The organism is Komagataeibacter xylinus, assembly GCF_031081985.1.
GTDB lineage: Bacteria > Pseudomonadota > Alphaproteobacteria > Acetobacterales > Acetobacteraceae > Komagataeibacter > Komagataeibacter xylinus_E.
Map to the genome: position 1 here is coordinate 618,194 of NZ_JARWSK010000001.1, position 56,677 is coordinate 674,870.

Annotated in this window: 51 protein-coding genes, 2 tRNA genes and 1 pseudogene (2 of these 54 cut by a window edge); 27 read left to right on the forward strand and 27 right to left on the reverse strand. The window is 63.9% G+C overall.

Features of this window, described 5'->3' with window-relative positions:
- A protein-coding gene (locus tag QEG70_RS03120) for a J domain-containing protein (protein WP_308719310.1) crosses the window boundary here: on the reverse strand, positions 1-10 show its start. 620 nt of this gene lie to the left of the window's left edge; the window shows 10 of its 630 coding nt (coding positions 1-10); the start codon lies at positions 8-10; its stop codon lies beyond the left edge, outside the window.
- A 79-nt stretch (positions 11-89) separates the two neighbouring features.
- On the opposite strand from QEG70_RS03120, the gene QEG70_RS03125 reads away from it, so the two are divergent.
- The gene (locus tag QEG70_RS03125) at positions 90-404 is read left to right on the forward strand and encodes a BolA family protein (RefSeq protein ID WP_308719444.1); all 315 of its coding nucleotides are present in this window, start codon (positions 90-92) and stop codon (positions 402-404) included.
- Positions 401-1,027: a LolA family protein gene (locus QEG70_RS03130; RefSeq protein WP_308719311.1), complete on the forward strand. Its 627-nt coding sequence runs from the start codon at positions 401-403 to the stop codon at positions 1,025-1,027. Before QEG70_RS03125 ends, QEG70_RS03130 begins: the two co-directional genes overlap by 4 nt.
- A 20-nt stretch (positions 1,028-1,047) precedes the next feature.
- Here QEG70_RS03130 and lipB read toward each other — a convergent pair whose 3' ends face one another.
- Positions 1,048-1,740, reverse strand: a complete 693-nt coding sequence (lipB, locus tag QEG70_RS03135; RefSeq protein ID WP_308719312.1) for a lipoyl(octanoyl) transferase LipB — start codon at positions 1,738-1,740, stop codon at positions 1,048-1,050.
- 60 nt (positions 1,741-1,800) lie between these two features.
- On the opposite strand from lipB, the gene QEG70_RS03140 reads away from it, so the two are divergent.
- The 3 genes from QEG70_RS03140 to pgmG all read left to right on the forward strand — a co-directional run bounded on the left by QEG70_RS03140 (position 1,801) and on the right by pgmG (position 4,574).
- A tRNA-Leu gene (locus tag QEG70_RS03140) sits at positions 1,801-1,886 on the forward strand.
- A gap of 412 nt (positions 1,887-2,298) precedes the next feature.
- Positions 2,299-3,168, forward strand: coding sequence for a UTP--glucose-1-phosphate uridylyltransferase GalU (gene galU, locus QEG70_RS03145; protein ID WP_374762533.1), 870 nt, complete (start codon positions 2,299-2,301; stop codon positions 3,166-3,168).
- Positions 3,165-4,574, forward strand: coding sequence for a phosphoglucomutase/phosphomannomutase PgmG (gene pgmG, locus QEG70_RS03150; RefSeq protein WP_308719313.1), 1,410 nt, complete (start codon positions 3,165-3,167; stop codon positions 4,572-4,574). The genes galU and pgmG overlap by 4 nt, the downstream gene beginning before the upstream one ends.
- A gap of 166 nt (positions 4,575-4,740) precedes the next feature.
- On the opposite strand, the gene QEG70_RS03155 is transcribed toward pgmG, so the two are convergent.
- The 8 genes from QEG70_RS03155 to pdxH form a co-directional block, all read right to left on the reverse strand.
- On the reverse strand, positions 4,741-5,232 hold the full coding sequence (locus QEG70_RS03155; RefSeq protein ID WP_308719314.1) for a DUF934 domain-containing protein: 492 nt from the start codon (positions 5,230-5,232) through the stop codon (positions 4,741-4,743).
- Positions 5,219-6,907, reverse strand: coding sequence for a nitrite/sulfite reductase (locus tag QEG70_RS03160; RefSeq protein WP_308719315.1), 1,689 nt, complete (start codon positions 6,905-6,907; stop codon positions 5,219-5,221). Before QEG70_RS03160 ends, QEG70_RS03155 begins: the two co-directional genes overlap by 14 nt.
- Entirely contained in the window at positions 6,897-7,223 is a 327-nt protein-coding gene (locus tag QEG70_RS03165) for a DUF2849 domain-containing protein (protein ID WP_308719316.1), read from the reverse strand. The genes QEG70_RS03160 and QEG70_RS03165 overlap by 11 nt, the downstream gene beginning before the upstream one ends.
- Positions 7,224-7,370: 147 nt before the next feature.
- The gene (gene cysC / locus QEG70_RS03170) at positions 7,371-9,257 is read right to left on the reverse strand and encodes an adenylyl-sulfate kinase (RefSeq protein ID WP_308719317.1); all 1,887 of its coding nucleotides are present in this window, start codon (positions 9,255-9,257) and stop codon (positions 7,371-7,373) included.
- A gap of 24 nt (positions 9,258-9,281) precedes the next feature.
- Positions 9,282-10,076 carry a sulfate adenylyltransferase subunit CysD gene (gene cysD, locus QEG70_RS03175; protein WP_308719318.1) on the reverse strand — a complete coding sequence of 265 codons (795 nt, stop codon included), beginning with the start codon at positions 10,074-10,076 and terminating at the stop codon, positions 9,282-9,284.
- Between the two features lie 78 nt (positions 10,077-10,154).
- Complete coding sequence (locus tag QEG70_RS03180) at positions 10,155-10,859, reverse strand: phosphoadenylyl-sulfate reductase (RefSeq protein ID WP_308719319.1); 705 nt, start codon at positions 10,857-10,859, stop codon at positions 10,155-10,157.
- Between the two features lie 165 nt (positions 10,860-11,024).
- Positions 11,025-11,906, reverse strand: a complete 882-nt coding sequence (locus QEG70_RS03185; protein WP_308719320.1) for a universal stress protein — start codon at positions 11,904-11,906, stop codon at positions 11,025-11,027.
- Between the two features lie 84 nt (positions 11,907-11,990).
- Positions 11,991-12,596: a pyridoxamine 5'-phosphate oxidase gene (gene pdxH / locus QEG70_RS03190; RefSeq protein WP_308719321.1), complete on the reverse strand. Its 606-nt coding sequence runs from the start codon at positions 12,594-12,596 to the stop codon at positions 11,991-11,993.
- A 198-nt stretch (positions 12,597-12,794) separates the two neighbouring features.
- Between pdxH and fabI the strand changes: the two genes are divergently transcribed.
- Both fabI and aroC read left to right on the forward strand, forming a co-directional pair.
- Complete coding sequence (gene fabI / locus QEG70_RS03195) at positions 12,795-13,634, forward strand: enoyl-ACP reductase FabI (RefSeq protein WP_308719322.1); 840 nt, start codon at positions 12,795-12,797, stop codon at positions 13,632-13,634.
- A 19-nt stretch (positions 13,635-13,653) separates the two neighbouring features.
- Positions 13,654-14,727 (forward strand): chorismate synthase, encoded by a 1,074-nt coding sequence (gene aroC / locus QEG70_RS03200; protein ID WP_308719323.1) that lies wholly within the window; start codon positions 13,654-13,656, stop codon positions 14,725-14,727.
- A gap of 19 nt (positions 14,728-14,746) precedes the next feature.
- Here aroC and QEG70_RS03205 read toward each other — a convergent pair whose 3' ends face one another.
- Positions 14,747-15,178 (reverse strand): OsmC family protein, encoded by a 432-nt coding sequence (locus QEG70_RS03205; RefSeq protein ID WP_308719324.1) that lies wholly within the window; start codon positions 15,176-15,178, stop codon positions 14,747-14,749.
- A gap of 274 nt (positions 15,179-15,452) precedes the next feature.
- Here QEG70_RS03205 and rpsB point away from each other — a divergent pair, with 274 nt between their 5' ends.
- The 4 genes from rpsB to parC all read left to right on the forward strand — a co-directional run bounded on the left by rpsB (position 15,453) and on the right by parC (position 20,365).
- Entirely contained in the window at positions 15,453-16,238 is a 786-nt protein-coding gene (gene rpsB, locus QEG70_RS03210) for a 30S ribosomal protein S2 (RefSeq protein ID WP_308719325.1), read from the forward strand.
- A gap of 105 nt (positions 16,239-16,343) precedes the next feature.
- Positions 16,344-17,249, forward strand: a complete 906-nt coding sequence (tsf, locus tag QEG70_RS03215) for a translation elongation factor Ts (protein WP_308719326.1) — start codon at positions 16,344-16,346, stop codon at positions 17,247-17,249.
- Positions 17,250-17,297: 48 nt separating this feature from the next.
- Positions 17,298-18,089: a DNA repair protein RecO gene (gene recO, locus QEG70_RS03220; protein ID WP_308719327.1), complete on the forward strand. Its 792-nt coding sequence runs from the start codon at positions 17,298-17,300 to the stop codon at positions 18,087-18,089.
- 59 nt (positions 18,090-18,148) lie between these two features.
- Entirely contained in the window at positions 18,149-20,365 is a 2,217-nt protein-coding gene (parC, locus tag QEG70_RS03225) for a DNA topoisomerase IV subunit A (RefSeq protein ID WP_308719328.1), read from the forward strand.
- Positions 20,366-20,440: 75 nt separating this feature from the next.
- Here the strand turns inward: parC and QEG70_RS03230 are convergent, their stop codons facing one another.
- The 3 genes from QEG70_RS03230 to QEG70_RS03240 all read right to left on the reverse strand — a co-directional run bounded on the left by QEG70_RS03230 (position 20,441) and on the right by QEG70_RS03240 (position 23,938).
- A complete protein-coding gene (locus QEG70_RS03230) occupies positions 20,441-21,250 on the reverse strand; it encodes an arginyltransferase (protein ID WP_308719329.1) in 810 nt (269 codons plus the stop codon).
- A gap of 145 nt (positions 21,251-21,395) precedes the next feature.
- Positions 21,396-22,388, reverse strand: coding sequence for a porphobilinogen synthase (hemB, locus tag QEG70_RS03235; protein ID WP_308719330.1), 993 nt, complete (start codon positions 22,386-22,388; stop codon positions 21,396-21,398).
- A gap of 80 nt (positions 22,389-22,468) precedes the next feature.
- The gene (locus QEG70_RS03240; RefSeq protein ID WP_308719331.1) at positions 22,469-23,938 is read right to left on the reverse strand and encodes an amino acid permease; all 1,470 of its coding nucleotides are present in this window, start codon (positions 23,936-23,938) and stop codon (positions 22,469-22,471) included.
- Positions 23,939-24,138: 200 nt separating this feature from the next.
- Between QEG70_RS03240 and glyA the strand changes: the two genes are divergently transcribed.
- On the forward strand, positions 24,139-25,428 hold the full coding sequence (glyA, locus tag QEG70_RS03245) for a serine hydroxymethyltransferase (RefSeq protein ID WP_308719446.1): 1,290 nt from the start codon (positions 24,139-24,141) through the stop codon (positions 25,426-25,428).
- A gap of 41 nt (positions 25,429-25,469) precedes the next feature.
- Here the strand turns inward: glyA and QEG70_RS03250 are convergent, their stop codons facing one another.
- A complete protein-coding gene (locus QEG70_RS03250; RefSeq protein ID WP_308719332.1) occupies positions 25,470-26,495 on the reverse strand; it encodes a M14 family metallopeptidase in 1,026 nt (341 codons plus the stop codon).
- Between the two features lie 162 nt (positions 26,496-26,657).
- Entirely contained in the window at positions 26,658-27,773 is a 1,116-nt protein-coding gene (locus tag QEG70_RS03255; RefSeq protein ID WP_308719447.1) for a DEAD/DEAH box helicase, read from the reverse strand.
- 111 nt (positions 27,774-27,884) lie between these two features.
- Between QEG70_RS03255 and QEG70_RS03260 the strand changes: the two genes are divergently transcribed.
- The 3 genes from QEG70_RS03260 to QEG70_RS03270 all read left to right on the forward strand — a co-directional run bounded on the left by QEG70_RS03260 (position 27,885) and on the right by QEG70_RS03270 (position 31,280).
- Positions 27,885-28,844 (forward strand): mitochondrial fission ELM1 family protein, encoded by a 960-nt coding sequence (locus QEG70_RS03260; RefSeq protein ID WP_308719333.1) that lies wholly within the window; start codon positions 27,885-27,887, stop codon positions 28,842-28,844.
- Between the two features lie 41 nt (positions 28,845-28,885).
- Complete coding sequence (locus tag QEG70_RS03265; protein ID WP_308719334.1) at positions 28,886-30,772, forward strand: hypothetical protein; 1,887 nt, start codon at positions 28,886-28,888, stop codon at positions 30,770-30,772.
- Between the two features lie 127 nt (positions 30,773-30,899).
- Entirely contained in the window at positions 30,900-31,280 is a 381-nt protein-coding gene (locus QEG70_RS03270) for a hypothetical protein (RefSeq protein ID WP_308719335.1), read from the forward strand.
- A gap of 154 nt (positions 31,281-31,434) precedes the next feature.
- Here the strand turns inward: QEG70_RS03270 and QEG70_RS03275 are convergent.
- The 3 genes from QEG70_RS03275 to QEG70_RS03285 form a co-directional block, all read right to left on the reverse strand.
- A tRNA-Val gene (locus QEG70_RS03275) sits at positions 31,435-31,509 on the reverse strand.
- A 68-nt stretch (positions 31,510-31,577) separates the two neighbouring features.
- A complete protein-coding gene (locus QEG70_RS03280; protein WP_308719336.1) occupies positions 31,578-33,089 on the reverse strand; it encodes a YifB family Mg chelatase-like AAA ATPase in 1,512 nt (503 codons plus the stop codon).
- Positions 33,090-33,387: 298 nt separating this feature from the next.
- On the reverse strand, positions 33,388-34,905 hold the full coding sequence (locus tag QEG70_RS03285) for a replicative DNA helicase (protein WP_308719337.1): 1,518 nt from the start codon (positions 34,903-34,905) through the stop codon (positions 33,388-33,390).
- Between the two features lie 247 nt (positions 34,906-35,152).
- Here QEG70_RS03285 and QEG70_RS03290 point away from each other — a divergent pair, with 247 nt between their 5' ends.
- From QEG70_RS03290 to QEG70_RS03310, 5 genes and pseudogenes are all read left to right on the forward strand, one after another.
- Positions 35,153-36,634, forward strand: coding sequence for a mannitol dehydrogenase family protein (locus tag QEG70_RS03290; protein ID WP_308719338.1), 1,482 nt, complete (start codon positions 35,153-35,155; stop codon positions 36,632-36,634).
- A gap of 136 nt (positions 36,635-36,770) precedes the next feature.
- Positions 36,771-39,161, forward strand: a pseudogene (locus tag QEG70_RS03295) (glucose/quinate/shikimate family membrane-bound PQQ-dependent dehydrogenase).
- 380 nt (positions 39,162-39,541) lie between these two features.
- Positions 39,542-40,870 (forward strand): cytochrome c, encoded by a 1,329-nt coding sequence (locus QEG70_RS03300; RefSeq protein ID WP_308719339.1) that lies wholly within the window; start codon positions 39,542-39,544, stop codon positions 40,868-40,870.
- 21 nt (positions 40,871-40,891) lie between these two features.
- Positions 40,892-41,365 carry a (2Fe-2S)-binding protein gene (locus QEG70_RS03305; RefSeq protein WP_061271735.1) on the forward strand — a complete coding sequence of 158 codons (474 nt, stop codon included), beginning with the start codon at positions 40,892-40,894 and terminating at the stop codon, positions 41,363-41,365.
- Complete coding sequence (locus tag QEG70_RS03310; RefSeq protein ID WP_308719340.1) at positions 41,358-43,679, forward strand: xanthine dehydrogenase family protein molybdopterin-binding subunit; 2,322 nt, start codon at positions 41,358-41,360, stop codon at positions 43,677-43,679. The genes QEG70_RS03305 and QEG70_RS03310 overlap by 8 nt, the downstream gene beginning before the upstream one ends.
- Before the next feature lie 79 nt (positions 43,680-43,758).
- On the opposite strand, the gene QEG70_RS03315 is transcribed toward QEG70_RS03310, so the two are convergent.
- Positions 43,759-44,244: a DUF3429 domain-containing protein gene (locus QEG70_RS03315; protein ID WP_308719341.1), complete on the reverse strand. Its 486-nt coding sequence runs from the start codon at positions 44,242-44,244 to the stop codon at positions 43,759-43,761.
- A 140-nt stretch (positions 44,245-44,384) separates the two neighbouring features.
- Here QEG70_RS03315 and eno point away from each other — a divergent pair, with 140 nt between their 5' ends.
- Positions 44,385-45,665 (forward strand): phosphopyruvate hydratase, encoded by a 1,281-nt coding sequence (eno, locus tag QEG70_RS03320; RefSeq protein ID WP_061271804.1) that lies wholly within the window; start codon positions 44,385-44,387, stop codon positions 45,663-45,665.
- Positions 45,666-45,726: 61 nt separating this feature from the next.
- Complete coding sequence (locus QEG70_RS03325; RefSeq protein ID WP_308719342.1) at positions 45,727-46,056, forward strand: FtsB family cell division protein; 330 nt, start codon at positions 45,727-45,729, stop codon at positions 46,054-46,056.
- 88 nt (positions 46,057-46,144) lie between these two features.
- On the opposite strand, the gene rpmG is transcribed toward QEG70_RS03325, so the two are convergent.
- Entirely contained in the window at positions 46,145-46,312 is a 168-nt protein-coding gene (rpmG, locus tag QEG70_RS03330) for a 50S ribosomal protein L33 (RefSeq protein ID WP_308719343.1), read from the reverse strand.
- 160 nt (positions 46,313-46,472) lie between these two features.
- Between rpmG and QEG70_RS03335 the strand changes: the two genes are divergently transcribed.
- Both QEG70_RS03335 and lexA read left to right on the forward strand, forming a co-directional pair.
- On the forward strand, positions 46,473-47,681 hold the full coding sequence (locus QEG70_RS03335; protein ID WP_308719344.1) for a molybdopterin molybdotransferase MoeA: 1,209 nt from the start codon (positions 46,473-46,475) through the stop codon (positions 47,679-47,681).
- A gap of 117 nt (positions 47,682-47,798) precedes the next feature.
- A complete protein-coding gene (gene lexA / locus QEG70_RS03340; RefSeq protein WP_308719345.1) occupies positions 47,799-48,470 on the forward strand; it encodes a transcriptional repressor LexA in 672 nt (223 codons plus the stop codon).
- Between the two features lie 58 nt (positions 48,471-48,528).
- Here the strand turns inward: lexA and bioD are convergent, their stop codons facing one another.
- Genes bioD through QEG70_RS03355 form a run of 3 tightly spaced genes read right to left on the reverse strand, consistent with a single transcriptional unit; the run spans position 48,529 to position 51,760 of the window.
- A complete protein-coding gene (bioD, locus tag QEG70_RS03345; RefSeq protein WP_308719346.1) occupies positions 48,529-49,923 on the reverse strand; it encodes a dethiobiotin synthase in 1,395 nt (464 codons plus the stop codon).
- Entirely contained in the window at positions 49,920-50,570 is a 651-nt protein-coding gene (locus QEG70_RS03350) for an alpha/beta fold hydrolase (RefSeq protein ID WP_308719347.1), read from the reverse strand. The genes bioD and QEG70_RS03350 overlap by 4 nt, the downstream gene beginning before the upstream one ends.
- Positions 50,567-51,760 carry an aminotransferase class I/II-fold pyridoxal phosphate-dependent enzyme gene (locus QEG70_RS03355; RefSeq protein WP_308719448.1) on the reverse strand — a complete coding sequence of 398 codons (1,194 nt, stop codon included), beginning with the start codon at positions 51,758-51,760 and terminating at the stop codon, positions 50,567-50,569. The genes QEG70_RS03350 and QEG70_RS03355 overlap by 4 nt, the downstream gene beginning before the upstream one ends.
- 61 nt (positions 51,761-51,821) lie before the next feature.
- Between QEG70_RS03355 and QEG70_RS03360 the strand changes: the two genes are divergently transcribed.
- Positions 51,822-53,099: an adenosylmethionine--8-amino-7-oxononanoate transaminase gene (locus QEG70_RS03360; RefSeq protein WP_308719348.1), complete on the forward strand. Its 1,278-nt coding sequence runs from the start codon at positions 51,822-51,824 to the stop codon at positions 53,097-53,099.
- 31 nt (positions 53,100-53,130) lie between these two features.
- Positions 53,131-53,388: a hypothetical protein gene (locus tag QEG70_RS03365; RefSeq protein ID WP_308719349.1), complete on the forward strand. Its 258-nt coding sequence runs from the start codon at positions 53,131-53,133 to the stop codon at positions 53,386-53,388.
- A 42-nt stretch (positions 53,389-53,430) separates the two neighbouring features.
- On the opposite strand, the gene QEG70_RS03370 is transcribed toward QEG70_RS03365, so the two are convergent.
- A complete protein-coding gene (locus QEG70_RS03370) occupies positions 53,431-53,991 on the reverse strand; it encodes a DUF4167 domain-containing protein (RefSeq protein ID WP_308719449.1) in 561 nt (186 codons plus the stop codon).
- A 268-nt stretch (positions 53,992-54,259) separates the two neighbouring features.
- Complete coding sequence (gene prmC / locus QEG70_RS03375; RefSeq protein WP_308719350.1) at positions 54,260-55,123, reverse strand: peptide chain release factor N(5)-glutamine methyltransferase; 864 nt, start codon at positions 55,121-55,123, stop codon at positions 54,260-54,262.
- Positions 55,124-55,153: 30 nt separating this feature from the next.
- Here prmC and QEG70_RS03380 point away from each other — a divergent pair, with 30 nt between their 5' ends.
- Complete coding sequence (locus QEG70_RS03380) at positions 55,154-55,615, forward strand: hypothetical protein (RefSeq protein ID WP_308719351.1); 462 nt, start codon at positions 55,154-55,156, stop codon at positions 55,613-55,615.
- 12 nt (positions 55,616-55,627) lie between these two features.
- Here the strand turns inward: QEG70_RS03380 and prfA are convergent, their stop codons facing one another.
- Positions 55,628-56,677, reverse strand: the 3' portion of a protein-coding gene (gene prfA, locus QEG70_RS03385; RefSeq protein ID WP_308719352.1) for a peptide chain release factor 1. The gene runs 12 nt beyond the window's last position; the window shows 1,050 of its 1,062 coding nt (coding positions 13-1,062); its start codon lies off the right edge, out of view; its stop codon occupies positions 55,628-55,630.

Consider the following 56,677-nt stretch of genomic DNA (forward strand, 5'->3'; position numbering starts at 1 on the left):
TCTTCATCATTCCCGTTATGTGCGCCTGTCCATGCTTCGTGCAAGAGCGAAGCTGTGCAATGAATGATCCCGCTATCATGGAGCCGCCAATGGAACAGCACGCAACCGGCCGGGCCGGACGGATCGACCGCATCATACGCGAACACCTCGCCCCGGTGGAACTCACCATCCACGATGACAGCGCCCGCCACGCCCACCACGTGCATGTGCGCGACAACGGCGTGCAGGCAGGCGAAAGCCATTATAACGTGCTGATCGTAAGCCCTGCCTTCGAGGGCGTGGGCCGCGTGCAGCGCTCGCGCCTGGTGCATGACCTGCTGGCGGGTGAATTCGCGGGCGGCATGCATGCGCTCTCGCTCGTGCTGCGCACGCCCGCCGAGCACGCGCGGATGGCCACGGCATGAAGCCCGCCTTTCCCTTCGCCACGCGGCGGCTGATGATGGGGGGCCTGCTCACACTGCTCGCCGCCTGCGCGGGCACGCCTGCCACCACATCGCCCAATCAGGCTGATGACATCGCCCGCGTCGAGACCTACCTCAACACCTCACGCGGGCTGCAGGCCAATTTTGTGCAGACATGGCCCGATGGCGGCAAGGGGCAGGGGGTCATGCATTACGACCCCGGCCGCCTGCGGCTGGATTATGCAACACCGGGCTCGATGAAGCTGGTGGCGGCAAGCGGGCACCTGCTGTTTGTCGATCACCGGCGCGAATCGGTCACCCGCATGTCGCTTGGCCGCCAGCCGCTCGGACTGCTGCTCGACCAGCCGGTGCACCTGTCTGGCCAGATTGCGGTGACAGCGGTGCAGCACGGGCAGAACAGCCTGCAGGTCTCGCTGGGGCGGCGCGACAGCGAATCGCAGGGCATCCTGACCCTCGGATTCGCGGATATCGGGGGCAAGCTGTCGCTGCTGGTCATTGAAATGACCGATGTCGAGCGCCAGCATATCCGCCTCGACCTGACCGATACCACGGTCAGCGGCCAGTCCTGGCCTGACGCAATGTTTACCCTCAGCGCCAGTAACTGACCGCAGGGCGGCGCGCGGCTTTACTCCCGCGCGCCGCGAATCGGGCCGAGACAGGATTCCCATGTTTCGGCCAGGGCGGCATCCACGTCCTCCATGCACACCCGCCTGCCCAGCTTCGCCAGGCTGGTCACGCCGTATTCGCTGATGCCGCAGGGCACGATTCCGCCAAAATCGCTCAGATCGGGGTCAACATTGATCGCGATTCCGTGCCAGCTCACCCAGCGTGAGACGCGCACGCCAATCGCCGCGATCTTTTCCTCCCGCCCCGTGGCGGGGTCGACCACCCACACGCCAATACGATCCGCCCGGCGCTCGCCCGCCACGCCAAAGCGGGAGAGGGTGCGGATGATCCATTCCTCCAGCGCATGAACATAGGCCCGCAGGTCACGCGGGGGCACCATGGCGCGCGGGCGGGTCAGGTCGAGCATGGCATAGGCCACGCGCTGCCCTGGGCCATGATAGGTCCACTGCCCGCCACGCCCGGCCGGGTAGGTCGGGTAGCCGCGCGGGTTAAACAGGTCCGAATCCTTCGCCGAGGTTCCGGCGGTGTAGGTGGGAGGATGTTCGAGCAACCACACACGCTCGGGGGCGGTGCCTGCCCGAATTCCGCGGGCCTGGGCCTCCATTTGAGCCAATGCGGTGGGGTAGGGCACCTGTTGTGACGCTTTATCCCATAAAAATTCATTTTCGGTCATTGCCCGTTCGTCTTTCATCAGCTATACGCCCATTCATCGTCATGACGGTATCGCTCACTCGATGCTCGTTGTCACGTTGCGGCCATGGCGGAATGGTAGACGCGCAAGCTTGAGGTGCTTGTGGGGGCAACCCCGTGGAAGTTCGAGTCTTCTTGGCCGCACCACTGATTTTCTCCTGAAAATTGATGCAAAACAGACACATCACCCCCACGGGGGCAGGTGTGTTTCTGCGTGCGCGGAATTTAAATTGCCTGCTCCCTGCAACGCCCTGGCGGGAAGGGCGTTTGGGATCATGTCATGAAAAAGTCATAATTATTCCTCATTGAATGCGCCACTCTACAGCAGGATGACACACCCCGCAGAGCAGCAACCCGGACTGGCCAGCATGTTACAAATGATGTCGATTGCGCCATCATTGGCGACGAGGCATGGCAATAGTGATTTAAATCATGTTTGGTCCTGATGAAGCACGCTATATCCTTACACATCTGGCAACACCCTGATCCCTGTCATCATTATAAATGGGTGGTCAGCCGGGATTGCCTGCTTCTGCTATGCATCTTGAGGTAAATATTAGTGATTAAGCCCCTTAAAAAAGCCGTATTGCCGGTTGCCGGCCTTGGCACCCGTTTCCTGCCCGCAACCAAGTGCGTGCCCAAGGAAATGCTCACCGTCGTCGATCGCCCGCTGATCCAGTACGCCATCGACGAAGCGCGTGAAGCCGGGATCGAGGAATTCTGCCTCGTGTCCAGCCGGGGCAAAGATTCCCTGATCGACTATTTCGATATTTCCTATGAGCTTGAAGACACGCTGAAGGCCCGCAAAAAGGCCTCCGCACTGAAGGCGCTCGAAGCCACGCGCGTAACCCCGGGGTCCATGGTGTCCGTGCGCCAGCAGGAGCCGCTTGGCCTTGGCCATGCCATCTGGTGTGCGCGTGAGTTCATTGGCAACGACCCGTTCGCCATCCTGCTGCCCGATGACGTGGTGCAGAGCGAGAAGTCCTGCATCGGCCAGCTGGTTGAAGTCTACAACAAGACCGGCGGCAACGTGCTGGCCGTGACCGAAGTGCCCCGCGAGCAGACCGGCAACTATGGCATCCTCGACATTGGCGCGGATGATGGCAAGACGGTTGAAGTCAAGGGCCTGGTTGAAAAGCCCGACCCCAAGGACGCGCCCTCGACCCTGTCGGTCATTGGTCGCTACGTGCTGACGGCAGACGTGCTCAAGCACCTTGCCAAGCTCGAAAAGGGTGCAGGCGGCGAAGTGCAGCTGACCGACGCCATGGCCAAGACCATTGGCCACGTGCCGTTCCACGGTTACCGCTACGAAGGCAAGCGCTTCGATTGCGGCAGCAAGCCGGGCTTCCTTGAGGCGCAGATCGCCTTCGCCCTCGCACGCGAGGACCTGGCGGGCGACGTGCGGGAATTCCTCAAAAAGTATAAATGAGCTTCAGGCACCATTTCGATCCCACAAGCCTGCGGGAATACGACATCCGTGGGGTTGTGGGCGAAAGCCTGACGCAGGACGACGCCTATGCCATCGGCCGCACCTTCGGCTCCATGGTGGCACGGGCTGGCGGCTCGACCGTCGTTGTCGGTTATGACGGACGCCTGTCATCCCCCGCCCTTGAGCATGCGCTCGGGGCAGGGGCCATGGCGTCTGGCATGACCGTGCTGCGCATCGGGCGTGGCCCCACGCCGATGCTCTATTTTGCCGCGACCACGCTGGGGGCCGACGGCGCGATTATGGTAACAGGCAGCCATAACCCGCCCGACCATAACGGCTTCAAGATGGTGCTCGGCAACAGACCATTTTTTGGTGAACAGATCCGCGAACTGGGCCGACTGGCCGCAGGCGGCGATGTCGTGGCCGAGACCACCGGCACCACGCGCGATGTAAACGTGATTCCCGCCTATGTAGAGCGCCTGCTGCGCGACTGGGACGGCACGGACCGCCCCCTCAATGTGGTGTGGGACAGCGGCAATGGTGCCGCGGGCGAAATCCTGTCGCTACTGGTGAAAAGACTGCCGGGCCGGCACCGCATTCTCAATACTGAAATTGACGGCACGTTTCCCGCCCATCACCCTGACCCGACCGTTCTGGCCAACCTTGAGCAGCTTATTGCGACCGTGAGGGAAGAGGGGGCTGATCTGGGCCTGGCCTTTGATGGCGATGCCGACCGTCTTGGCGTGGTGGACAATACCGGCACCGTGCTGTGGGCAGACCAGCTTCTGGTTATTCTGGCGCGTGACATCCTGCGCGACCATGCGGGGGCCACGGTCATTGCCGATGTCAAGGCAAGCCAGGTGCTGTTTGACGAGATTGACCGCGCTGGCGGCACGCCGCTGATGTGGAAGAGCGGGCATTCCCCCATCAAGATGAAAATGGCCGAGACCGGCGCACCGCTGGCAGGCGAAATGTCAGGTCATTTCTTTTTTGCCGATCGCTGGTACGGATTTGATGACGGGCTCTACGCAGCACTCCGCCTGCTGGGCATTGTCTCGCGTCTCAGGCGCCCGCTTTCGGATGTGCGGCGGGACCTGCCCACTGCCATTTCCACCCCTGAACTGCGTTTTGCCTGCGCCGATACCCGCAAATTCACGGTAATTGCCGAAGTCGCCGCCCGGCTGGAACGCAGCGGGGCATGCGTCTCCACCATTGATGGCGTACGCGTCACCACGCCGGATGGCTGGTGGCTGCTCCGCGCCTCCAACACGCAGGCGGTTCTTGTCGCCCGGGCGGAAGGCACGAGTGCTGCCGGACTGGAACGGCTGAAGACCGCGATCACAGCACAACTGGAAGCATCCGGCCTTCGCGCGCCCGATTTTTCAGGCACGCCCGCCCTGCATTAATCAATGCTGCCGGGCGAACGGCTAAAGACTGTTTGAAACAGCCTGAAATAATAAAAGTTTTTGGTGAAGCTTTTTTCAAGAAGCTTTGAAAGACGTCGCCTTTTTGAAAAAAGACGACGCCCAAAAACTTTTCTTTCTTATCAAAGATTTATTTTTAAACAGTTCCTTATTTGCCCAGAAAACGACGCAGACCCAGCCCCTGCGCGCGCTCATGCAGCACGGAAGGCTGGTAGGCGATGGAAATGATTTCATGCGCCTGCTGCCACACCGCCACGTCTTCCGCCCGGTCGGTCTGCACGGTGGTCACGCCACAGCGGAGCAGGAACTCATACTGGTCGGGCAGCGGCGTGCCGGTGGCCCGGATCTCGCCGGTAAAGGACAGATGCTCGCGCAGGGCGCGCGCCTGCGTAAATGCCCGCCCATCGCGAAACGTGGGGAAGCTCACCGCGACCAGCGCCAGACGGGGCAGGGCAGGGCGCAGCACAGCCACGTCCACATCCGGCCCGATGGTAACCCCAAGCGGCGCATCCTTCGGGCGGGCCAGCCCTTCCTCCAGCCGGTCAAGCGGCACGATCACGGCACCTGCGGGCAGGGCTTCGCCTGCAATGGCCTGCGCCCAGCGGTCTTCGGTCACATGACCATTTTCAAGCAGGGGCATAGACGGCATCCTTGAAGCTGGCGGCGCCAAGGCGCCGGTAGGTATCGATAAATGCCTCGCCTTCGTTGCGAAGCACAAGGTAGGTGTCGATCAACCGGGCGATGGCATCAACCGTTTCATCCTCCGGCAGGGCCGGGCCGATGATCTGGCCAATGGCCACGTCATTTTGCGCCGAGCCGCCGAGGGTAAGCTGGAAAAACTCCTCGCCGCGCTTGTCCACGCCCAGAATGCCGATATGGCCCGCATGGTGATGCCCACAGGCATTGATGCAGCCCGAGATGTTGATGCGCAGGGTGCCGATGTTTTCCTGCAGTTCGGGGTTGGCGAAGCGCGCGCTCAGCTTCTGGGCAATGGGGATGGAGCGCGCATTGGCCAGCGCACAGTAATCTAGGCCGGGGCAGGCGATGATATCACCAACCAGCCCGATATTGGGCGTGCCCAGCCCGGCACCGTCAAGCCTGAGCCAAAGGTCGCGCAGCCGGTCCTTGCGCACATGGCCAAGCACCACGTTCTGCATGTGGGTGACACGGATCTCGCCAAACGAAAACTCATCGGCCAGCGCCGCGATCAGGTCCATCTGGTCGGCGGTGACATCGCCGGGAATGCCACCATCGGGCTTGATGGAAACGACCGCGCTGATGAAGCCTTCATGCCGGTGGGCATGGGTGTTGGTGCGCACCCAGCGGTCAAAGCGGGCATCGGCCTTGCGGTCGGCCTCGAGCGTCTGTGCCGCGTCAGCTGGCGCATCCAGGGCAGGGATGCCGAAGCGGGCGCGAATGCCTTCCACAATGGCGGGGTCCAGCCGGTAATCCGCGCGGTTCATCTGGGCGAATTCGGCATCGACCTTCTCGCGGAACTGCTCCACGCCCAGCGCCTGCACAAGGATCTTGATCCGTGCCTTGTACATGTTGTCGCGCCGCCCATAGGCGTTATACACGCGCACCACGGCCTCAAGGTAGGCCAGCAGGTCTTCCTCGGGAAGGTTGTCACGCAGTTTAACGCCAATGATGGGCGTGCGGCCAAGCCCGCCGCCTACGAACACATCGAACACTGGCCGCCCGTCCGGGCCGGGATGGGCGACGAGGCCGATATCATGGAACCGGGCAGCCACGCGGTCATACGGGCTGCCACTGATGGCGATCTTGAACTTGCGCGGCAGGAACGAGAATTCCGGGTGCAGCGTGGACCACTGGCGCAAGATCTCGGCGTGGATGCGCGGATCGAGCAGTTCATCAGCGGCGGCACCGGCAAATTCGTCACAGGTGACGTTGCGGATGCAGTTGCCGCTGGTCTGGATGGCATGCATGTTCACGCCCGCCAGCCGCTCGAGGATGTCGGGCGTATCTTCCAGCCGGATCCAATTGAACTGGATGTTCTGGCGCGTGGTGAAGTGACCGTAATCGCGGTCATAGGTGCGGGCGATATGCGCGAGTTCGCGCATCTGGTCCGACCCCATCATGCCATAGGGCACGGCCACGCGCAGCATGTAGGCATGCAGTTGCAGGTACAGGCCGTTCATCAGGCGCAGGGGCTTGAATTCGTCCTCGGTCAGGTCGCCCGCCACGCGGCGGCCCACCTGCTCGCGGAACTGGGCCACGCGCTGCGACAGGAAGGTGCGGTCCACCTCATCATAGGCGTACCGGCCAACCGGCAGGGTTGCGGTGTCAGTGGACATGGGGCGTCTCCACGGGGGCGAAATCAGGGTGCACGGTCGGCCCGAAGGCGCGGATGCGCTCGCGCACGGTCAGCGGGGTGATCTGCGTGGCATCAGGGTCAAGCTGCACGCCATAAATGCCCACCACGGTGTTCGTATCCGCCGCCCTGGCCTGCTTTATGGCGTCTTCCACCGCTGCATTGTCAAACACGCGGGCCTGGCCGATCGCCTCCGACCAGCCCTGCGGCGCAAGCCACACGATACGGCCATCAAGCAGCCGGTTGGCGGTAATGACGCTGGCGCCGGTCATGTCCCGGCGGTTGTTCCTGACATCCACTTCTGAACCGATCCCTTTCAGGCAACGGGCATGTAACTGCCTTAAACTGCTGTAAATGGGTGCACGACCAAGGCCCGCACACCCATTTTTTCAAATCCGGTAATGCAATACCGGCATGCCTGCAACAGGGCATGCCGGTTGCAGCATTCAGGATGTCTGGCGCCGTGATGCAGCATCGAGACGGATGGCATCCGTGATGTAAGTCGCAAGCCGGGCGGCTGTCTCGTCACGCGTTGCATCGGTGGTCCCGACCCGCAGATCGGGCTTCGCCGGGGCTTCGTAAGGCGCATCCACGCCCGTAAAGCCCTCGATCTTGCCCGCACGGGCGGCGGCATACAGCCCCTTGGGGTCGCGCTGCTCGCAGGTGGCCTGTGGCGTGTCGATGAAGATTTCATGGAAACCCTCACCCACGATCTGCCGCGCCAGTTCACGGTCTGCCACGGTGGGCGAGATCAGCGCCACGATCACGACCTGCCCACTCTCGGCCAGGATGCGGGCGACAGCTGCGGCACGGCGCACGTTTTCACGCCGGTCGGCCTCCGAGAAGCCGAGGTCCGAGCACAGGCCAGCGCGCAGCGTATCGCCATCGAGCACCGACACGTCGATGCCACGGGCAAACAGGCGGTTCTCCGCCTCACGCGCCAGCGTGCTCTTGCCCGCACCCGGCAGGCCGGTCATCCAGAACACGCCGCCACGGTGGCCCTTGGCCTGCGCACGGTCCCACAGCGAGACGGCGCTGCCGGTGGGGTGGATGGCGTTGCGGCCTGCAACGCTCTCGGCCACCCCGATCAGCGGCGCGCCACCCACGATCTGCTGGTTGCGGTCCACCAGCACGCCACGCCCGTCAGCCGTGCCGGGCACGAACGGGTCGAACAGCATGGTTTCCGACACGGCCAGCGTAATCTCGGCAAAGCCCTCGGGCGGCACTTCCTCGGCAGGGTGTTCGGTCAGGTCTTCAAGCCGCACGACCGAATCAATGGCCGCTACGGTGACCTGATGCTCGGCCGTGGCAAGGCGCAGCCTGAAGCTCTCGCCCACGCGCAGCGGCTCCTGGCGCAGCCAGAACAGGCGCGTACGGATGCGCGCAGCCCGCAGCGGCGCGTGGTTGGCAGGGAACAGGAAGTCACCCCGGTCGGGGATCACGTCCGGCTCAAGCGTTACGGCCACGGACTGGCCCGCGATGGCTGCCACCTGCGGGGCGGTGTGCCAGCTTTCAATACTGGCGATGCGCGCTTTTGCGCCATGCACGCCAATGACCACCTCATCACCCACGCGGATGCGCCCGCGCTCGATGCGGCCCACCACGATGCGCTTGGTGTCAAAGCGGTAGACATCCTGCACCGGCAGGCGCAGCGGCAGGTCGGCGCGTGACGAGGGGGCAGGGACGGCGGCAAGCGCCTCGGTCAGGGTCGGGCCCTTGTACCACGGCATCTTGTCCGAGCGCGAGGCCATGTTGTCGCCCTCGCGCGCGGATGCGGGCACGAACACGGTCGGCTCGATTTCAAGCTGGTGCAGCAGCTTGGTGATGTCGCGCTCGGCGGCCTCGACCTTCTTCTGGTCGTAGTTGAAGATATCGACCTTGTTCATGAACACGATCACATGCCGGATGCCGATCAGGCGCAGCAGCATGGCATGGCGGCGGGTCTGCTCCTGCGCGCCCTCATTGGCGTCAACCACCAGCACGGCGGCCTCGGCATCGGCGGCGCCCGTAATCATGTTGCGCAGGAACTGGCGGTGGCCCGGCGCATCCACGATCACGAACTGGCGGTTGCCCAGCTTGAAGGGAATGCGCGTGGAATCAACCGTCACACCCTGGTCGCGCTCGATCTGCAGGCTGTCGAGCAGGAAGCTCCATTCAACCGTCAGCCCGCGCTTCTTGCTGGACTCGATGATCTGCGCCACGCGCCCTTCGGGCAGGCTGTCGGTATCATACAGCAGGCGACCGATCAGGGTGGACTTGCCATGATCGACATGGCCCACGATCACGATGGGGGTTGCGGCATCCTGCGGGGCAGGGGTCGGGATTGTATTCATTGTCTGTAACTCCGTCCTGTCCGCTCAGAGGTAGCCGGCCACGCGCAGGCGCTCGAAGGCATCCTCGGATTCATGATCCATGGCGCGGCCTGCGCGCTCGGATGTGCGCGAGGTTTCAAGCTCGGCAATCACCTCGGCCACGGTCGAGGCATCGCTCTCGATCGGGCTGGTAATGTCCTGATCGCCCAGCGAGCGGTAGCGCTTGCCCTCCTTGGAGAAATAGAGGTCAACCAGCGGAATGCCCTCACGCTCGATATAACGCCAGATGTCGATCTCGCGCCATGACAGCAGGGGATGCACACGCACATGCACGCCCGCCTCGTGCGGGGTGGCGTACTGGTCCCAGAATTCAGGGGGCTGGTTGCGCACATCCCATTTGTGGCCCGAGCCTCGCGGGCTGAACACGCGCTCCTTCGCACGGGTGGCCTGTTCATCGCGCCGGATGCCCGCGATCACGCCTGCCAGCTTGTATTTGTCGATCATCGCGGCAAGGCCTGCGGTCTTGCGCGCGGCGGAACGGGCGGCAGGCGGCAGGGTGGGGTCGATTTCCTCAACTGGCGGGCAGTCGCCGAGCAGCAGCTCGAGGTTCCACTTCTTGGTATATTCATCGCGGAATTTGTACATTTCCGGGAATTTCTTGCCGGTATCGACATGCATGACCGGAAACGGCACGCGCCCGAGGAAGGCCTTGCGCGCCAGCCAGAGCATGACGTTTGAGTCCTTGCCCAGCGACCACAGCATCGCCAGCGGCTTCAGCTTGCGATAGGCTTCACGCAGAATGAAGATGCTCTGGGCCTCGAGTTGGTCGAGATCGTCCATGGAATTACAGACCTTCCGTAACAGGAAAGAAAACGGGAGAAACCGCGCACCCCGGCGCGGGGGCGGCGGAAAAGGAAATCATGCGCCCTGACTGGCTGGCTTGCGCATGTGTATGCCGCATTCGGTCTTGGCCTTGCCTGCCCAGCGGCCCGCACGCGGGTCGGCTCCTTCGCCCACGGGGCGCGTGCATGGCGCACACCCGATGGAAGGATAACCGCGCAGCGTAAGCGGGTGGCGCGGCAGGTTGCGGCGCGTCATCTCGGCATCAAGTTCGCGCGGCGTCCAGGCAATGAGGGGGTTGAGCTTGATCTTGCCGCCCGGTGCATCCTCGATCACGGGCAGGCCCTGCCGTGTAGCCGCCTGCGTGCGCTTGCGCCCCGTAATCCACGCATCGAACGGGATCATGGCCTCATCCAGCGGCTCGACCTTGCGCAGAGCGCAGCAGGCATCGGGGTCAAAGGCCCAGAGTTCCGCCGTGGGGTCGCGCTTTTCAAGCTGTTCAGGGTTGGGGTGCAGGTCGCGCACATCGCTCAGGCCCAGCACGCGGGCGAGTTCGTGGCGGTAGGCCAGTGTCTCGGGGAAGTGCTGCCCCGTTTCAAGGAACAGGACCGGCACGGCAGGATCGATTTCAGCCGCAAGGGCCAGCATCACAGCAGACTCCGCCCCGAAGGAGGACACCAGCGCGATCCGGCCGCGCAGCCGCGTCAGGGCGACACGCAGCACGTCGGATGCGTTTTCGCCAGCCTGCTTCAGTTCAGCCACAATATCCGCATCGATACGCATAATGTTCCCCGCACCCGATTTACACTAGGCCATAGCGTTCTTTTCACGCCACACCTACTCCTGGCGGAGTGTAAAATCAAGGGAAAGGCATAATTTATACGTATTCTGATGCGTATTTCATATATGTCCCCCCGGCATGGCAGCTCCGGGGGCGCGAAACCACGGCTAACGGCTCATGAGCACCACGATATCGCTGTTTTCAAGCATATGGCGCGTCACCCCACCCAGGATCATCTGGCGCAGGCGGGAGTGGGAATAGGCCCCCATTACCAGCATGTCGGCATTGAAATCATGGGCTGCGGCGAGCATTTCCTCGCCCACGGGGCGTGTATCACTCCCGAATTCGTGAATATTGGCCTCGATGCCATGCAGCGAGAGGAAAGAGCGCACATGCCGCGCCTCCGGCCCGGGGCGCTGGTAGGCGGGGCTGTAGAGAATGCATACCGCCTCCGCCCGGCGCAGCAGGGGCAGGGCATGATGGATAGCCGATGCAGCCTCCGACGTACCATTCCAGCCAATGCAGATGCGCTTACCGATGGTTGGCGGTGCTACAGGCGGGGCAATGATGACCCCGCGCCCGCTTTCAAACAGGATGGCGTGCAGGGTCTCGGATGATGAGACATCGCCTTCCGGGTTGGGCTGGCGCAGCACCACGATATCGGACAGCCGCGCCTGAAACGACACCACGCTGCGCGTATGCCCGCTATGGGCAATGAAACTGGCCGAAAGCGCATGCATGTTACCCGGCGAAAGGGGGGAGTCCACCGCCACGACGGGAATGTTCTCACGCCGCGTAAAGGCATCGAACAGGCCGCGCACCTCATGCAGGCGCTCGGAACTTTCCTTCAGCGCGGTGGAGATCATGTCCTGCACCATTACGCCGGACATGCCTTCGCCCACCAGCGGGCCGACTTCCTGCATGTCGGTGCCGACATGCAGCACGGCAAGATGCGCATCGAACATACGCGCAATCACGCCACCCACATGCAGCGCACTCTGCGCGTGGCTTGCGCCACCGAGCGGCAGCAATATCCTACGCACACACATCTGATGAGCCTCCTGATCCGTTTGGGTGGCGTTGCAGACACCCGTTACCGAACAAAACGGATCAGGCGGCCTTAAGTTCTGCCCTCAGGGATAAAGGCGCTCGGTCTGCCACCCGTCGGGCGTGCGGTCCCACACGGCGCGGTCATGCAGGCGGTAGGGGCGATCCTGCCAGAACTCGAAGTGCCGGGGCACAAGGCGGAAGCCACTCCAGTTGGCGGGGCGGGGAATGACGGCGTCGGGGTCGGGGTAGCGGGCCTCGAGGTCCGCCACCGCCTTTTCAAACACGGCGCGGTCAGCGAGCGGGTGCGACTGGTTTGAGGCAATCGCGCCAAGCCGTGAAATCCTGCTGCGGCTGGCAAAATAGGCATCGGCCTCAGCCGGGGTGACGGGTTCGACCGGCCCTTCGATACGGATCTGGCGGCGGATGCTCTTCCAGTGAAACAGCAGGGCGGCGTGCGGGTTGGCCTTCAGCTCGGCTGCCTTGCGGCTGTTGAGATTGGTGTAGAACACGAAGTCCCGCCGGTCGGCGCCCTTGAGCAGGATCATCCGCACCGAGGGGCGCCCTTCGGCGGTGGCGGTGGCCAGCGCCATGGCGTTGGGGTCGTTGGGTTCATGGGCCGTGGCATCCGCCATCCAGGCCGTGAACAGGTCGAACGGGTCGGCGGCGAGGTCGATCAGGGGTGAGGTCATGGGCTCCGTCCGCTGGGCGTTTCGCGCCTGCCACCTGGCCGGGCGACGGGATGCGAAACATATGGAAACATAAGGTAAGTTACCGTGTGACAAATATTAGCTACAATTAGAGCATTCGGCATCTTGTCCGAAACGGCAGCTTGTGCAACCACGAGGCCGAAAATTTCATCCGTCATTTACCAGTTTAAGGATAGCAGCATGTCAGACGGCGCGCCCAAAATCGCCATCAAGGGTTCAATGATGAAAGGCAAGCGGGGCCTTGTCATGGGTGTTGCGAATGACCGCTCCATTGCCTGGGGCATCGCGCGCGCCGTGGCCGAGCAGGGGGGCGAGCTGGCCTTCACCTATCAGGGCGAGGCGCTGGGCAAGCGCGTGCGCCCGCTGGCCGAGACCGTGGGCTCGACGCTGGTGCTGCCCTGCGACGTGACCGATGATGCCGCGATGGACGAAACCTTCGCCGCCATCGAGAAGGCATGGGGCAAGATCGATTTTCTCGTTCACGCCATTGGCTGGGCGGACAAGCAGTTCCTGCGCGGGCGTTATGTCGATACCCCGCGTGACGCCTTCCTCAAGGCGATGGACATTTCGTGCTATTCCTTCACCGCCGTTGCCCGCAGGGCTGCCGCCATCATGAACCCGAACGGCTCGCTGCTCACGCTCACCTATCTGGGTGCAGAGCGCGTGATGCCGCATTACAACGTGATGGGCGTTGCCAAGGCGGCACTCGAGGCTTCGGTGCGCTACATGGCGGTTGACCTTGGCGGGGATGGCATCCGCGTCAACGGTATCTCGGCAGGCCCCGTCATGACGCTGGCGGCCAACGGCATCGGCGATTTCCGCTACATCCTGAAGTGGAACCAGTACAACTCCCCGCTCGAGCGCAATGTGTCGCTTGAGGAAGTGGGTGGTGCGGGGCTGTACATGCTCTCCGACCTGTCGGGCGGTGTGACGGGCGAGATCCATCACGTTGATTCCGGCTACCACATTGTCGGCATGAAGAACCCCACCGCACCGGACATTACGGTCGCGGGTAACTGATCGCGGGAAGTCTGCCCTCATGTCGTACAACACCTTCGGCCACATGTTTCGCGTCACCACCTGGGGGGAAAGCCATGGCCCTGCCATTGGCTGCGTGATTGATGGCTGCCCGCCGCGCATCCCGCTGGATGTAGGCGATATCCAGCCCTGGCTGGACCGGCGCAGGCCGGGGCAGTCAAAATTCACCACCCAGCGCCAGGAGGCCGATCAGGTCGAGATCCTGTCCGGCGTGTTCGAGGGGCAGACAACCGGCACGCCCATCTCGCTGCTGATCCGCAATACCGACCAGCGCTCGCGTGATTATGGCGACATCGCCACCCGCTACCGACCCGGCCATGCCGATGTGGCGTATGACACCAAATACGGCATCCGTGACTATCGTGGCGGGGGCCGTTCTTCGGCCCGCGAAACGGCCATGCGCGTTGCCGCAGGCGCCGTGGCGCGCAAGGTGCTTGGCGCGGGCGTGCGCATTCGGGGCGCCATGGTGCAGGTCGGCCCGCACGGCATCGACCGCGCGCGGCTGGACTGGGATCTGGTCAATGCCAATCCACTTTTCTGCCCCGATGCGCAGGCGCTGCCCGTTTGGGAAGATTACCTGGCCGATATCCGCAAGAAGGGGTCTTCCATCGGTGCCGTGATCGAGGTAGTGGCCGAGGGCGTGCCGGCGGGGCTGGGCGCGCCGATCTATGGCAAGCTTGATTCGGATTTGGCCATGGCACTGATGAGCATCAATGCCGTCAAGGGCGTTGAAATTGGCGAAGGCTTTGCCGCAGCCAGCCTGACGGGCGAGGAAAATGCCGACCCCATGCGCATGGAAGAGGGCAGGCTCCGTTTTGCATCCAACCATGCGGGCGGGGTGCTGGGCGGCATTTCAACCGGGCAGCCGCTGGTGGCCCGGTTTGCGGTCAAGCCCACCAGTTCGATTCTGACACCCGTTCCCTCGGTTACGCGGGAAGGGGAGAATGTGGACGTGATGACAAAGGGGCGGCATGACCCCTGTGTTGGCATCCGCGCCGTGCCGGTGGGCGAGGCGATGATGGCCTGCGTGCTGGCCGATCACCTGCTGCGCCACCGGGGGCAGGTGGGAAGCTAGGCTCCCCACCACAGGCTGTTCAGCCTTTAAGCTTCGCGTCCAGCGTAATGGTCGCGTTGAACAGCTTCGACACCGGGCAGCCCGCCTTCGCCTTCTCGGCCAGTTCCTTGAACTGGGCTTCGTCAGCGCCCGGAATCTCGGCTTCCAGCGTCAGTATGGCATGGGTGATGGCAAAGCCTTCGCCCTGCTTGTCGAGCACAATCTCGGATTTTGCATCGAGCGACTTCGCCGTAAGGCCCGCACCGCCAAGAATGCCGGACAGCGCCATGGCAAAGCACGCCGCGTGGGCCGCGCCAAGCAGTTCCTCGGGATTGGTGCCGGGCTTGTCCTCGAAGCGGGTGTTGAAGCCGTAGGGCTGGCTTTTCAGCACACCGCTCTGGGTCGAGATTTCGCCCTTGCCGTCCTTCAGGCCGCCTGACCAGTGGGCCGTCGCAAATTTCGTAATCGCCATTGTGCTTCAAGTCCTTCATGCAGTTGCATCATGGGCGCATCCGGCACCCGGGGGTGACGGTTATCCCTAGCACTGGGCAACCGGCCCGTGGCCCCAAAGTTGCATCACGATGCATTTGCCACCGGTTGGGTCTTGCAATATGCGCCCAAAACGGCCATATCCCGCCACGGTCCCGCGTTGGGGCCAATTCGCACGTGAAGCCGAGACCTCTGGTGTCCTTGCAATACAGGGCGTGCTTCACGGAGGATAAACCAGACACAAGGATTTAGCCGACATGGCGATGCCTGAATTCACAATGCGCCAGCTGCTTGAAGCCGGCGTGCACTTCGGTCACCACACCCGCCGCTGGAACCCGCGCATGGCGCCGTACCTGTTTGGCGTGCGCAACCAGGTCCACATCATCGACCTGCAGCAGACCGTTCCCATGCTGGACCGTGCGCTCAAGGCGATCCGTGACACCGTGGCCGGTGGTGGCCGCGTGCTGTTCGTGGGCACCAAGCGCGCCGCTGCCGAGCAGGTGGCCGAAGCCGCCAAGCGTTGCGGCCAGTATTACGTCAACCACCGCTGGCTCGGCGGCATGCTGACGAACTGGAAGACCATCACCGGTTCGATCAAGCGCCTGCGCGGCATTGACGAGATGCTGGAAAATGGCACCCAGGGCCTGACCAAGAAAGAAGTCCTGGACATCACCCGCGACCGCGAGAAGCTTGAGCGTTCGCTCGGCGGCATCAAGGAAATGGGCGGCCTGCCCGACATCCTGTTCGTGATCGACACGAACAAGGAAAAGCTGGCGGTCGAGGAAGCCAACAAGCTGGGTATCCCGGTTGTGGCCGTGCTGGACAGCAACTCCGACCCGCGTGGCGTGACCTTCCCGATTCCGGGCAATGACGACGCCATCCGCGCCATCGCGCTGTATTGCGAGCTGGTTTCGTCCGCCGTGCTCGATGGCATCTCCGCCGAGCTGGGCGCATCGGGCGAGGACTTCGGTGCATCCGAGGAACTGCCGGTCGACCCCGCCGTGGAAACGGCCGTGACGGAAGCCGCCGCAAGCGCGGAATGAAAACGGGCGCCGGCGTGGCCCCGGCCCGCTGGCGCAACTGACACAGCAAGGACACGCCCCGCCCGCTTGCGGGGCGTGCGCCTGTCGTGATGGAGTATCAGCATAATGGCGCAAATTACCGCAGCGCTCGTCAAGGAACTTCGTGAGAAGACCGGCGCGGGCATGATGGACTGCAAGAAGGCCCTCAACGAAGCCGAAGGCGACATCGAGGGTGCGATCGACTGGCTGCGCAAGAAAGGCCTGTCGGCTGCTGCCAAGAAGTCCGGCCGTGTTACGGCCGAGGGCCTGGTTGGCGTGGCGCAGACCGATCTGAAGGCCGCCATGGTCGAGATCAACGCCGAGACCGACTTCGTTGCCCGCAACGAGCATTTCCAGAACTTCGTGTCCGAAGTGGCGCATGCCGCACTCAGCGTGGGCGATGATCTGGAAAAGCTCAAGGGTGCCGTGCTGAAAAGCGGCCGCACCGTGGCCGATGAACTGACGCACCTGATCGCCACCATTGGCGAGAACATGTCCATCCGCCGCGCACGCGTGCTGAGCGTGCCCTCGGGCGTGGTCGCCACCTACGTGCATGGCGCGGTCAGCCCCGGCCTGGGCAAGATTGGCGTTCTGGCCGCTGTTGAAGCGCCTTCCGCCAGCGAAGCGCTTGAAGACCTCGGCCGTCGCATCGGCATGCATGTCGCAGCCACCCGTCCGGCGGCACTCGATGTTGACAGCGTTGACCCGCAGTCGCTCGAGCGCGAGCGCGCGGTGCTGGTGGAGCAGGCCAAGGCTTCGGGCAAGCCCGATGCCATCATCGAGAAGATGGTCGATGGCCGCATCCGCAAGTTCTACGAAGAAGTGGTACTGCTGGAGCAGGTCTGGGTGCATGATGGCGAAAGCCGCGTGCGCAAGATCGTTGAGAAGGCTGGCGCCAAGCTGACGGGCTTCGAGCGCTTCCAGCTCGGCGAAGGCATCGAGAAGGAAGACAACGACTTTGCCGCTGAAGTGGCGAAGGCTGCCGGCAACTGATAAGTTGCCGGTTTCCGGTTTTCTTTTAACAAGGGCGGGGGCTTCCTGATGGAATGGGAGGCACCCGCCCTTGTGCTTTCTGCCGCACCTTACGGCGAGGGCAGCGCCATCGTGCATGTGCTGACCGGTGAGCACGGCCTCTATCACGGTCTTGCCCGTGGCGGCTCGTCAAGCCGGGGGCGTGCGGTCTGGCAGACCGGCAACCTGGTGCGCGCGCGCTGGGTGGCGCGGCTGTCCGAGCAGTTGGGCAACATCTCGGCCGAAGTGGTGCATGCCTCGGCCGCGCGCATCCTCGATGATCCGCTGCCACTGGCCATGCTGGCCTCGCTCTGCGCGCTGGCCGATGGCTGCCTGCCCGAGCGCGAGCCACACCCCGCCATTTTTCAGGGGCTGGCGAGCCTGCTGGCGCGGATCAGCCTCGACCCGCAATGGGCTGCAGCCGAAGCCATGCCCGAAATCGTGCGCTGGGAACTGATGCTGCTCTCCGATCTTGGCTTTGGCCTCGATCTTGGCTGCTGCGCCCTTGGTGGCCCTGCTGATGACCTGCGCTGGGTTTCGCCCCGCACGGGGCGCGCGGTATCAGACGAACGGGCAGGAGAATGGCGCCAGCGCCTGCTGCCGCTGCCCGGCTTCGTACTGCACCCCGATGAGATTGGCACCTCGCAGGACTGGTATGACGGCCTGCGCCTGACCGGGCATTTCCTGCAACGCGATGCGTTTGGCCAGCGTCACCGCCCGGTGCCCGAAGCACGCTTCAGGCTGCTCGACCTGATCGCGCGCGAGGCTGATATCACGCCGCCCGAGGCCCCGGCAGAGACAACGCCCACGCCGCCGGGCTGATACACCATTGGACAAACCGTAAAGTTTCGCTATCTGTTCACCTGCGGGAGGAAGATTGCATGCCTGTGGACCCAACAGTCGGCCATATTGAAGATACCAAGCTGGCCGATGCGCTGAGCCAGCGCTACCTGGCCTATGCCATGTCGACCATCATGTCGCGCTCGCTGCCCGATGTGCGCGACGGGCTCAAGCCCGTGCACCGGCGCATGATCTATGCCATGCAGCAGCTCAAGCTTGACCCCACGGCGGGCTTCAAGAAATGCGCCCGCGTGGTGGGTGACGTGATCGGTAAATACCACCCGCATGGCGATGCCTCGGTCTATGAGGCGCTGGTAAGGCTGGCGCAGGATTTTGCCGTGCGCTACCCGCTGGTGGAAGGGCAGGGCAATTTCGGCTCGATCGACGGCGATAACGCCGCCGCCATGCGCTACACCGAATCCCGCCTCACCGCCGTGGCCAAGGCCCTGCTTGAAGGCATTGACGAGGATAGCGTCGATTTCCGCCCCACCTATGATGGCGAGGAGCAGGAGCCGGTCGTGCTGCCTGCCGCTTTCCCCAACCTGCTGGCCAACGGGGCGGCGGGCATTGCCGTGGGCATGGCAACTTCCATCCCGCCACATAACGTGGGTGAGATCTGTTCAGCCGCCCTTGCGCTGATCCGCAAGCCCGCCACCACCACGCTTGAACTGCTCGAACACATGCCGGGACCGGATTTTCCCACCGGCGGCTCCATTGTGGAGGATCGCGACGCCATTGCCCGCGCGTATGAGACCGGGCGCGGCTCCTTCCGCATCCGCTCGAAGTGGGACGTGGAGCAGGGCCGTTTCGGCACATGGCAGATCGTGGTGACCGAGATCCCGTATCAGGTGCAGAAATCACGCCTGATCGAGCAGGTGGCCGATCTGATGGAGCAGAAAAAGCTCCCGCTTCTGGCCGATATCCGCGATGAAAGCACAACCGACATCCGCCTGGTGCTCGAGCCCAAGTCGCGCGGCATCGAGCCTACCGTGCTGATGGAAACACTGTTCCGCGCCACCCAGCTTGAAAGCCGCTTTGGCCTGAACATGAACGTGCTCGGCGCCGATCAGGTACCCGGAGTGCGCAGCCTCAAAGAGGTGCTGCAGGCATGGCTCGACCACCGCCATGACGTGCTGCTGCGCCGCAGTACCAACCGGCTGCAGGCGGTCAACCGACGGCTGGAAATTCTTGATGGCTTCCTTGCCGTCTACCTCAACCTTGATGAGGTCATCCGCATCGTGCGCGAGGAGGATGACGCCAAGGCAGCGCTGATGGCCACGTTCAGCCTGACCGAACTGCAGGCGGACTCCGTGCTCAACATGCGCCTGCGCAGCCTGCGCCGGCTGGAGGAAATGGAAATTCGCGCCGAGCATGCCAAGCTGAGCGCGGAAAAACAGTCCCTGCAGGACCTGCTGGGCCAGGAAGGGCTGCGGTGGAAGCGCATCGCGGCTGAAATCAAGGACATCCAGAAGAACTTTGGCAGTGGCCTGCTCGGCGCCCGGCGCAGCATGCTGGCCGAACCGCCGCCAGAGATCGATGTGGAAGCGGCCCTGCCGGTCGAGCGCGATCCGCTGACGGTCATCCTGTCGCAAAAGGGCTGGATCCGCACCGTGCGCGGCCATGGTCAGGACCCGCAGGCCCTCAAGTTCAAGGAAGGCGACGGGCCGGGCATGGCGGTGGAATGCCATAGCAACGACCGGCTATGCGTTTTCGCCACCGATGGCCGCGCCTTTACGCTGCGCGTGGCCGACCTGCCGCGTGGCCGGGGCGATGGCCAGCCGCTGCGCCTGCTGATCGACCTGTCGAATGATGAAGACATCATCACGATGTTCCCGGTTGATGACAGCGCCAAGCGCCTGCTGGCCTCAAGTGCCGGGCGTGGCCTTGTCGTGGCGGAATCGGCCATGACGGCGGAAAAACGCACCGGCAAGCAGATCCTGAACCTCAAGGAAAACGAAAGCGCACTGGTCTGCGCACCGGCAGACGGCGATCATGCGCTGGTGCTGGGGCAGAACAGGCGCATGCTGGTCTTCCCGCTCGCGCAGTTGCCGGAAATGACCCGCGGCCTTGGCGTGATCTTGCAGAAATACAAGGAAGGCGGCCTGCGTGATGCCGTGGTGTTCACGGCGGCAACCGGCCTGGCCTGGCCCGATCCCAACCGCACCCGCCCCTTTGCCGATGTGAAGGAGTATGTGGGCAAGCGCGCCGATACCGGCAAACCGGCCCCCACCTGGGCCACCCGCAAGCCCAAGGGCTGAAAAGAGAAAAGTTTCTGGTGAAGCTTTTTTCAAAAAGCTTTAAGGAACGCCGCCTGTGTCAAGACAGGCGGCGTTTTACTTTTCATCCATGCCCGGTTGCGGCGGATGGAACAGTCCGTCGGGCAGGAAGGCGCTGTCCTGCGGCTGCGCAGCATCGGGCTGGCTCAGATCAAGGTCATGCCACACGCCGCGCGTCATGATCTGGGCGGGGCGGAAGCGGGCCTTGTAGGCCATCTTGTGGCTCTCGCTGATCCAGTAGCCCAGATACAGATAGGGCAGGCCGAGCGTGCGGGCATATTCGATCAGGTGCAGCACCGCGAACGTGCCCAATGAAAGCGAGGGTGTGTGGGGGTCAAAAAAATCATAAACGGCGGACAGCCCGTCATCAAGCTGGTCCACCAGCGCCACGCAGACCAGGCGGCCCACCGTGTCGCGGAACTCGATCATGAAGGTCTCGACCGTCGTATCCTCGATCATGGCGCGGTAATCGGGGAAGGTCATGGAGGCCATGTCGCCCCCGTCATGCCGGGTGGCCTGATAGGCGCTGAACAGGTTGAACTGCTCGGGCGTGGCATGGGGCGGCACGCGCACGCCCGATAGCGCGTCATTGCGCGCAAGCACGCGGCGCTGCGTGCGGCTGGGCGCAAAGCGGTCCACCGGCACGCGTATGGGCGTGCAGGCGGTGCAGTTGGCGCAGACAGGAGCATAGGCAATGGTGTGGCTGCGCCTGAACCCCGCGCGTGACAGGCGGTTATGGAACGGCACGGCCTCGGGGCCGCCAATTTCGGTCACGACCTTGCGCTCCATGCGGCCCGGCAGGTAGGGGCAGGGCATGGGGGCGGTGGTATAGAACAGCTGTGGATGCCGTGGCGATGTGTAGGTCATGCGCTCTTCACCAGCCGGAAAACGGAAAAGGACAGCCCCGCAAACCGGAAAGACAGACTGCCCGTATGCTTATACGGTTATCATATCCTCCCGGTTGCAGGCATCAACTATCCGGCGGCAGGCAAAAGAGCGCTTTCCGGCCGGATCAGGCGCGCAGCAGGCGGGCCGCGTCGAGCGCAAAATAGGTCAGCACGCCATTGGCGCCCGCCCGGCGGAAGGCCATCAGGCTTTCCAGTATCACGCGGTCACGGTCGAGCCAGCCATTCTGTATGGCGGCCATCAGCATCGCGTATTCACCCGAGACCTGGTAGGCGAAGGTCGGCACCGCGAATTCCTGCCGCACGCGCGCAATGATGTCCAGGTAAGGCATGCCGGGCTTGACCATGACCATGTCGGCGCCCTCGAGCAGGTCCTGTGCGACTTCGCGCAGGGCTTCGTCGCTGTTGGCGGGGTCCATCTGGTAGGTTTTCTTGTCACCCGTCAGCAGCCCGCCCGAGCCGAGTGCATCACGGAAGGGGCCGTAGAAGGCGCTGGCATACTTGGCGGCGTAGGACATGATGCGGGTATTGACCAGCCCGCTACCATCAAGGGCGGTGCGGATGGAGCCGATGCGCCCGTCCATCATGTCGGACGGGGCGATGATGTCGATGCCCGCCGCCGCCTGATTGACCGCCTGGGTGACCAGAATCTCGACCGAGGGGTCGTTGACCACGTAGCCATCCTCGATCAGCCCGTCATGGCCATGGCTGGTATAGGGGTCGAGCGCCACATCGCCGATCAGGCCGATTTCAGGGAATTCCTTTTTCAGCAGGCGGGCGGCGCGGCACATCAGGTTATCGGGGTTGGTGGCCTCGGTCCCGGCCTCATCACGCAGGCTGGTGGGGGTGATGGGGAACAGGGCGAGGGCAGGGATGTCGAGCTTTGCTGCCGGTTCGACATGGGCTGCCAGCCTGTCAAGGCTGACACGCTGCACGCCGGGCATGGAGGCCACGTCAGTTACCGCGTTGGTGCCCTCGGTCACGAAGATCGGCCAGATCAGGTTATCGGTCGAGAGCGTGTTTTCAGTAACAAGCCGCCGGGTAAACCGGTCATGCCGGTTACGCCGCAGCCTTACATTAGGAAACTGACCGATGCTCATCCAATCCAACTCCAGTGAGGTAAAGGGAGACCGACTATGAGCCGCCCGCAGCCTCGTGCCAAATTATGATGCGGTAACACTCACTCGCCATCGTGCATGGCAGGCATGTTCTGGCCCAGCCTGCTGTGCCGCATGCCATACAGGCCGTACACCACCAGCCCGATGGCCAGCCACACCACCAGCCGCAGCCAGGTCAGTCCATCAAGCGAGACCATGACCGCAAGGCAGCATACAATGCCCGCAACGGGCACCACCATGCCGCCGGGCACGCGGAACACGCGCGGGCGGCCGGCCTCGCGCACGCGCAGCACCATAACCCCCACGCATACGATAACAAAAGCCAGCAGCGTGCCGATCGAGGTCATGTTGGCCAGTTGCATAATGGGTAGGAAGGCGGCCATGATTCCGGTCACCACCATGAAGAACAGATGGCAGGCCACAGGCGTGCCCCAGCGCGCATGCGTGCGGCCAAACATGGGCGGCAGCAGCCCGTCGCGCGACATGGCGAAGAACACCCGGCTCTGCCCCAGCAGCATGAGCAGCATGACCGACAGAAACCCGCATATCACCCCAACCTTGACCGCAGCCTTGAGCCAGACAAAGGGGGTCTGGTCGATGGCAGTGGCCACGGGGGCGGCATCGCCTGCAAGGTCGCGGTAATTGACCAGCCCCGTCAGCACGAACGAGAAGCTGATATAGACCAGCGTGCAGATGGCCAGCGTGCCCATCAGCCCGATGGGCATGGCGCGGCCGGGGTTGCGGGTTTCCTGCGCTACGGTGGAGATGGCGTCAAACCCCAGATAGGCGAAGAACACCAGCCCCGCCGCCCGCATGATGCCTGACAGCCCGTAATGCCCGAACTCACCCGTATTGGGGGGGATGAAGGGCGTGTAATTGGCGACCTTGATGTAGGGCAGGCCAAAGCCGATGACGGCGGCAATGATGACCAGCTTGACCACCACAATCACACCGTTGAGCCGCGCGGATTCGGAAATGCCGCGCATGAGCAGGACAGACAGCGCGAAAATGATGAACACGGCAGGCAGGTTGGCCAGGCCATGCACGGGCTGGCCATCCGCCATGCCCACCACCTCGAACGGCGAGGCCATGAAGCGGGGATCAATATGGATGCCCCAGCCCTCAAGCAGCGAGCGCATGTATCGCGCCCAACTGACCGACACGGCAGAAGCACCGACCGTATATTCGAGCACCAGATCCCAGCCGATGATCCAGCCCGCCAGCTCGCCCAGCGCCGCATAGGCATAGACATAGGCACTGCCTGCCGAGGGAATCATCCCCGCAAGTTCGCCATAGCACAGCCCGGCAAAGGCGCAGGCAATGGCGGCCACCGCGAAGGACACGATCACCGCAGGCCCGGCATTATTGCCTGCGGCGATGCCGGTCAGCGAGAACAGGCCCGCGCCAATGGTGCCCCCCACGCCCAGGGTCAGAAGGCTGCCAATCCCCAATACGCGTTTCAGCCCCGCGTCAGGGGCCGGGGCGCCAACGGGCAGCCTGCGCAGCAATGCGCGCCTGATGTCCGTGCTCATGGGGTCACACCTGTCATGCCATGGGTGGGTGCATGGGGGGGAACAACGGTCAAATCAGCCTCTCTCAGTCATTTTGGCGTTGTCTAAACGCCACGATATGGCGCACATAGCAGGCCTGTCCCCATAGGTGTCATGTCCGTTTGCCCAGCCGGAAATGACAGACGATAATTTGATGGAGAACCATACCGGTGTCGGACCCTATCAGCCAGAGTGACCTCAAGCAGTTTTTCCGCGCCCCCCTGACCGAAGCCGACCCCGATGTCGCCGCCATGATTGATGCGGAACTCGTGCGCCAGCGCGACGGGATCGAACTGATCGCCAGCGAGAACATGGTCTCGGCCGCCGTCATGGCCGCCCAGGGCAGCGTCCTGACCAACAAGTATGCCGAAGGCTATCCCGGCCGCCGCTATTATGGCGGCTGCGTGGAAGTGGACAAGGTCGAGACCCTGGCCATCGAGCGCGTGAAGAAGATGTTCGGCGCCGAATTCGCCAACGTGCAGCCCCATTCCGGCGCCAATGCCAACCAGGCGGCGTTCATGGCGATGGTCAAGCCGGGCGATACCGTGATGGGCATGAGCCTTGCCGCCGGTGGCCACCTGACGCATGGCGCGGCCCCCAACTACTCGGGCAAGTGGTTCAATGCCGTGCAGTACGGCGTGCGCAAGCAGGACGGCCTGCTCGACTACGAGGAAATGGAGCGCCTGGCCCGCGCCGAGAAGCCGAAGCTGATCGTGGCCGGTGGCTCCGCCTATCCGCGCATCATCGACTTCGCCCGCTTCCGCGCCATTGCCGACGAGGTGGGTGCCTACCTGATGGTGGACATGGCGCATTTCGCGGGCCTTGTCGCAGCCGGGCTGTATCCTTCGCCAGTGCCGCATGCGCATGTCGTGACCTCGACCACGCACAAGACCCTGCGCGGCCCGCGTGGCGGCCTGATCCTGACCAACGACGCCGACCTGGCCAAAAAGATCAACTCCGCCGTGTTCCCCGGCCTGCAGGGCGGCCCGCTCATGCATGTCATCGCGGGCAAGGCCGTGGCGTTTGGCGAGGCGCTGCGCCCCGACTTCAAGACCTACCAGCAGGCCGTGGCCAGCAATGCCCGCATTCTGGCCGAGACGCTGGTCAAGGCGGGTTTTGACATCGTGACCGGCGGCACCGACTGCCATCTGATCCTTGTTGACCTGCGCCCCAAGGGCGTCACGGGCCGTGCCGCCGAGCGTGCGCTTGAACGCGCGGGCATTACCGCCAACAAGAACGCCATTCCCTTCGACCCCGAGAAGCCTGCCATCACCTCGGGCATCCGCCTGGGCAGCCCGGCGGCCACCGCGCGTGGCTTTGGCGCAGCCGAGTTCCATGAAATCGGCCTGATGATCGACGAAGTGCTGACCGCCCTTGCCAAAACCCCCGGTGAGGAAGGCTGCGAGAAGACGGAGCAGGCCGTGCATGAGCGCGTCAAGGCGCTGTGTGCCCGCTTCCCCATCTACGCCTGAACATGAGGCACGCCCGCCCCGGTTAAAAACGGGGCGGGCCTTTACGCCGGGCTGCTGACGGCCCGGGCAAAGCGCACCGCCGTATGCCCGCGCGCGGGGCGCAGGTTGGGCATGACCAGCATGCACCGGTCATAGGGCGTGCGGATCTCGTCACGTCCATCATGCGCGACAAGCGTGCCCCGTGCGGGCAGAACCTGCCCGCCACGGAACGGGGCTACGAAACGGAATGCGCCGGTGCGCGCCGTCACCACATCCGTCACCACCATATCGCGTTGTGGCACGGACGCGGCGGGAGCGGGCACGGGCAGGCCGCAGCATGGCCCGATCAGGGACATGACCGCCTGCATGGCGCGGCTTACCGTGCTTTCATGCCAGTGCTGGCCTGCCTCAAGCAGGCAGGCGGCGGCGGGACCTTCATCGCTGAAGCGGGGATGATCGATCAGCCTGCATCCGCTCCGGTGCCCCTGATCGGCCACGGCTGTCGTAATCCCGCCAATACGCTGCGCCATCTGCCGCCCTGCCGTGGCAAGTCCTGACAGGACCAGCGGATCGCCCGGCCACAGCATGGAATGCAGGTCAAGCAGCCTGTCCGCCGTCAGGATAACGGGCAGCAGCACCCGCGCGCGATCGAGTTCATGCGCGCTGCGGGCGCTATCCAGCGTGGCTGTCGACCAGACGCGGTTCATGTCTTCATCCACGCAGCGTGCCCTTACGGGGTCGCGCGGATCAAAGAGGTCCATGGCCTCGGGGTTGGCGAATATGAAGGACAGGCGGCCCGAGCGCGGGCGGATGCGCGCACGCAGCAGGCGGTCGAGCACGATGGCGCCCGAGAATTCATTGCCGTGTATCAGGCTGACACACACGATATGCGGCCCCGGCCTGCGCGCCTCGTAATGCATGACGCCGGGTATGCCGCAATTCCCCGCCCGCCATGGCGTGATATCGGGCGGGGAGAGGTCAATACGCCATCGGGGCAGGGGCTGGGCTGGCGGCGGCAGGCGGTCAAGAAACGGCGTGGGTCGCGTCACGCGCACCGGCAGCGGCGTTTCATCCGGCCCGCATGTCATGCCGCGGGCTGCCCGCCGGGGCGCAGGCCTGGCCCATCACGGTGCAGGCCGGGTGCGTGCATGACATCGTGGTTCATCATGCCAGCAGTTTATCCGGCCCGCATGCCACGGCAAGGCCACCACGGCACCGGGAGCATGACAAATGCATGACGGCGTGCAGGCTTATTCCGGCAGTGTTGCGATACGGATACGCTGGCCGGTCAGGCGTTCGATATCCTTCAGCGCCTGCCGCTCCTCGGGCGCGCACAGGGCCACGGCCATGCCGCGCCGGCCCGCGCGCGCCGTGCGGCCGATGCGGTGCACATAAGCCTCGGCGGGGGAGGGAATATCGTGGTTGATGACAAGGGCGATGTCGTCAATATCGATTCCACGCGCCATCACGTCGGTCGCCACCAGCACGCCCACGCGGCCCTGGCGGAAATCACGCAGCATGCGCTCGCGCCGGGCCTGCGAATGATCGCCATGGATGGCAACAGCGGGCGTAAGCTTCGAGACCGCGCGGGCAATGGCATCCGCCTCCTGTCGCGTGCGCACGAATATCATCACGCGCTGCATGCCATACTGCCGCAGGCAGGCCAGCGTTGCCTCCGCCTTGTGGCGCATCGGCACGAAAATGGCATATTGCGCGATGCGGGGCGCAGGAGCCTGCTCGGCCTCCATGCTCACGCGCACGGGCTTGTGCAGCAGGCGGGCGGCGAGTTCGGCCATGGCGGGCGGCATGGTGGCCGAGAAGAGCAGGGTCTGGTGGCGTGGCGGCAGGGCGTCGGCCAGGGCCAGCATGTCCTCGGCAAAATTGGGATCGAGCATGCGGTCCGCCTCATCAAGCACGAATTGCGTAATGGCGGACAGGTCGAGTTCGCCGCCCCGCGCAAGGTCGATCACGCGCCCCGGCGTGCCGACCACGATGGCGATTCCCTCGGCCAGCGTTTTCACCTGTGCTGCGCGCGCAGTGCCGCCGGTGGCCTGCAACGCACGCAGGCCACTGCCACGGGCGAGGCCACGCAGCACGCCCGCCGTCTGGCCCGCAAGCTCGCGCGTGGGCGAGAGCACAAGGCAGCGCACGCGGCTGTTATCGGCGCTGTCATCCGTGCCTTCACCCTGCATCAGCGCGGACAGCAGCGGGGCCGCGAAGGCGATGGTCTTGCCGCTGCCGGTGCTGGCAAGGGCCTCCACGTCCCGGCCCGCCATGATGGGGGGAATGACCGCGTTCTGGATCGCGGAAGGTTGGTGCAGGCCCATGCGGGCCAGTGCTGCCACCACGCGGCCATCAAGCCCCATGCCGGAAAATGTCGGTTCTGTCTCGCTCATTGCTGCCCCATAGCGCGGGTAAGCCCGCGACAAAAGGGGCAGGGCATTGACGGGCCGCCCCATGTCCCGCCAGATGGAGGCATGCAAGCCCCCTTACGCCCCGCAACCGTTATCGCGCCAGACCTTGCGGGCATGCGTTCGCAAACCTTTGGCCTGGCACAACGCGCGGGTCTTGAGCCCGAACTGCATGCCCTGGCGCCCCGCGGCCTGTGGCGGCACATGCCCGCCGCGTGGTGGCCCGCACCTCTGCGCGCGATAAAGCCGCTAAACCTGCCTGATACGTATCGCGACAACCCGGTCATCACCATAGGCGGCAGCGGCGGCGCGGTGGGGGCGGCGCTGAGGCGCGAAGGGGCCTGCGTGATACAGGTGCAGAACCCACGCCTTTCACCCACGCATTTCGATCTGGTCATTGCCAACCACCATGACCGGCTGCGCGGCCCCAATGTCGTGCTCACGCGCACCGCGCTCCATGGCATGACCCCCGCGCTGCTGGCGCAGGCGCGCCACGACTGGATGCCCCGGCTGGCACATCTGCCACGCCCGCTGGTTGCGGTGCTGGTGGGCGGCGGCAACGGGCGCTTTCGTCTTGGCCCGGCAGAAGGTGCTGCTCTGGCAGGCGAACTGTTGGCCATGATGCGACGCGACCATGTGGGTATTGCGCTCACGCCCTCGCGCCGCACCGACCCCGCCGTGTGCCGTGAACTGCAACGCGCCCTGGCTGGCCCCGATGCATGGGTGTGGGACCAGACCGGCCCCAACCCCTATCTTGGCCTGCTGGCCTGCGCCGATGCGATCGTGGTGACGATGGACAGCGTTTCCATGGTATCGGAAGCGGTGGCGACATCCGTGCCCGTGATGGTGGCAACACTGCCGGGCCGCTCACGCCGCATCGGGCATTTTTTGCGTGAACTCGAACAGGCGGGCCGCATCCGCCCCTTTGCCGGGCGGCTTGAAACATGGGGGGTCATGCCCCTTGATGATACCGAAGTGGCGGCGCAGGCCGTGCGGCATTACAGTGGCCTGCCACCCCTGGCCTGAATATTCTCCCGCCCGCACCGAAGTGGAACAAGACGGCACCCATGCTTGGCATTCGCACCTTTGACCCGCGCACCGGCGGCAACATGGCCTACCGGGCCCTGACCCATCCGCTGACCGCTGAAAAACTGGCCCTGCTGAACCGCACACTGGCCGAGGCCGGTCCTGTCGCGATCTATGACCCGCACGGCATGGCTGAGACCATTCTGCCATTACTGCCCGTGCCGCTACAGGTCGCGGGGCTGTACACCCATGATTCGCTCAGGGTAGGGCAGCCCTGCGCTGAGCAGGTCTTGCGCGCCCTGGCTGACCTGCCTGCAGGCACGGCCATGACCGTGTGGGCGCTGGATTTTGCATCCGCTGTCATGGAAAACCGCCTGGCGGGCCTCATGCCTGCGGGCGGCACGCTGCACACGCTGGCCCCGCTCCGCCTGCCGCAGGATATGCTCTCGGTGGGGCATCACTATCTTGACCGGCTCAATTTCGGCACCAATTTCGCTTTCTTTCGTGAAACGGACGAATTCTCCACCCGCCTGGTCACGGCCAATTACTGGGCCCGCTATGGCGCGCGCAACGTCAGGCTGTGGCTGCGGCTGTTTGATGAGGCGGGCTGCGTGCTGCACACGTGGGAGCAGCCTGTGCCGAAGGGGGAGCAGGCTATCGTGCTCGATAGCGCCGAGATCCGCCAGCGCTTCGGCCTGCCCACGTTTACCGGCCAGCTTTTCATCCACACCATCGGCATCGCGGGCCATGATGTGGTGAAATACGCGCTCGAGACGCGGGGCAAGGGGGCCAATGCCAGCCTGTCGGTCACGCATGATGCCAATGCCTGGCCTGCCAACCGCTACGCCAACCTGCCAGCCCCCGCACCGGGCGAGGACGTGGTGCTGTGGGTACAGAACAGCCACGACCTGACCATTCCCGCAGGTAGCATGACGCTGAACCGCATGGGATGTGACGAACAGGTGCCCATCAGCCAGACGCTGGCGCCATACCAGACGCTGGCGGTGCATCTGCGCGACATGCTGCCCGACCTCGCGTGGCCCGCGCAGGTTGAATTCCGTGCGGGCGGCTATGTCGTGCGCCCGCGCTATGAGGTGACGCGGGGGGCGCGCACCCGCATCGCGCACCTCAACGTACAGCGCGCCGATTTGCAGCCCGATCCCGGCATTGCGGAACTGGACCCGCGTTTTTTCGGGCGGGGCTATCTGCTGCCATTCCCCGTGCCCGACCCCGCGCGTTACCGCACGCTGGTCGTGCCGGCCCCCATGGCCGAGAGCCTGACAAGCCTGCCCGTGCGCGTGGACAGCTTCGAGCGCTCCGGGCAGGCCGGGCCCAGGCAGTTCATGGGCAATCTGGGGCGCGACCATGCCAGCGTGCTTGATGCGGGCGCGCTTGCTGCCAGCGCAGGGCATGCCGAACTTGTCTATGACTTCCGCGAAGGCGGGCAGGCCGATGGCTGGCTGCATGCTCTTATCCGCTATGAGGACCGTGTCAGCGGCCATGTGGCCGAGACCAGTTTTGGCGCGCATATCTTCAACACCGCCATGACCTATCGCGGTGAGCCGCAATCCTATGCTGGGCCGCCGCCGGGGCTTTCCACCAGGCTGTTCCTGACGGCAGCGCCGCATGAACCCTACAGTTTCTGCATGCTGATCTATCCGGCATCGGGGCCATGGCATGCGGTGTCCGATACGCGGCTGTCGCTCCATACAGCCGAGGGCACGGTCATGGCGGAGGAACACCTCGCCATTCCCCAATCCGGCTCCTGCGAAATCTGGCCGCATGAAGTATTCGGGCAGGCTGCGCTGGAAATTGCGGGTGAGGGGGCCTATGTCATCATCCGTGACACGACCTGCCGCCTGTTTGGCTATCATGGCCGCAGGAGCGGAGACGGACGGTTTTCAATCGACCATATGTTCGGCTTCTGAACGCACCGTCATGGCGGGGGAAAACGGATGGACAGGCGTGCGGCTGACGCGCATGAGGCACCCCGCCTGACCGCTTCGCAAGCAATGAACCGGCCCATGACCGGCATGGAGGTAGATCGACCACACCATGATCGTACAGGACACCAATTTCTTCTGTGACATGCCCGAAGACATGAAATACCTGCGCGACCGCAACCCGCCGCAGAATTTTCTTGAGCAGAACATGATCTTTGTCCTGCCCGAGCGGCTGCGCAAATTCCGCCGCAACCTATTTCATGTCCGGCGCACCCAAGCCGACGCCACCGTCTATGCGCCGCTGTTTCGGGTGCGCTGCATAACCGAGCGCGAGCCTGTGCCCGAAGGGTATGACGGCCCGTTTGATGTTTTTCCGTTCTACACAAACCCCACCCGCAAGCGCCGACGCACGCTTGATTACTACGTGCTGTTCCTGTTTCAGGACAAACTGTCCTACGTCAAATGCCGGGATGCGTTGGGGCAGGTGTCGTAGAGACACCTGTTTTTCAAAGCTTTTTGAAAAAATCTTTGCAGGCGGCCAGATAGGGCCAGCCTGTCTGCACGACAATGCGCTGCGTGTGCCATACCTCGTCAGGTGAGGCGTGCAATGCAGTCTTTATACTTATATTTTAAGGATTAAGGCCGGATGGTGGGTGCGACAGGGATTGAACCTGTGACCCCCGCCGTGTGAAGGCGATGCTCTACCGCTGAGCTACGCACCCATCCGCTTCGGTGGGGCTTACTTAGTCCAGCCAGGCGGGGGACGCAAGAGGGAAAAATCGCTTTCGGGTCATTTTCCACCTGCGCGGCGAAAACGGTAGGCCAGGGCCTCGGCAATATGGCCACGCTCCACATCGGGCTGCGCGCCCAGATCGGCGATGGTGCGGCCCACACGGAGCAGGCGGGTGAATCCACGGGCGGAAAGGCGCATTTTTTCAGCGGCCTGCACGGCAAAGTCACGCGCGGATGCGGTGATGCGGAACTCATCGGTCGAGGCCTCGGCATTGCGGGCCGCACCCTGACGGGCCTGCTGGCGGGCCACGGCCTCACGCACGCGGGCCGCCACGATGGCGCTGGCCTCACCGCCCCTGAGTTCGGCAATGCGGCTCAGGGGCATCGGTTCGACATGCACGGTCATGTCCAGCCGGTCGAGCAGCGGGCCGGACAGGCGGGCCTGATAATCCTCGCCACAGCGCGGCGCCTTGCGGCATTCCTGCGCCGCATCGCCCAGATAGCCGCATTTGCACGGGTTCATGGCCGCAATGAGCTGGAAGCGGGCAGGGTAAGTGACATGGGCCGCGGCCCGGGCGATGGAAATGCTGCCGGTTTCCATCGGCTGGCGCAGCACTTCGAGCGCGGAGCGGCCAAATTCGGGCATTTCATCCAAAAACAGCACGCCACGATGCGCCAGGCTAACCTCGCCGGGCCGGGCCCGCGCGCCGCCACCGCTCAGCGCCGCAGGGCTTGAGGAATGATGCGGATCGCGGAACGGCGGCCGGCGCACGGGCTGGCCATCCTTGAGCAGGCCGCCAATGCTGTGAATGCGGCTTATCTCCAGCATTTCAACCGGTGTCAGGTCAGGCATGATGCCGGGCAGGCGGGCGGCCAGCATGGATTTGCCAGCACCCGGCGGCCCGACCATGAGCAGCGAATGACGGCCCGCGGCGGCAATTTCCAGCGCGCGGCGCGCGGTTTCCATGCCACGGATGTCAGCAAGGTCGGGCAGGGCGCTCGGGTCTTCTGGCGCAATGGGGGGCAGTTCGACCGGCTCGATCACCTGCTGCCCGCGCAGATGGTTGAGCAGTTCGGGCAGGGAGCGGATGGCAAGGATATCCATCTCCTCACTGGCCCAGCGGGCCTCCACGCCCTGGGCTGCAGGGCAGATCAGCCCGAGCGACAGGCTGGCCGCGGTCATGGCCGCAGGCAGCACGCCACAGACCGGGTTGACGCCGCCATCAAGCGACAGTTCGCCCAGAGCCGCGTAACGCTGCGCCATATCGCCCGAAAGCAGGCCCATGACCACAAGCAGGGCAAGGGCGATGGGCAGGTCGAAATGCGATCCTTCCTTCATCAGGCTGGCAGGCACCATGTTGACCACGATGCGTTTGGCCGGCAGCGCAAGCCCCATGGCCGACAGGGCCGCGCGCACGCGCTCACGCGATTCATTGATGGCTTTGTCCGGAAGGCCCACGATCAGGAAGGATGGCAGGCCAACGGAAAGCTGGACCTCGACTTTGACAGGAACGGCCTCAATGCCGGAAAATGCAAAACCGCAGATCGATGCGAGCGCCGTATCAGTCATGCGTGGATGATGCCGGATTGCGGACGGCTTGGCCATTATGGAACATGGCGAAACTGGCTAGATCATACGCTCGGCCTTCTTTCATACCCAATTTGTTGGCATAATATTTCTTATAAAACTTTTGGGTGCGCGGGAAAGAGGTTACCTGTGGCCGACCTGTCTGCCTTTGCCATCCCATTCCGGCTGTGCGGTTTTGTGCACGCGGCTGTCCCAACCAGCCAGCCATCTCCCGCTGCTTGTGGCTGATATGCCACGGTGATGCGCCGCCCGGATACGGCGCATCACTTTCACCCTTCCCTTAAGCGTCGTGGTACATGTCGAGGTCGCCAAAGCGCGTGAACTCGCCTTCGAAGAACAGGTTCACCGTCCCTGTCGGGCCATGACGCTGCTTTTCCAGAATCAGCTCGGCACGGTTATGGGCCAGGTCCATCTTGCGCTGCCACTCCTCCATCGCGGTCTGGTACTTGTCCACGGAATCGTAGGAGGTTTCCTTGGGCTGGCGCTGCTGTAGGTAGTACTGGTCACGATAGACGAACATCACCGCATCCGCGTCCTGCTCGATCGAGCCGGATTCACGCAGGTCCGACAGCATGGGCCGCTTGTCTTCCCTGCTCTCCACCTGGCGTGAGAGCTGCGATAGCGCAATGACCGGCACCGAGAGTTCCTTGGCCAGCGCCTTGAGCCCCTGCGTGATCATGGAAATCTCGAGCACGCGGTTATCGGCCTTGGTGCCGACCGAGGGCCGCATGAGCTGCAGGTAATCGACCACCACGAGGCTCAGCCCCTTGGTGCGCGCCAGCCTGCGGCAGCGCGTGCGCATGGCCGAGAGCGTGATGGCGGGCGTATCGTCAATATGCAGCGGCAGTTGGGCCAGTTCGCGGCTGACCTGCACAAAGCGGTCGAATTCCTTCTGCACCAGTTCGCCACGGCGGATTTTCTCGCCCGAGACGCTGGATTGCTCAGACAGGATACGGGTAGCGAGCTGTTCGGCCGACATTTCCAGCGAGAAGATGGCGACCGAGCCCTTGGGCTTGGCATCATCCTCGGCATCGCGTGCAGCCTGCATGAGCGAGCGCGCGGCGGAGAACGCGATCTTGGTGGCCAGCGCCGTCTTGCCCATGGCGGGGCGCCCGGCCAGGATCAGCAGGTCGGATGGATGCAGGCCGCCGGTTTTCTTGTCGAGGTCGCGCAGGCCCGTGGTCAGGCCCACCACGTCGCCGTTACGGTCAAAGGCGTGCTGGGCAATCTTGACCGCATCGGCCAGGGCCCGGTCAAAGGACAGGAAGCCGCCATCCTGCCCCTTCTCGGTGGCGAGGCGGAACAGCGCCTCCTCGCTGGCGGCGATCTGGTCGGGGCCATCAAGGTCAGGGCGCGCGCCAAAGGCGTTGTTCACCACGTCCTGCCCGATATCGATCAGCTGGCGACGGATCCAGGCATCATGGATCACGCGGCCATAATCGGCAGCGTTGATGATGCCGACCATCGATGTCAGCAGCTTGGCCAGATAGGATGTGCCGCCCACGGGGTCGAGCACGCCGGTATTCTGGAAATAGATGCGCAGCGTGACCGGGTCGGCCAGCTTGCCTTCCTCGATATGCTGCGAAATCGCATCATAGATCTTCCCGTTGATCTCATCGGCGAAATGCGCGCCGGTCAGGAAGTCGGAAACACGATCATAGGCCTTGTTGTTGGTCAGCAACGCGCCGAGCAGCGCCTGCTCGGCCTGCAGGTTGGCAGGCGGCAGGCGCTGCGACACGCCAAGGAGCGAGTCCGGCTGGCGGGACTCAGCGGAGGGAGGATTCTGGATGGTATTCACGCCTTCCCTTCTATCCGATCAGACGGCCGTGCCGGAAGAGGTGATTACGCATGACCGCGCCAGCGGGCTGTCCTGCGTGGCATAATAAAAAACATGTTTTCTGCCCGGCTCCGGGCCAACGCGCGGGGTAGCGCGCTTTTTGCCCATGCCTGACAAGCCTGCAGGTGCCAAAGGCGCAGGCGGGCGGGTTGCCGCATGGGTCTTTTCTGATTAGGCGTCGAAAAATCCTTTCCGTGGAAATATGGTCATGACCCCACTCAACAAGACATCCCTGCCCCACCTGCCGCCCGAGATCGTGGTGCCTGCCTATGACCGCAGCAAGGTAACGCCCGGCATCGCGCATATCAGCGTTGGCAATTTTCATCGCGCGCATCAGGCCGTCTATATCGACCGCGTGCTGGCGCGCGCGGGCCAGGAAGGCTGGGGCCTGCTGGGCGTTGGCCTGATGGAAAACCCGCACGAGGCGCTCAAGGCGCAGGACATGGCAGCACAGGACTGCCTGTATTCCCTGACCGAATGCGCACCCGATGCGCCGAACGTGGTGCGCGTGATCGGCTCCATTACGGAGTATATGTACGCCCCCGCCGACCGGACCGCCACCATCGCCCGCCTGGCCGACCCCGCTATTCGCATTGTCAGCCTGACCGTGACCGAGGGTGGCTATTACGTTGATGAAAATGGCGTCTTCCCCCTCGATCACCCCGTCATTGCCGAAGACCTCAAGCGTGAGGTTCCGCACACGGTGTTCGGCCTGCTGACCGAGGCACTCCGCCAGCGGCGCGAGAGCGGTGCGGGTCCGTTCACCATCCTGTCATGCGACAACCTGCCCCAGAACGGCCATGTGGCCCGTGCCGCCTTCCTCGGATGGGCGCGGGCGCGTGACGCGGGGCTGGCGCAATGGATGGAGGAGAACGTCACCTTCCCCTGCACCATGGTGGACCGCATCACCCCCGCCGTGCACCCTGAGGATGTCAAACGCCTCGATGCCGAAAGCGGACTGGATGACCGTATTCCCGTTTTCTGCGAGGATTTCATCCAGTGGGTCGTCGAGGACAAATTCTGCGCGGGCCGCCCCGAACTCGATGCCGTGGGCGTGCAGTTTACCGATAATGTCGAGCCTTATGAGGCGGTGAAGCTGCACATGCTCAATGCCTCCCACTCGCTGCTCGGACTTTCGGGCGTGCTGTCGGGCTACCGGTTTGTCAGCGAGATCATGCTGGACCTCAACGAGGTGGCCCTCGTCGAGCAGTATCTGGCCTTTGATGCCGAACCCCTGCTGCATGCGCCACCAGGCATGGCGCTGCGGGACTATGGCAGGCGGCTGCTGCACCGTTTCCGCAACAAGGCGATCAGCGACCAGTTGCTGCGCATTGCCTTTGACAGCACCTCCAAGCTGTCCATGTTCATCAGGAGCACCGCCATGGGCGTGATCGCCCATAACCGCCCGGTAGAGCGGATTGCCTTCGTGGTGGCCTGCTATGCGGAATATCTGCGCGGGCGTGATGATAAAGGCACAGTCTATGATGTGGTCGAGCCACACCTGACCGATGAAGACCGCCTCAAAGCGGCCTCATCCAACCTTGAAGATGCCTTGGACATGACCGCCTTTGCAGGCTGGGACCTGCGGGAAAGCACGGTTTTCGTGCAGCGCTACCTTGCCTTGCGCCAGTCCCTGCGCGACCGGGGAACCCGCGCCACGCTGGCGGAGGTTATATCCGCCGGGGAATAGACGTTCAGGGGGAGATTTAACCTCCTGAAATATTACGACACACGTTTTATTCATAATGTTGGGCTTGACCTGATGGCGTCTCCTACGTTTTCTCATTGAAAATGTTCGGACTGTATCACGGTAATCAGGAAAACTTATGAATAGCCTCATGCGCTCGGCTCCCCTTCTCGCCGCGGCCATTGCCGTCTGCGCCCTGACAGGTCTCTACCTGCTGGGAGGCGGGCTATGGCTGTGTCTCATCGGCGGCTCCTTTTATTATGTCATCGCTGGCATATTGCTGCTGGTCACGGCCGTGCTGCTGGCGCGGCGGCAGGCCATGGCGCTTACGGTCTATGCCGTGCTCCTGCTTGGCACGATGGTATGGGCCGTGCAGGAAGCCGGGTTTGATTTCTGGGCACTCGCACCGCGTGGCGATATTCTGGTGCCCATTGGCATCGTGCTCGCCCTGCCGTGGGTCACGCGCCACCTGCAGCCTGCCAGCCCTGCCACCCGCCTGCCCCTGTTCGGCGCGATCGGTGCCGCCGTGGTCGTCGTTGGCGCGGCCCTGACACAGGACCCGCAGGATATCGCGGGCAGCCTGCCGCCCGTGGCGGAAAATGCCCCCGAGCCGGGCGATGCCCACCAGATGCCCGATGAGGACTGGCAGGCCTATGGCCGCACCCAGTTTGGTGACCGGTTCTCCCCGCTCAAGCAGGTCAATGCCAGCAATGTCAGCAAGCTGAAGGTTGCCTGGACCTTCCGCACCGGCGACCTGCGCGGACCCAATGACCCCGGTGAAATCACCGACGAAGTCACGCCCATCAAGATCCGTGATACGCTCTACCTGTGCACCCCCCACCAGATCCTGTTCGCGCTCGATGCGAAGACCGGCCAGCAGCGGTGAAAGTTTGACCCCAAGCTGGCCTACAACCCCACCTTCCAGCACCTGACCTGCCGTGGCGTGTCCTATCATGAGGACAAGGCGGATGATGCGCAGGCAGCAGAGGGTGCCGCAGCGCCGACCGAATGCGCGCGCCGCATTTTCCTGCCCACCAATGATGGCCAGCTTTTCGCGCTCGATGCCGCAACCGGCGCGCGCTGCGCAAGCTTTGGCAATAATGGCGTGGTGAACCTGCAGGACGGCATGCCGGTCAAGACGCTGGGCTTTTACGAACCCACCTCTCCCCCGGTCGTGACCGATACCACCGTGATCGTGTCCGGCGCCGTAACCGACAACTATTCCACGCATGAGCCTTCGGGGGTGACGCGCGGCTTCGACGTGCATACCGGCGCGCTGAAATGGGCGTTCGACCCCGGCAACCCCGATCCGAACGAGATGCCGTCCGAGCACCACAGCTTCGTGCCGAACTCACCCAATTCGTGGATCACGTCATCCTATGACGCCAAACTCGACCTGATCTACATCCCCATGGGCGTGCAGACGCCCGATATCTGGGGAGGCAACCGCGGTGCCGATGCCGAGCGCTATGCAAGCTCCATCGTGGCGCTCAACGCCTCCACCGGCAAGCTGGTCTGGTCCTACCAGACCGTGCACCACGACCTGTGGGACATGGACATCCCCGCCCAGCCCAGCCTGGTCGATATCCGCAACGAACAGGGCGAGGTCATCCCCACCCTGTACGCCCCGGCCAAGACCGGCAACATCTTCGTGCTTGACCGGCGCAACGGCCGGCTCGTGGTCCCTGCCCCCGAACAGCCGGTGCCGCAGGGCGCAGCGCCGGGCGATCACGTTTCGCCCACGCAGCCCTTCTCGCAGCTGAGCTTCCGCCCCAAGAAGCTGCTGACCGATGCCGACATGTGGGGCGGCACGATGTATGACCAGCTGATCTGCCGCATCATGTTCCATCGCCTGCGCTATGACGGCACATTCACGCCGCCTTCGCTGCAGGGCACGCTGGTCTTCCCCGGCAACCTTGGCATGTTCGAATGGGGCGGGCTTGCGGTTGACCCCGTGCGCCAGATCGCGATTGCCAACCCCATCGCCATTCCGTTCGTTTCCAGACTGATCCCGCGCGGGCCGAACAACCCGGCAACGCCTGACAAGTCCCTGCCCTCGGGCTCGGAGAGTGGCGTGCAGCCGCAGTTTGGCGTGCCTTACGGCGTGGACCTGCATCCGTTCCTCTCGCCGTTTGGCCTGCCGTGCAAGCAGCCTGCCTGGGGCTACATGTCGGGCATCGACCTGCGCACCAACAAGATCGTGTGGAAGCACCGCAACGGCACGATCCGTGACAGCGCGCCGCTGCCCCTGCCCATCAAGATGGGCGTGCCCAGCCTTGGCGGCCCGCTCACCACGGCGGGTGGCGTGGCCTTCCTCACCTCTACGCTCGATTACTACATCCGCGCCTATGACGTGACGAATGGCCAGGTGCTGTGGCAGGACCGCCTGCCCGCCGGTGGCCAATCCACGCCCATGACCTATGCGGTCGATGGCAAGCAGTACATCGTCACGGCTGATGGCGGCCACGGGTCGTTCGGCACCAAGCTTGGTGACTACATCGTCGCCTACAGCCTGCCTGACGGGAACTGAGGCCCCGCACCGGGGAAGGATTTTTTCCTTCCCCGGCTTGACATTGCCCGTCACATCTATATTCACCTGTATATAGATGCTGCTCATACAGGCCACCTTGCAAACCATTATCCACGGTTTTGCAGGGATTTTGTGCATTCAGCAGAAAATCAAATAAGTCTTATCATCGCTTTGATCTTACGCGCGCCCGAATGGCTTGATTAGGAAACGGTAATACTAAAGTTTCCGCCGTGGCGCCGATGTTCCCGCACATCCGGCAGTTCCGGTGCTTCGGAGGGGGTGCAATGTTGCGCCGCCTCCTGTGTTTCGCGCCATGACGGCACTGGAACCGGGCGGATGATACGGGGTGATATGATGACTTTCACAACCGCGAGAACATCGTGATTAAACGTATTGCAGCAGCGATTGTGGGGATCGGTGTCGCCGGTGGCGTCGGGTTCCTGGCCTATGCATGGTATCCGGCCATTGCGCCGGTTGCACCGCCTCCTCCCTCCACCTTCACCGCCGCCCAGATCGAGCGCGGGCGCGTGCTGGCCGCTGGCGGCTACTGCGCGGAGTGCCATACCCGCACCGATGGCGTGCGTGGCGTCGAGCTTGCAGGTGACTACAAGATGGACACGCCCTTTGGCGCCATCTTCTCCTCCAACATCACGCCCGACCCCGAGACGGGCATCGGCCACTGGTCGGAGGCTGCCTTCAAGCGCGCCATGCGCAAGGGCATCTCGCGTGACGGCACGCAGCTCTTCCCCGCCTTCCCGTTCGATCACTTCACCCACATGACGGATGAGGACATCGACGCGGTCTACGCCTTCCTCATGACGCGCCAGCCCGTGCATTCGGTCAAGCGCGACAATACGGTGGGCTTCCCCTTCAACATCCGCCTCGAGCAGGCGGGCTGGAAACTCCTGTTCCTGCATGAAGGGCCGCTCAAGAACAACCCGAAGCAGGATGCCGAGTGGAACCGTGGCGCCTACCTGGCCGAAGGCCTGAGCCACTGCTCGGCGTGCCACACGCCGCGTAACCTGATGGGGGCCGAAAAGGCTGGCGCGCCCTATGATGGCGCCCCGGTCGATAACTGGATCGCCCCCCCGCTCAATGATCATAACCCGACCCCGGTCGTATGGACCGAGGACGAGTATTTCAAATACCTGCGCTTTGGTTCCGCGCCGCTGCACGGCAGTGCCGCTGGCCCGATGTCGCCGGTGGTGCATGGCGGCCTGAGCGAAATGCCGGAATCGGACGTGCATGCCATCGCGCATTACCTGGCCGAGATCGATCATGCCTCGACCCGCGTCAGCCAGGACCCCAAGGCCCTTGCATGGGCCATGAAGGCATCGATGAAGGATCTGGTCGGCCCGCAGGTCAACCCGAACGCCAAGCTCTATGCCGGCGCCTGTGCCGCGTGCCACGCCAATGCAGGCCCGCAGCCGGTTGAAGGCCGCCCCGATCTCGCGCTGAACAATGCGCTGTGGCTGGATGAGCCGACCAACCTGTTCCAGGTCATCCTGCGCGGGATTGGCACGACGGAAGGCATTTCCACGGTGTCCATGCCCAGTTTCTACCATTCCTTCTCGGATGCGGATCTGGCCCGGCTGGCAACCTACCTGCGCGCAACCCGCACGACCCTGCCGCCGTGGAACGATCTCGAAAAGAAGGCCGCCGACGTGCGCAAGACCCTGCCTACGCCGCCTGTCGCGTCGTCCCATTGAGCTGAAAGACGGAGCTAGAACATGACGACCTTTCGCCTCAATGGACGAGACGTAACCGTTGACGTGCCGGATGATACCCCCCTGCTGTGGGTCATCCGCGACGAAGTTGGCCTGACCGGAACAAAATTCGGTTGTGGCATCGGCATGTGTGGTGCGTGCACCATCCATATCGGTGGCCGGGCCACCCGCTCGTGCGTGACGCCAGTCAGCGCGGCAGAAGGTGCCGACATCACCACGATCGAAGGCATCGACCCCGAGGGTAACCACCCCGTGCAGCAGGCCTGGCGCGAGATCCAGGTGCCGCAATGCGGCTACTGCCAGTCCGGGCAGATCATGCAGGCCGTGAGCCTGCTGAAGGATTACCCTTCTCCCACGGATGAGGAAATCGATGCCGTCATGGCGGGCAGCCTGTGCCGGTGCATGACCTACATTCGCATTCGTGAGGCCATCAAGAAGGCCGCGGCCAACGCACGCGGAGATGCATCAAATGGGTAGATTAAACCGCTTCCGCCTGGGCAAGGACGGACGCCGCGAACAGACCAACCTGTCGCGTCGCGGCTTTCTTGTCACATCGTTGGGGGCCGGGGTCATGTTCGGCTTCGCGCGCCCGGCCTCGGCCAACCAGATTTTCCCGCTCGACAAGGCGCTGCCCGGCGATGGCGCGTTCGAGCCGACCATCTGGTGCTCGATCGCGCCCGATGGCGAGATCACGGTCAACATCATCCGCGCGGAAATGGGCCAGCATATCGGCACGGCGCTTGCCCGCATCATCGCGGACGAGATGGAAGCCGACTGGAGCAAGGTCCGCATCAACTACGTCGATACCGACCCCAAATGGGGCCTGATGGTGACCGGCGGCAGTTGGTCGGTATGGATGACGTGGGATGTGTTCCGCCAGGCCGGTGCCGCGACCCGCACCGCGCTGGTCGAGGAAGCCGCCCGCCTGCTTGGCACGACACCCGACAAGTGCACGGTCGCCAATGGCATCGTGACGGCTGGCACCAGGCAGATCAGCTTTGGTGATATCGTGGCCAAGGGCCATCCGTCGCATTCCTTCACGCCTGAGGAAATGGCCAAGCTGCCGCTCAAGCCCGCGAGCGAACGCCGCCTGATCGGCAATGCCGAGATCAAGGCTCTGGACATTCCCGCCAAGACCAACGGCACCGCCATCTACGGCATCGACGTCAAGGTTGAGGGCATGGTCTATGCCCGCCCCAAGATGCCGCCGACCCGCTATGGCTCGAAGGTGCGCTCCGTTGATGATACGGACGCCAGGAAGATCAAGGGCTACGAGCGCTACCTGATTATCGAAGATCCGTCCGAGGTGGTGCAGGGCTGGGTTGTGGTGCTGGCCAAGACCTACAGCGCCGCCATCCGCGCAGCCGATGCGCTGAAGGTGGACTGGACGCCGGGCGAGACCATCCACACATCCGAGGCGGACATTCAGGACCGTGGCCGCGAGCTGATCAAGAACAGGGATGGTGGCGTCTACATCTTCAATGATGATGGCGTGGACCAGGCCTTCACCAGCGCGCATACGGTCATGGAGCAGGAATATACCTGCGCATCCGTGCTGCACTACCAGCTTGAGCCGACCAATGCCGTCGCCTTCGAGAAGGATGGCGTGTACGAGATCCATGCTGGCAACCAGTGGCAGAGCCTGATCCTGCCCACGCTGGCCAAGGCGCTGCAGGTGCCCGAGAGCAAGGTGATCCTGCGCAGCTACCTGCTTGGTGGCGGGTTTGGCCGCAGGCTGAATGGTGACTACATGATCCCCGCCGCCCTTGCGTCGAAGGCGCTTGGTGGCAAGCCGGTCAAGCTGATCCTGACCCGCTCGGATGACATGCAGTTCGATTCCTTCCGCTCGCCTTCCGTCCAGCGCGTGCGCATGGCGTTTGATGGCAGCGACAGGATCACGGGCATGGACTACCAGGCCGCCGCGGGCTGGCCCACGGGTGTCATGGCCGAAGTCTTCATGGAAAAGGGCGTGGACGGCAAGCCTTATGACCAGTTCGCCATCGCCGGTGGCGATCACTGGTACGAGGTGGGGGCCTTCCGGGTGCGCGCGCTGCGCAACGACCTGGCGGAGAAGACCTTCCGCCCTGGCTGGCTGCGTTCGGTCAGCCCTGGCTGGACCAGTTGGGGGGTCGAGTGCTTCCTCGATGAGGTCGCGCATCGCCAGAAAAAAGACCCTGCCCAGTTCCGCCTTGACCTGCTGACCGCACAGGGCCGCAACAAGGGTGAAGCGCCGGACTCCGTCGGTGGCGCGCTGCGTCAGGCTGCCGTTGTGCGCCGCCTGATGGAAAAGGTGAACTGGGGCAAGACCACCCTGCCCAAGGATACCGCACTCGGCCTTGCCACAACGGCAGGGCAGGAACGCGGCATGCCGACCTGGATCGGCTGCGTGGCACAGGTGCATGTTGACCGCAGCACCGGCGTGGTCACCTGCCAGAAGCTGACCATCGTGGTTGATGCGGGCACCGTGGTTGACCCCGATGGCGCCAAGGCCCAGACCGAGGGTGCCGCGCTGTGGGGCCTGAGCATGGTCCTGTTCGAGAACACGGAAATCGTGAACGGCCTGCCCGTGGACCGGAACCTCAACACCTATACTCCGCTGCGTATTGCCGATACGCCGGAGATGGACATTGAGTTCCTGCCCAGCACCGAAAAGCCGATGGGCCTTGGTGAGCCGGGCACGACGGTGGTGGGGCCAGCCATTGGCAACGCCATCTTCAATGCCGTGGGCGTGCGCCTGCGCCACATGCCGGTGCGCCCGGCCGATGTGCTGCGCGGATTGCAGGGAAGCTGATCCCTTCTGTCCTGATGCGATAGAAAAGCCCGGCATGCGCCTTGCATGCCGGGCTTTTTTCATGGCCTGCGCATTGCCTTCAGCTACCGGGGCGCATGCCCATGCAGGCGGCCAGAATCGCCACGAAGCACAGCTCCGCCAGGCAGATGACAAACCACTGCACCGTCATGTAGCCCCGTGGCATCGCCCCCTGCCGCCAGGCCATGCGCTCCACCACGACTGTTGCAGCAAACCCTGCAATCAGTGTCATGAGCCCGGCGAGTTCCTGCACGGTGGCGGCGCATAGCCCGATCCAGCCAATGAAGGCAGGCAGTCCGCCCAGTGCGAGGCGCAGGTTGGTCAGCCGCTGCGTGCCGCCTGCGGGTATGATGTCAGGCTGCTCCAGCGCCAGGCCCCAATGCACCGCCCCGAGGAACGACAGCATGACCGCCCCATAGCCCACGGCGGCGGTCAGCAGGCGTGGGGTGTGGTCGGGTGAAAGGAACAGAATCGCGCAGGTGCAGCCAACCAGTGGCAGCAGGCTGGCCAGGGCGGTGACGATGGCAAGCAGCGGCAGGCGTTTCACGGCAGGGGGTCTCCTAATATCTTGTGCTGAGTGCATAGCCTACTCTGGCGCGATGCGTTGCATCTGTTATCGTGGGGAAGGATATGCGTGCCGGTGGCATGCGGTATCCCCATAATGTCAAATCTGAGGAAACAGATACCATGAGCGCCATTATCGATATCATCGCCCGTGAAATCCTTGACAGCCGGGGCAATCCCACCATCGAGGTGGATGTTGAGCTGGCATCGGGCGCCAAGGGCCGCGCCGCCGTGCCGTCAGGCGCTTCCACCGGCGCGCATGAAGCCGTGGAACTGCGTGATGGCGACCCCAAGCGCTATGGCGGCAAGGGCGTGCTCAAGGCTGCGGCCAATGTCGAAGGTGAAATCCTCGAAGCATTGCAGGGCGTGGAATCGACCGACCAGGTCGCCATTGACGAGGCGATGATCGACCTTGATGGCACCCCCAACAAGGCCCGGCTGGGTGCCAACGCCATCCTTGGCGTATCGCTTGCGGTCGCCAAGGCCTCGGCGGAGGAACTGCAGGTCCCCCTCTACCGCTACGTGGGCGGCGTCTATGCGCGCACCCTGCCCGTGCCGATGATGAACATCATCAATGGCGGCCAGCATGCCGATAACCCGATCGACATCCAGGAATTCATGATCCAGCCCGTGGGTGCCCCCACGGTCACCGATGCCATCCGCATGGGGTCCGAAATCTTTGCCCAGCTCAAGAAGAGCCTGTCAGGCGCTGGCTACAACACCAATGTCGGCGATGAAGGCGGGTTTGCCCCGGCGCTGAAATCGGCGGATGAAGCGCTTGGCTTCATGATGCGCGCGGTCGAGGCGGCGGGCTACAAGCCGGGTGATGACGTGACCTTCGCCCTCGATTGCGCGGCCACCGAGTTCTATAAAAATGGCCGCTACGAACTGGCGGGAGAGGACAGGAGCCTCGATGCGGCTGGCATGATCGCCTATCTGGCCGATCTCTCCGCCCGCTACCCCATCATCTCCATCGAGGATGGCCTTGCGGAAGACGACTGGGAAGGCTGGGCCGAGCTGACCGCCAATCTGGGCCACAAGCTGCAACTGGTGGGCGATGACCTGTTCGTGACCAACCCCGACCGCCTGCGCCGGGGCATCAAGGATGGCGTAGCCAATTCCCTGCTGGTCAAGGTCAACCAGATCGGCACGCTGAGCGAGACGCTGGAAGCGGTGCAGATGGCCCAGCATGCGGGCTATACGGCCGTGATGAGCCACCGCTCGGGCGAGACGGAAGACAGCACCATCGCCGACCTGGCCGTGGCGACGAATTGCGGGCAGATCAAGACCGGCTCGCTGTCGCGCTCCGACCGCACGGCAAAATACAACCAGCTGATCCGTATCGAGAACGAACTGGCCACGGCGGCACGCTATGCCGGGCGCACGATTCTCAAGAACGGGTGACACGCTGGCCCGGACGGGTTAAGCCCGTCCGGCTTACAGGAATACGGCAAGGGGAGATGGAATGCAGATAGTCAGGATCGCGAAGCGTGTGATGCGGGCAACCATTCCCCCTGCCCTGTTCATCGCGCTGACAGGCTATTTTGGCTGGAACGTCATGCGTGGCGAGCATGGGCTGCACAGCTACGCCACGCAACTGCACCTGCTTGATGAAGCGCGTTCGGCCCAGCAGGACGCCACCGCCGAGCAGGAAGTGTGGCTGCGCCGCGTGCGTGGCCTCAAGGAAGGCGCGCTCGACACCGACCTGCTCGATGAACGCGCCCGCTCCATGCAGAACCTCGCGCGCCAGGACGAGATTGTGGTGCCTTATGCCGAGCATGACCATCTGTACTGAAGGGTCCGGCGCTACGGCAGGCAGCAGATATAAAAAAACCCCGGCGGAAAACCTGCCGGGGTTTTTTTCATCTCCACAGATCGGGAGATTATTTGATCTTCGCTTCGCGGAAGGCCACGTGCTTGCGCGCGACGGGGTCGTATTTCCGCAGTTCCATCTTGCCATTCTGGGCGCGGGCATTCTTCTTGGTCACATAGAAGTAGCCCGTGTCCGCCGTGGAGACGAGTTTGATCTGAATGGTGTTGCTCTTGGCCATGATATCCTCAGCACTGCTCCGCCGCTGCTGGAACACTCAGGTGCAGCAGTGGTTCAAGTTGGCGGAAAATGCGCATACACAAGGCTCAGGTCAAGCGCCTTGACCAATATTTCTGCTGGAATCGACCCAGAATGGCAAAAAAAATGGAGTGCCGTGCCCGATGTTGAGTGTAGCGCAAGCCCGTGAGCGGATTCTGGAGGGGGTTTTCCCCCTGCCTGCCGAGGTCGTGGCCCTGACCGATGCCTGCGGGCGCGTTAGCGCGGCCCCCATCATGGCGGAGCTGTTCAACCCGCCAGAAGATGTCTCGTCCATGGATGGCTACGCCGTGCGCGCGGCTGATCTTTCGGCTGGCGGGGTAACGCTTGCCTGCATTGCCGAGGCCCCTGCGGGCCATCCCTTTACCGGCACGGTTGGCCCGGGGCAATGCGTGCGGATCTTTACCGGTAGCGTGATGCCCGCAGGCGCCGACGCCGTGCTGATACAGGAAAATGCGCAGCGCGAGGGTGCGAGCGCGCACACCACGCACACGCTCGCACCCGGCACCTATGTGCGTCGCAAGGGGCAGGATTTTGCAGCGGGGCAGATGCTTGTGCCTGCAGGCCACAGGCTGTCAGCACGGGATGTGGGGCTGGCGGCAGCGGCCAACAATGCATGGGTGCAGGTAACGCGCCGCCCGCGCGTGGCCATTGCCGCCACGGGCGATGAACTGCTGCTGCCCGGCAGCCCCATTGGCGCGGGCCAGATCGCCAACGCCAATACGCCCATGCTGGCTGCCCTGCTGCGCGCCGTGGGCGCCGAGCCCGTCATGCTGCCGGTGCTGCGTGATGACATGGCCGACATGGCAACGCTCGAGCGCATGGTCGATGGCGTGGACATGCTGCTGACCGCAGGCGGCGCCAGCGTGGGCAGCCATGACCTGGTGCGACGCGGGCTGGAACAGGTAGGGTTGAAAACCGATTTCTGGAAGATTGCCATGCGTCCGGGCCGCCCGCTGATGTCAGGCCATCTGGGCCGCCTGCCCTTTATCGGCCTGCCAGGCAACCCGGTTGCGGCCTTCGTGTGTTCCATCGTGTTCGTGCTGCCTGCCCTGCGGCGCATGGCCGGGCTGGCGCAGGCCATCGAGCCGCCGACACGCGCCATTCTGGGCTGCGACGTGCCTCAAAACGACCAGCGCATGGACCACCTGCGCGCAACCCTTGCCCATGACGGACAGGGCCGCCTGGTGGCAACGCCCTTCCCCGTGCAGGATTCGGCCATGCTGCACGTGCTGGCGCAAAGCCAGGCGCTGGTGCTCCGCGCGCCCCATGCGCCTGCGGCGCAGGCAGGCGATGAATGCGCGGTCATCCGTATCGATCATGTCTTTGCATAGGCTGCAATGCCGGTTGACGCGCAAGGGGGAACCAATATAGAACATGGAACAGGTTTTTGATTTGTTCCATGGCGTTCGCGCATTGGCGGCGCTGCTCACGGCAAAAGGACATGTGGCATGCTCACCAGGAAACAACATGAGCTTTTGCTGTTTATCGATAGTCATCTGCGCCGGACGGGCTTTTCCCCCTCCTTCGATGAAATGAAGGACGCGCTTGGCCTGCGCTCCAAATCCGGCATTCATCGCCTCATTTCAGCGCTGGAGGAGCGTGGATTCCTGCATCGCAGGCATCATCGGGCCCGTGCGCTCGAGATCCTGCGCCTGCCCGACATCGATCCGCCGCCGCCCCGCCCCGCCGATTCGCCCCAGCCCGTGCCTGATATGCCTGCCCCTGAACAGATCGCCGCGGTGATGGATGTGCCCTTCGTGGGGCGTATTGCCGCAGGCAATCCCATCGAGGCCATCACCCCCGAGACCACCCGCATCACCGTGCCCGCCGACATGCTGGGCAAGGCCAGCCATTACGCGTTGGAAGTGACGGGCAACTCGATGGAGGAAGCGGGTATTCTTGATGGTGACATGGTCATCATCCGTGAACAGAACCACGCAAACGACGGCGAGATCGTGGTAGCGCTGATTGATGGCGATGAAGTCACCCTCAAGCGCATCCGCCACCAAGGCAGCGAAATTGCGCTGATCCCGGCCAATAGTGCGTATGATACCCGGCTTTTCCCGGCGGAGCGTGTGTACATACAGGGCACGCTGGCGGGCCTGATCCGGCGCTATTAAGCGGGCAGCCTCAACGTTTTAAGGTGCCACCTTTCTTTCAAAAAAGGTGGTGTTCTTATCACGGCACGATATCACGCCATGGCGGCAGCAGGGTGGCCAGTTGCGCCACCGCTTCCGGCCCCATGGGCGTCATGGGTGGGAACTGCGCCAGAATACGGACCTGCCCGTGGCGCATGATGGCATCGCGCCCCACGGGTTCGAGCGGGCCATTCAGGATCACGCCTGCCACACGCAACCCGCGTGCGCGCAGGGCGGCAAGGCTGAGCAGCGTGTGGTTGATCGTGCCCAGCGTGCTGCGTGCAACCAGCACCACCGGCAGCGCCAGCCGCGCCATCAGGTCGATCATCAGGTAATCGGGGGCGATCGGCACAAACACGCCCCCTGCCCCTTCCACCACCAACGGGCCTGCGGATGGGTCATGATGTGGCAGGGCAATGCCGGCCGGGTCGATGCGGGCATGGGCCTGTCGCGCCGCATCCTCGGGCGAGAGGGATGCCCCGAAACTTGCCGCAGGCGGATAGAGCCGCATGGCATCAATCCCCGCCAGGTGGCGCAGGCTCGTGCTGTCGGATGGCGCATCATCCGTGCCGCTTTGCAGCGGCTTCCAGTAAGCAGCATTCCAGGCCCGCACGAGAGCGGCGGAGGCGACGGTCTTGCCCACATCCGTATCCGTGCCGGTCACGAACACACCGGGCCATGGTGCACGATGGAACTGCCCGTACGCCACATGATACGATATGGCAAAAGGCGCATCCCCCGCACCTGCCGCGGCCAGTACCCGCCGCAGGCCAGCCGTATGGGGGCTGTCCGTATGGGTTGCACCGATCGCCCGGAGTTCGCGCACGAAGGCCAGTGGCGAAGCGGGCGTATCAATGAGTTCAGCATCCTCCCACAGCCCTGCGCCACAATCGGGCCATTCGGCCTGCAACGTGGCGCAGGACGGGTAATCGGCCATCGGGCACGTCCTGTCCACGGCCCTGTAGGCGGCCCGCCACTGGCGAAAGCTGCCCGCGCACAGGGTTGCCAGCGCCATATGCCCCCCCGGCGCCAGCAGGCGGGCCAGCGCGGCGAGGGCTGTCTTGCGATCGGCAAACCACTGCATGGCCAGGCTGGAGCAGATCAGGTCGAACGGGCCGGTCAGGTCTGGCGCTTCGCCATCCATGCGGCGCAGCACGAGTTGCCCGTCATCGGGCATGCGCTGGGCCAGGCGTTGCAGCATGCCCGGCGCGATATCGGTGGCGGTGATGTGGGCATGAGGGAACAGACGGCGCAGTTCACGGGTCAGGAAGCCGGTGCCACAGCCAATTTCCAGAATGCGGCGCGGGGCATGAGGGTGCATGCCAGCGGCAATGCGCCGGGCCAGTTCGGCGGCGGCAATGCGCTGGATGCGGGCCGCCTGCTCATAATTCCGCGCTGAGTCGAAACCGGCGGCAATGCTGTCCTTGCGCGTCATGATGGCGTTATCCGTCTGGCCATGGTGGTGATGGCATCCGCGCAGGCCGTGGCATGCGTGAGCGGAAGCAGGTGGCCGCCTTCCAGCCATTGAAGGGAGGAGGCAGGAAAACAGGCCCTGGTCAGCGCCGGGGGCGCAATGGCATCCTGCGTGCCCGCCATGACATGAACGGGGCATGTCGTGCGCTGCAGGTCGGCCCGGCAATCCATGTCCATCAGGGCCTCGAGCCCGGTTTCGAGCCGGTCGCGCACAATCGGCTCAGGCACCGGCGAATTAATGCCCGCGCGCAGGCGGAAGCTGTGCAGCAATCCCTGTGGCGCGCGCAGCAGTCCCTGCCGCATGCGTTCGATCACGCGCCGTGCAATGCCAGCCGTAAAATCCGGCCCGGCCCCGAACCGGCTGAAGCCGTTGATCAGGATCAGGCCCCGGCACAGCGGGCCATGGTGGCGCAGAAGCCATAACGTGCCCAGTGAATGCCCGACTCCGATATAGGGCTCCTGCGGCAGTTCCATATGGGCGCGCGGGGCAAAGAAGCCGAAGTCGAGGCAACGCGTGCGCGTCTTGCCAAGGGCCGCGCGGGTCGCGGCCCAGAAGGTGGGGTCGAAGGCCCAGCCATGCACGAAGGCCAGCGGCAGGGTGGCGCTCATGCTGCGCTCTGTTGCAGGGCCAGCGGAATGGCTGTGGCGAGTTGGTCGATCATGGCATCGGTATGGGCCGCACTCAGTGCCAGGCGGATGCGGCTGCCATTGGGCGGCACCGTGGGCGGGCGTATGGCGGCGGCAAGCAGGCCCTGTGCCTCAAGGCTTGCGGCAAAGCGCAGGGCGCGCGCGGCGTCGCCGAGCATGATCGGCACGATCTGCGTGGTCGAGGGTTCGGGCGACAGGCCGCAACCGCGCACCACGTCGCGGATATGGGCTGCGTTGCGGGCCAGCCGGGCGCGTTCTCCATCCAGATGGGGCACGCATTCAAGGGCCGCATCCATCGCGCCGAGCATGGCCGGCGGCGGGGCGGTGGTGAACACAAAGCCCGAGCAGGCATTGACCAGCCAGTCACACAACGCACGCGAGCCGGTTACGAATGCGCCAAACCCACCCAGCGCCTTACTGAACGTGCCCATGACCAGATCGATCTCATGCCCCGCGCACAGGCCGCGCCCCTGTGGGCCAAGCACGCCGGTGGCATGGGCTTCATCCACGTAGGTAAAAGCGCCGTGTTGCCGCGCCAGCGCGCTGAGGCGGCCGATGTCGGTGCGGTCGCCGTCCATGCTGAACACACTTTCCGTCACGATGATCCGCAGGCCCGGCTCATCGGCATGGCGTCGCAGCAGGCTTTCCAGATGATCAAGGTCGTTGTGCCGGAAGCGGATCTGCCGCACGCCGGCCGCCATGCAGCCATGGTGCAGGCTGGCATGGTTCAGCCGGTCGGCAAAGACCAGCGGGGGCGTGCCCTGATCGGCCGCCAGCCGCAATATGGCCGCCAGTACCGACGCATTGGCCTGCCACCCGCTGGCCAGCAGCAGTGCCGCTTCCGCCCCCTTGAAGGCCGCGAGGCGCGCTTCCACCGCCATATGCTTCGCACTCGTACCGGTCACGAGCCGCGAGGCGCCAGCACCTGTTCCATCCTCCTGCAGCCACTGCGCCGCGCGGGCGGCAAGGGCGGGGTGATGTGACAGGCCGAGATAATCATTGGATGAGAAATTGACCAGCGCGCGCCCGTCACGGATAACGGTGACCGGCCCGGTCTGGCGCACGGGGCGCAGCACGCGGCGGATATGACGCTGCGCCATGTGGTCAAGCGCGGTCTGGAAAAGGGTGTCAAAACTGGCCATGAAGCGCATTCTCCTGCCGGAGCCTGCCGCCCCGGTCAATCCCGCCAATGCAATATCACGGAGACAGCGCATGAGTGGACCTGAATGGCTGGAGCGGGGCATGCAGCATGTCTGGCTGCCCTACGCGCAGATGCAGACCACCCTGCCCCCATTGCCCGCCACCCGCACGCAGGGCTGCACCATCACGCTGGCCGATGGCACGGAACTGCTTGATGGCATCGCCTCGTGGTGGACCGCCTGTCATGGCTACAACCACCCCCATATCCGCGCCGCGATGATGACCCAGCTCGAGCGCATGCCGCATGTCATGTTTGGCGGCCTGGTCAATGAACCGGCGCTGACGCTGGCGGCCCGCCTTGCCAGCCTGCTGCCCGGTGACCTGGAGCGGGTGTTCTTTACGGATTCCGGCTCGGTCGCGGTCGAGGTGGCCATGAAGATGGCCATCCAGTACTGGCTCAACCAGGGCCAGACCGGGCGGACAAAGCTGCTGGCCTTCCGCGGCGGCTATCATGGCGATACGATCGCCACCATGGCCGTGTGCGACCCGGAGGAAGGCATGCACAGCCTCTATAACGGCGCGCTGCCCACGCATTTCATTGCCGACCTGCCGGTCGATGCCGCCAGCACCGCAGCCCTTGATGCCCTGCTGGCACAAAACGCAGGCAGCATTGCCGCCATCATCACCGAACCGCTGGTGCAGGGCGCGGGCGGCATGCTGTTTCATGCGCCCGAAGTGCTGCGCACCTTGCGCACGCTGGCCGACCGCCATGGCGTGCTGCTCATCCTTGATGAAATCTTTACCGGCTTTGGCCGCACCGGCAAGATGTTCGCCTGCGAGCGGGCCGGGATCGTGCCGGACATCATCACGCTTTCAAAGGCATTGACCGGGGGCACGATGGCGCTGGCCGCTACCGTTGCGCGCAGGCATGTATTCGAGGCTTTTTTGTCTGATGATCCGCTGCATGCGCTCATGCATGGGCCGACCTTCATGGCCAATGCCCTGGCCTGCGCCTGCGCCAATGCCTCGCTCAACCTGTTTGCAACCGAACCGCGCCTGCAACAGGTGGCCCGTATTGAAGCGCGGATGCGCGCCGAACTCGAACCCTGCCGCGCTCTGCCCCATGTGGTTGACGTGCGTGTCATGGGGGGCATTGGCGTGGTGGAACTGGACCACATACGTGACATGAATGCGCTCAAGACCGCCCTGATCGCGCAGGGCGTATGGGTGCGGCCCTTCCGTAACATCGTTTACCTGACGCCTGCCTTCACCATCACGCCAGCCGAACTCAGCCGCCTTTGCGCTGCAATCCACACGGTTCTGGAGGGCCTGCGGCCGGATCAGCGCTAGGCCATCACGGACTGATCTGGTATGGAAGCATATGACTTTTTTTCAGCATAGATCCTGGCGCATGACAAATCATGACAGCAAGCGGCAGATCGTACTGAAGATCCTGTCGGATGGTCAGGCGCGTTCCGTCAAGGAAATTGGCGACCTGTTTCCCGAACTCGGCACCTACCATGCCCGCCTGGCCCTGCAGGCCCTGCGCAATCAGGGGCTGGTTACGGTGGAAGATGCTCCGGGCGCAAGCGAGGGCCGCAAGCGCAAGGTCTGGCGACTGGTCAAGCCAGCCACCTGAATGAAATACCCCCCGCAGCCGCGCTGCGGGGGGCCCCGTTGATCAGGACGGGGTGGATTCCAGTTCTTCCTTCTTGCCCGCGGCGGGCTTGGCGCGGCTGCTGCGGCGCGGGGCGCGGGGTGCACGCGGCGCGGGAGCCGGTGCGGCTTCCGGGGCCGCGTCAATTGTGGGCTGGGGCGCGGTTTCCGCAGGTTCGATCACGGCAGGCTGCTCGGCTGCCGGCTCGGCGGGCTCATCCGCAGCATGATCGCTGGGCTGGCGGTTCTCGACAGGGCGCGGCTGCCGGTTGGACATGCGCTCCTGACGTTCCTGCTGGCTCTGCTGGGCCGCCTGCGTCATGGCGTTGAGAATACGGAAATAATGTTCGGCATGCTGGAAATAGGCTTCCGCCATGACGCGGTCGCCACTGCCGCTGGCGTCGCGGCCAAGCTGCAGGTATTTTTCAAACAGTTGCTGTGCCGTGCCCCGCACGCGCAGGTCCGGGCCATTGCTGTCGAATACATGGTTGCGGTTCAACGGGATCTGGCCATTGTTATGGCGTACGGTTCCACCACTGCTGCCGCCCGAACGATGGTGACGGCTCCGCATGCGTTTCATGTTCATAAGCTGTCGCAGCACTTTCCTGTTGCCGGTCGCTGGCGCTGCCCTGGACCGTGGGGCGGTCTCTGCCCGTCCCGTCTGTTGCCATGTTGATTGTCCGGCACGACACCGAACGCTGATCCCTGCGCATGGCGGAACCTGTCAAGGGTTCGGGTCGCCTGTATTTCTGTTTTGCAATCGGGATCGCCCGCGGGGAGTGGAACAGCAATCAATCCGCTTTTCGTTTTCCCTGCGTTCTGACAGTATAACCTGTGCTTTTCTTTCTGCCAAATTATTTTTTCACCACCAGCGCCCGCCCTATTCCGCCAAGATCGGGGCGTATTTCCAAAACGTCCAGTCCCGCCGCGCGCATGAGTGCGGGCACGCTCTGGTCCTGCCCGATGCCCAGTTCCAGCACGCCCAGGCCGCCGGGGGCCAGCAGGTCCGGCAGGATCTGGGCCAGGGCGCGATAGGCGACGAGCCCGTCCGGTCCGCCATCAAGCGCGCGCGCGGGTTCATGGGCCACCACATCGGGCATGAGGGTGGCCAGATCTCCGTGCGGAATATAGGGCGGATTGCTCAGCACGAGGTCAAACGGCCCCTCCACCCCATCGGCCCAGTTACAGCACAGCATGTTGCTGCGCGTGGCCAGTCCGTTACGCGTGGCATTAAAGCTGGCCAGGGCGGCCGCCTGCGGGTTGAGATCCGTGCCAATGCCATGGGCATGCGGGTATTCCGCCAGGATGGCCAGAAGCAGGCAGCCCGTGCCGGTGCCGATATCAAGCACGCGCAGCGGCGCATTACGGTCAGGCAGATGGTCGAGCACGGCCTCAACAAGGGTTTCGGTGTCGGCACGGGGAATGAGGGTTGCAGGCGACACCGCAAGGTCAAGCGACCAGAACCCGGCCTGCCCGGTAATATAAGCCATAGGCTCGTAACGCAGGCGGCGGGCCAGCACATGGGCAAAGCGTGCCTGCGCCGCCTCGCTCAGCGTATCGATGCGCAGCAGCCCGGCAAGGTCGGTCCGGGCCGCGTGGGCGGCGAGCAGGCGGGCCTCGCGCAAGGGGGCCTCGATGTTGGCTGCACGCAGTTGTTGCGTTGCCTCATGCAACATCTGGCGCAAATTTGTGGGTGCCGGTGTCATGGCATCTTTCATCGCCGCTGCTTTCCGTCATACTGAGGCATTATGTACCTGCCTGCCCCTTTATCGCGCCTTGTGCGCGTGTTCCTGACCGCCATGCTGTGCGCTGCCGCGTCCCCTGCCCTTGCCGGATCGTTCGATGTGAGAGACGACTATGGCAGTGGGGAGATTTCGGAATCCGAGCGCTTTTATGTCGATGAGCAGCTTGTTGCCACCTTTCACCTCGACGCGGACCATACCAGCCAGACGGTCCATGTTGATACGGCAATGGGGCGCCTCAACCACAGCTACGCCCTGTGTGGGGAAATCTACATTCGCCGCCCCAGTGGCAAGGTCGAGATCCATCAGGTCAGCGGCGAAGGCGTGCTGTATCATCCCGATGGTCACCATTTCGAGGCCATCGCCTCGCGCAATTTCACCGAGTTCTACCTTGTCGATGACAATGAGCCCGAAAGCGTCGAACGCCACCCCGGCCATAGCAGCCTGTGTGCCGCTCCCACGTCCTGAACGGGTATTTCCTCAGCCCTCATCCGCTGCAAGCAGGGCGGCCTGTTCTTCCTGCGTCAGGGCATCGACAAATTCATCGAGTTCACCCGCCATCACCCGGTCGATCTTGTAAAGCGTGAGCCCGATGCGGTGGTCGGTCACCCGGCCTTGCGGGAAGTTGTAGGTGCGGATGCGCTCGGAGCGGTCGCCCGTGCCCACCTGGGCACGCCGGTCGGCCGCGCGGGTTTCGTGGGCGGCAGCGCGGTTGCGCTCATACAGGCGCGCGCGCAATATCTTCATGGCCTTGGCGCGGTTCTTGTGCTGGCTTTTTTCCTCCTGCATCGCAACCACGATATTGGTGGGCAGATGGGTGATGCGCACGGCGCTCTCGGTCTTGTTGACGTGCTGCCCCCCTGCCCCGGATGCGCGGTAGACATCAATGCGCAGGTCGCCCTCATTAACCTCGACATCCACCTCTTCCGCCTCGGGCAGCACGGCCACGGTCACGGTGGAGGTATGGATGCGCCCCTGGCTCTCGGTTGCGGGCACGCGCTGCACGCGATGCACGCCCGATTCATATTTCAGCCGGGCAAACACGCCACGTCCGGTAATGCTGGCAATCCCCTCGCGCAGGCCGCCGAGTTCGGACTGGTCATATTCCAGAATCTCGAAGCGCCAGCCGCGCTGGTCGGCATAGCGCTGGTAGGCGCCAAACAGTTCGGCGGCGAACAGACCCGCCTCGTCACCACCCGCGGCGGGGCGGATTTCGAGGATGGCGCTGCGTTCATCCGCCTCGTCACGCGGCAGCATGGCGAGACGGATATCATGGCGCAGGGTCGGGATCTGCGTGCGCAGTTCGTCGAGTTCGGCCTGGGCAAGTTCGCGCATTTCGGGGTCGGCGAGCATCTGGCTGGCATCTCGCTCGGCTTCTTCCGCCCCGCGCAATGCGTTCACGCGCGTGACAATCGGCTCAAGCTCGGCATACTCGCGTGAGGCCTGCGTGAAATCACTGCCCGACAGGCCCTGGGCCAGAAGGGCCTGCAATTCCTCGCACCGGCCAACGATCCGGTCCAGGCGTTCGTC

Coding starts and splice junctions, on each gene's coding strand:
- QEG70_RS03125 (WP_308719444.1), top strand. CDS start 90: ATGGAACAGCACGCAACCGGCCGGGCCGGACGGATCGACCGCATCATA.
- QEG70_RS03130 (WP_308719311.1), top strand. CDS start 401: ATGAAGCCCGCCTTTCCCTTCGCCACGCGGCGGCTGATGATGGGGGGC.
- lipB (WP_308719312.1), bottom strand. CDS start 1,740: ATGAAAGACGAACGGGCAATGACCGAAAATGAATTTTTATGGGATAAA.
- pgmG (WP_308719313.1), top strand. CDS start 3,165: ATGAGCTTCAGGCACCATTTCGATCCCACAAGCCTGCGGGAATACGAC.
- QEG70_RS03155 (WP_308719314.1), bottom strand. CDS start 5,232: ATGCCCCTGCTTGAAAATGGTCATGTGACCGAAGACCGCTGGGCGCAG.
- QEG70_RS03160 (WP_308719315.1), bottom strand. CDS start 6,907: ATGTCCACTGACACCGCAACCCTGCCGGTTGGCCGGTACGCCTATGAT.
- cysC (WP_308719317.1), bottom strand. CDS start 9,257: ATGAATACAATCCCGACCCCTGCCCCGCAGGATGCCGCAACCCCCATC.
- cysD (WP_308719318.1), bottom strand. CDS start 10,076: ATGGACGATCTCGACCAACTCGAGGCCCAGAGCATCTTCATTCTGCGT.
- QEG70_RS03180 (WP_308719319.1), bottom strand. CDS start 10,859: ATGCGTATCGATGCGGATATTGTGGCTGAACTGAAGCAGGCTGGCGAA.
- QEG70_RS03185 (WP_308719320.1), bottom strand. CDS start 11,906: ATGTGTGTGCGTAGGATATTGCTGCCGCTCGGTGGCGCAAGCCACGCG.
- pdxH (WP_308719321.1), bottom strand. CDS start 12,596: ATGACCTCACCCCTGATCGACCTCGCCGCCGACCCGTTCGACCTGTTC.
- fabI (WP_308719322.1), top strand. CDS start 12,795: ATGTCAGACGGCGCGCCCAAAATCGCCATCAAGGGTTCAATGATGAAA.
- aroC (WP_308719323.1), top strand. CDS start 13,654: ATGTCGTACAACACCTTCGGCCACATGTTTCGCGTCACCACCTGGGGG.
- QEG70_RS03205 (WP_308719324.1), bottom strand. CDS start 15,178: ATGGCGATTACGAAATTTGCGACGGCCCACTGGTCAGGCGGCCTGAAG.
- rpsB (WP_308719325.1), top strand. CDS start 15,453: ATGGCGATGCCTGAATTCACAATGCGCCAGCTGCTTGAAGCCGGCGTG.
- tsf (WP_308719326.1), top strand. CDS start 16,344: ATGGCGCAAATTACCGCAGCGCTCGTCAAGGAACTTCGTGAGAAGACC.
- recO (WP_308719327.1), top strand. CDS start 17,298: ATGGAATGGGAGGCACCCGCCCTTGTGCTTTCTGCCGCACCTTACGGC.
- parC (WP_308719328.1), top strand. CDS start 18,149: ATGCCTGTGGACCCAACAGTCGGCCATATTGAAGATACCAAGCTGGCC.
- QEG70_RS03230 (WP_308719329.1), bottom strand. CDS start 21,250: ATGACCTACACATCGCCACGGCATCCACAGCTGTTCTATACCACCGCC.
- hemB (WP_308719330.1), bottom strand. CDS start 22,388: ATGAGCATCGGTCAGTTTCCTAATGTAAGGCTGCGGCGTAACCGGCAT.
- QEG70_RS03240 (WP_308719331.1), bottom strand. CDS start 23,938: ATGAGCACGGACATCAGGCGCGCATTGCTGCGCAGGCTGCCCGTTGGC.
- QEG70_RS03250 (WP_308719332.1), bottom strand. CDS start 26,495: ATGACATGCGGGCCGGATGAAACGCCGCTGCCGGTGCGCGTGACGCGA.
- QEG70_RS03255 (WP_308719447.1), bottom strand. CDS start 27,773: ATGGGGCTTGATGGCCGCGTGGTGGCAGCACTGGCCCGCATGGGCCTG.
- QEG70_RS03260 (WP_308719333.1), top strand. CDS start 27,885: ATGCAAGCCCCCTTACGCCCCGCAACCGTTATCGCGCCAGACCTTGCG.
- QEG70_RS03265 (WP_308719334.1), top strand. CDS start 28,886: ATGCTTGGCATTCGCACCTTTGACCCGCGCACCGGCGGCAACATGGCC.
- QEG70_RS03270 (WP_308719335.1), top strand. CDS start 30,900: ATGATCGTACAGGACACCAATTTCTTCTGTGACATGCCCGAAGACATG.
- QEG70_RS03280 (WP_308719336.1), bottom strand. CDS start 33,089: ATGACTGATACGGCGCTCGCATCGATCTGCGGTTTTGCATTTTCCGGC.
- QEG70_RS03290 (WP_308719338.1), top strand. CDS start 35,153: ATGACCCCACTCAACAAGACATCCCTGCCCCACCTGCCGCCCGAGATC.
- QEG70_RS03305 (WP_061271735.1), top strand. CDS start 40,892: ATGACGACCTTTCGCCTCAATGGACGAGACGTAACCGTTGACGTGCCG.
- QEG70_RS03310 (WP_308719340.1), top strand. CDS start 41,358: ATGGGTAGATTAAACCGCTTCCGCCTGGGCAAGGACGGACGCCGCGAA.
- eno (WP_061271804.1), top strand. CDS start 44,385: ATGAGCGCCATTATCGATATCATCGCCCGTGAAATCCTTGACAGCCGG.
- QEG70_RS03325 (WP_308719342.1), top strand. CDS start 45,727: ATGCAGATAGTCAGGATCGCGAAGCGTGTGATGCGGGCAACCATTCCC.
- rpmG (WP_308719343.1), bottom strand. CDS start 46,312: ATGGCCAAGAGCAACACCATTCAGATCAAACTCGTCTCCACGGCGGAC.
- QEG70_RS03335 (WP_308719344.1), top strand. CDS start 46,473: ATGTTGAGTGTAGCGCAAGCCCGTGAGCGGATTCTGGAGGGGGTTTTC.
- lexA (WP_308719345.1), top strand. CDS start 47,799: ATGCTCACCAGGAAACAACATGAGCTTTTGCTGTTTATCGATAGTCAT.
- bioD (WP_308719346.1), bottom strand. CDS start 49,923: ATGACGCGCAAGGACAGCATTGCCGCCGGTTTCGACTCAGCGCGGAAT.
- QEG70_RS03350 (WP_308719347.1), bottom strand. CDS start 50,570: ATGAGCGCCACCCTGCCGCTGGCCTTCGTGCATGGCTGGGCCTTCGAC.
- QEG70_RS03355 (WP_308719448.1), bottom strand. CDS start 51,760: ATGCGCTTCATGGCCAGTTTTGACACCCTTTTCCAGACCGCGCTTGAC.
- QEG70_RS03360 (WP_308719348.1), top strand. CDS start 51,822: ATGAGTGGACCTGAATGGCTGGAGCGGGGCATGCAGCATGTCTGGCTG.
- QEG70_RS03365 (WP_308719349.1), top strand. CDS start 53,131: ATGACTTTTTTTCAGCATAGATCCTGGCGCATGACAAATCATGACAGC.
- QEG70_RS03370 (WP_308719449.1), bottom strand. CDS start 53,991: ATGAACATGAAACGCATGCGGAGCCGTCACCATCGTTCGGGCGGCAGC.
- prmC (WP_308719350.1), bottom strand. CDS start 55,123: ATGAAAGATGCCATGACACCGGCACCCACAAATTTGCGCCAGATGTTG.
- QEG70_RS03380 (WP_308719351.1), top strand. CDS start 55,154: ATGTACCTGCCTGCCCCTTTATCGCGCCTTGTGCGCGTGTTCCTGACC.